General features: G+C 62.6%; 54 protein-coding genes (1 of these 54 running past the window's edge). 18 read left to right on the top strand and 36 right to left on the bottom strand.

What is annotated here, in order from left to right; all coding sequences use genetic code 11:
• Nucleotides 1-353: 353 nt before the first annotated feature.
• Entirely contained in the window at nt 354-1631 is a 1278-nt protein-coding gene (gene tyrS, locus QMA15_RS24090) for a tyrosine--tRNA ligase (RefSeq protein ID WP_020907871.1), read from the bottom strand.
• A 19-nt stretch (nt 1632-1650) separates the two neighbouring features.
• Nucleotides 1651-2259, bottom strand: coding sequence for a DNA-3-methyladenine glycosylase (locus QMA15_RS24095; RefSeq protein ID WP_259121200.1), 609 nt, complete (start codon nt 2257-2259; stop codon nt 1651-1653).
• 86 nt (nt 2260-2345) lie between these two features.
• Between QMA15_RS24095 and QMA15_RS24100 the strand changes: the two genes are divergently transcribed.
• The 3 genes from QMA15_RS24100 to QMA15_RS24110 are packed head-to-tail and all read left to right on the top strand — an operon-like array spanning nt 2346 to nt 4440.
• The gene (locus QMA15_RS24100; RefSeq protein WP_279164109.1) at nt 2346-3080 is read left to right on the top strand and encodes an ABC transporter ATP-binding protein; all 735 of its coding nucleotides are present in this window, start codon (nt 2346-2348) and stop codon (nt 3078-3080) included.
• Complete coding sequence (locus QMA15_RS24105) at nt 3077-3832, top strand: ABC transporter permease (protein ID WP_046378614.1); 756 nt, start codon at nt 3077-3079, stop codon at nt 3830-3832. Before QMA15_RS24100 ends, QMA15_RS24105 begins: the two co-directional genes overlap by 4 nt.
• On the top strand, nt 3829-4440 hold the full coding sequence (locus QMA15_RS24110) for a TetR family transcriptional regulator (RefSeq protein WP_046378615.1): 612 nt from the start codon (nt 3829-3831) through the stop codon (nt 4438-4440). Before QMA15_RS24105 ends, QMA15_RS24110 begins: the two co-directional genes overlap by 4 nt.
• Here the strand turns inward: QMA15_RS24110 and QMA15_RS24115 are convergent.
• The 14 genes from QMA15_RS24115 to QMA15_RS24180 all read right to left on the bottom strand — a co-directional run bounded on the left by QMA15_RS24115 (nt 4437) and on the right by QMA15_RS24180 (nt 20187).
• Nucleotides 4437-4643 (bottom strand): Trm112 family protein, encoded by a 207-nt coding sequence (locus tag QMA15_RS24115; RefSeq protein ID WP_003944045.1) that lies wholly within the window; start codon nt 4641-4643, stop codon nt 4437-4439. The two genes, QMA15_RS24110 and QMA15_RS24115, sit on opposite strands and share 4 nt — an antisense overlap.
• 39 nt (nt 4644-4682) lie before the next feature.
• Nucleotides 4683-7664, bottom strand: coding sequence for an acyl-CoA synthetase (locus tag QMA15_RS24120; RefSeq protein ID WP_279164110.1), 2982 nt, complete (start codon nt 7662-7664; stop codon nt 4683-4685).
• A 170-nt stretch (nt 7665-7834) separates the two neighbouring features.
• A complete protein-coding gene (argH, locus tag QMA15_RS24125) occupies nt 7835-9277 on the bottom strand; it encodes an argininosuccinate lyase (protein WP_029255450.1) in 1443 nt (480 codons plus the stop codon).
• A gap of 3 nt (nt 9278-9280) precedes the next feature.
• Nucleotides 9281-10480 (bottom strand): argininosuccinate synthase, encoded by a 1200-nt coding sequence (locus tag QMA15_RS24130; RefSeq protein ID WP_007736221.1) that lies wholly within the window; start codon nt 10478-10480, stop codon nt 9281-9283.
• A gap of 47 nt (nt 10481-10527) precedes the next feature.
• Nucleotides 10528-11007 (bottom strand): arginine repressor, encoded by a 480-nt coding sequence (locus QMA15_RS24135; protein WP_019748604.1) that lies wholly within the window; start codon nt 11005-11007, stop codon nt 10528-10530.
• The gene (gene argF / locus QMA15_RS24140) at nt 11004-11954 is read right to left on the bottom strand and encodes an ornithine carbamoyltransferase (protein WP_019748605.1); all 951 of its coding nucleotides are present in this window, start codon (nt 11952-11954) and stop codon (nt 11004-11006) included. Before argF ends, QMA15_RS24135 begins: the two co-directional genes overlap by 4 nt.
• Nucleotides 11951-13150: an acetylornithine transaminase gene (locus QMA15_RS24145; protein ID WP_279164111.1), complete on the bottom strand. Its 1200-nt coding sequence runs from the start codon at nt 13148-13150 to the stop codon at nt 11951-11953. The genes argF and QMA15_RS24145 overlap by 4 nt, the downstream gene beginning before the upstream one ends.
• On the bottom strand, nt 13147-14070 hold the full coding sequence (gene argB / locus QMA15_RS24150; protein WP_279164112.1) for an acetylglutamate kinase: 924 nt from the start codon (nt 14068-14070) through the stop codon (nt 13147-13149). The genes QMA15_RS24145 and argB overlap by 4 nt, the downstream gene beginning before the upstream one ends.
• Nucleotides 14067-15278 carry a bifunctional glutamate N-acetyltransferase/amino-acid acetyltransferase ArgJ gene (argJ, locus tag QMA15_RS24155; protein WP_205907984.1) on the bottom strand — a complete coding sequence of 404 codons (1212 nt, stop codon included), beginning with the start codon at nt 15276-15278 and terminating at the stop codon, nt 14067-14069. The genes argB and argJ overlap by 4 nt, the downstream gene beginning before the upstream one ends.
• Before the next feature lie 59 nt (nt 15279-15337).
• Nucleotides 15338-16408 (bottom strand): N-acetyl-gamma-glutamyl-phosphate reductase, encoded by a 1071-nt coding sequence (gene argC / locus QMA15_RS24160; RefSeq protein WP_019748609.1) that lies wholly within the window; start codon nt 16406-16408, stop codon nt 15338-15340.
• Between the two features lie 38 nt (nt 16409-16446).
• The gene (locus QMA15_RS24165; protein ID WP_021344370.1) at nt 16447-16908 is read right to left on the bottom strand and encodes a hypothetical protein; all 462 of its coding nucleotides are present in this window, start codon (nt 16906-16908) and stop codon (nt 16447-16449) included.
• 53 nt (nt 16909-16961) lie between these two features.
• Nucleotides 16962-17960, bottom strand: coding sequence for an SDR family oxidoreductase (locus tag QMA15_RS24170; protein ID WP_279164113.1), 999 nt, complete (start codon nt 17958-17960; stop codon nt 16962-16964).
• The gene (locus QMA15_RS24175) at nt 17957-18868 is read right to left on the bottom strand and encodes a bile acid:sodium symporter family protein (protein ID WP_279164114.1); all 912 of its coding nucleotides are present in this window, start codon (nt 18866-18868) and stop codon (nt 17957-17959) included. Before QMA15_RS24175 ends, QMA15_RS24170 begins: the two co-directional genes overlap by 4 nt.
• Entirely contained in the window at nt 18868-20187 is a 1320-nt protein-coding gene (locus QMA15_RS24180; RefSeq protein WP_279164115.1) for an NAD(P)/FAD-dependent oxidoreductase, read from the bottom strand. Before QMA15_RS24180 ends, QMA15_RS24175 begins: the two co-directional genes overlap by 1 nt.
• Nucleotides 20188-20243: 56 nt before the next feature.
• Between QMA15_RS24180 and QMA15_RS24185 the strand changes: the two genes are divergently transcribed.
• Nucleotides 20244-21308 carry an Lrp/AsnC family transcriptional regulator gene (locus tag QMA15_RS24185; protein WP_070387010.1) on the top strand — a complete coding sequence of 355 codons (1065 nt, stop codon included), beginning with the start codon at nt 20244-20246 and terminating at the stop codon, nt 21306-21308.
• Nucleotides 21309-21366: 58 nt separating this feature from the next.
• Here the strand turns inward: QMA15_RS24185 and pheT are convergent, their stop codons facing one another.
• From pheT to infC, 6 genes are all read right to left on the bottom strand, one after another.
• Nucleotides 21367-23853 (bottom strand): phenylalanine--tRNA ligase subunit beta, encoded by a 2487-nt coding sequence (gene pheT, locus QMA15_RS24190; protein WP_019748615.1) that lies wholly within the window; start codon nt 23851-23853, stop codon nt 21367-21369.
• A 60-nt stretch (nt 23854-23913) separates the two neighbouring features.
• Complete coding sequence (gene pheS, locus QMA15_RS24195; RefSeq protein ID WP_003944109.1) at nt 23914-24984, bottom strand: phenylalanine--tRNA ligase subunit alpha; 1071 nt, start codon at nt 24982-24984, stop codon at nt 23914-23916.
• A 170-nt stretch (nt 24985-25154) separates the two neighbouring features.
• Nucleotides 25155-25985, bottom strand: a complete 831-nt coding sequence (locus QMA15_RS24200; protein ID WP_007736261.1) for an RNA methyltransferase — start codon at nt 25983-25985, stop codon at nt 25155-25157.
• A 23-nt stretch (nt 25986-26008) separates the two neighbouring features.
• A complete protein-coding gene (gene rplT, locus QMA15_RS24205) occupies nt 26009-26398 on the bottom strand; it encodes a 50S ribosomal protein L20 (RefSeq protein ID WP_019748616.1) in 390 nt (129 codons plus the stop codon).
• A gap of 63 nt (nt 26399-26461) precedes the next feature.
• Nucleotides 26462-26656 (bottom strand): 50S ribosomal protein L35, encoded by a 195-nt coding sequence (rpmI, locus tag QMA15_RS24210; RefSeq protein ID WP_003944043.1) that lies wholly within the window; start codon nt 26654-26656, stop codon nt 26462-26464.
• Nucleotides 26657-26699: 43 nt separating this feature from the next.
• The gene (gene infC, locus QMA15_RS24215) at nt 26700-27392 is read right to left on the bottom strand and encodes a translation initiation factor IF-3 (RefSeq protein ID WP_003944008.1); all 693 of its coding nucleotides are present in this window, start codon (nt 27390-27392) and stop codon (nt 26700-26702) included.
• A 370-nt stretch (nt 27393-27762) separates the two neighbouring features.
• On the opposite strand from infC, the gene QMA15_RS24220 reads away from it, so the two are divergent.
• Entirely contained in the window at nt 27763-28131 is a 369-nt protein-coding gene (locus QMA15_RS24220) for a DUF1844 domain-containing protein (RefSeq protein WP_020907885.1), read from the top strand.
• A 1-nt stretch (nt 28132) separates the two neighbouring features.
• Entirely contained in the window at nt 28133-28549 is a 417-nt protein-coding gene (locus QMA15_RS24225) for a DUF1801 domain-containing protein (protein ID WP_279164116.1), read from the top strand.
• A 5-nt stretch (nt 28550-28554) separates the two neighbouring features.
• On the opposite strand, the gene QMA15_RS24230 is transcribed toward QMA15_RS24225, so the two are convergent.
• Nucleotides 28555-29265 carry a WYL domain-containing protein gene (locus tag QMA15_RS24230; protein WP_019748619.1) on the bottom strand — a complete coding sequence of 237 codons (711 nt, stop codon included), beginning with the start codon at nt 29263-29265 and terminating at the stop codon, nt 28555-28557.
• 80 nt (nt 29266-29345) lie between these two features.
• Here QMA15_RS24230 and QMA15_RS24235 point away from each other — a divergent pair, with 80 nt between their 5' ends.
• Nucleotides 29346-30056 (top strand): alpha/beta hydrolase, encoded by a 711-nt coding sequence (locus QMA15_RS24235; RefSeq protein ID WP_019748620.1) that lies wholly within the window; start codon nt 29346-29348, stop codon nt 30054-30056.
• Between the two features lie 72 nt (nt 30057-30128).
• Here QMA15_RS24235 and uvrA read toward each other — a convergent pair whose 3' ends face one another.
• The gene (gene uvrA, locus QMA15_RS24240; RefSeq protein ID WP_024487477.1) at nt 30129-33089 is read right to left on the bottom strand and encodes an excinuclease ABC subunit UvrA; all 2961 of its coding nucleotides are present in this window, start codon (nt 33087-33089) and stop codon (nt 30129-30131) included.
• 174 nt (nt 33090-33263) lie between these two features.
• Between uvrA and QMA15_RS24245 the strand changes: the two genes are divergently transcribed.
• Nucleotides 33264-33950 carry an MBL fold metallo-hydrolase gene (locus QMA15_RS24245; protein WP_020969731.1) on the top strand — a complete coding sequence of 229 codons (687 nt, stop codon included), beginning with the start codon at nt 33264-33266 and terminating at the stop codon, nt 33948-33950.
• Nucleotides 33951-33978: 28 nt separating this feature from the next.
• Here the strand turns inward: QMA15_RS24245 and QMA15_RS24250 are convergent, their stop codons facing one another.
• Nucleotides 33979-34443, bottom strand: a complete 465-nt coding sequence (locus QMA15_RS24250) for a DUF2716 domain-containing protein (RefSeq protein WP_279164117.1) — start codon at nt 34441-34443, stop codon at nt 33979-33981.
• Between the two features lie 217 nt (nt 34444-34660).
• Between QMA15_RS24250 and QMA15_RS24255 the strand changes: the two genes are divergently transcribed.
• The 3 genes from QMA15_RS24255 to QMA15_RS24265 all read left to right on the top strand — a co-directional run bounded on the left by QMA15_RS24255 (nt 34661) and on the right by QMA15_RS24265 (nt 38552).
• Nucleotides 34661-35593 carry a DoxX family membrane protein gene (locus QMA15_RS24255; protein ID WP_279164118.1) on the top strand — a complete coding sequence of 311 codons (933 nt, stop codon included), beginning with the start codon at nt 34661-34663 and terminating at the stop codon, nt 35591-35593.
• Nucleotides 35594-35724: 131 nt separating this feature from the next.
• Nucleotides 35725-38007, top strand: coding sequence for an ATP-binding domain-containing protein (locus tag QMA15_RS24260; RefSeq protein WP_290286984.1), 2283 nt, complete (start codon nt 35725-35727; stop codon nt 38005-38007).
• A gap of 83 nt (nt 38008-38090) precedes the next feature.
• Nucleotides 38091-38552: a DUF732 domain-containing protein gene (locus QMA15_RS24265; RefSeq protein WP_084325639.1), complete on the top strand. Its 462-nt coding sequence runs from the start codon at nt 38091-38093 to the stop codon at nt 38550-38552.
• A 1-nt stretch (nt 38553) separates the two neighbouring features.
• Here QMA15_RS24265 and QMA15_RS24270 read toward each other — a convergent pair whose 3' ends face one another.
• The 3 genes from QMA15_RS24270 to uvrB form a co-directional block, all read right to left on the bottom strand.
• Nucleotides 38554-39006, bottom strand: coding sequence for a universal stress protein (locus QMA15_RS24270; protein ID WP_019748627.1), 453 nt, complete (start codon nt 39004-39006; stop codon nt 38554-38556).
• 188 nt (nt 39007-39194) lie between these two features.
• Nucleotides 39195-40070, bottom strand: coding sequence for a hypothetical protein (locus QMA15_RS24275; RefSeq protein ID WP_029538185.1), 876 nt, complete (start codon nt 40068-40070; stop codon nt 39195-39197).
• A gap of 45 nt (nt 40071-40115) precedes the next feature.
• Nucleotides 40116-42278 carry an excinuclease ABC subunit UvrB gene (uvrB, locus tag QMA15_RS24280; protein ID WP_019748629.1) on the bottom strand — a complete coding sequence of 721 codons (2163 nt, stop codon included), beginning with the start codon at nt 42276-42278 and terminating at the stop codon, nt 40116-40118.
• An 86-nt stretch (nt 42279-42364) separates the two neighbouring features.
• Here uvrB and QMA15_RS24285 point away from each other — a divergent pair, with 86 nt between their 5' ends.
• Nucleotides 42365-42883 carry a DUF402 domain-containing protein gene (locus tag QMA15_RS24285; protein WP_019748630.1) on the top strand — a complete coding sequence of 173 codons (519 nt, stop codon included), beginning with the start codon at nt 42365-42367 and terminating at the stop codon, nt 42881-42883.
• Between the two features lie 4 nt (nt 42884-42887).
• Here QMA15_RS24285 and coaE read toward each other — a convergent pair whose 3' ends face one another.
• Entirely contained in the window at nt 42888-44102 is a 1215-nt protein-coding gene (coaE, locus tag QMA15_RS24290; protein WP_279164120.1) for a dephospho-CoA kinase, read from the bottom strand.
• 159 nt (nt 44103-44261) lie between these two features.
• Between coaE and QMA15_RS24295 the strand changes: the two genes are divergently transcribed.
• The gene (locus QMA15_RS24295; RefSeq protein ID WP_003944056.1) at nt 44262-44477 is read left to right on the top strand and encodes a hypothetical protein; all 216 of its coding nucleotides are present in this window, start codon (nt 44262-44264) and stop codon (nt 44475-44477) included.
• Between the two features lie 174 nt (nt 44478-44651).
• Here QMA15_RS24295 and rpsA read toward each other — a convergent pair whose 3' ends face one another.
• Complete coding sequence (gene rpsA, locus QMA15_RS24300) at nt 44652-46139, bottom strand: 30S ribosomal protein S1 (RefSeq protein ID WP_019748632.1); 1488 nt, start codon at nt 46137-46139, stop codon at nt 44652-44654.
• Between the two features lie 336 nt (nt 46140-46475).
• Here rpsA and QMA15_RS24305 point away from each other — a divergent pair, with 336 nt between their 5' ends.
• On the top strand, nt 46476-47321 hold the full coding sequence (locus QMA15_RS24305) for a class I SAM-dependent methyltransferase (protein WP_007728737.1): 846 nt from the start codon (nt 46476-46478) through the stop codon (nt 47319-47321).
• Nucleotides 47322-47324: 3 nt separating this feature from the next.
• Here QMA15_RS24305 and QMA15_RS24310 read toward each other — a convergent pair whose 3' ends face one another.
• The 4 genes from QMA15_RS24310 to QMA15_RS24325 all read right to left on the bottom strand — a co-directional run bounded on the left by QMA15_RS24310 (nt 47325) and on the right by QMA15_RS24325 (nt 51215).
• On the bottom strand, nt 47325-48086 hold the full coding sequence (locus QMA15_RS24310; protein ID WP_003944053.1) for an amino acid ABC transporter ATP-binding protein: 762 nt from the start codon (nt 48084-48086) through the stop codon (nt 47325-47327).
• Nucleotides 48083-49039, bottom strand: a complete 957-nt coding sequence (locus QMA15_RS24315; RefSeq protein WP_290286985.1) for an amino acid ABC transporter permease — start codon at nt 49037-49039, stop codon at nt 48083-48085. Before QMA15_RS24315 ends, QMA15_RS24310 begins: the two co-directional genes overlap by 4 nt.
• On the bottom strand, nt 49039-49911 hold the full coding sequence (locus QMA15_RS24320) for an ABC transporter substrate-binding protein (RefSeq protein WP_060939346.1): 873 nt from the start codon (nt 49909-49911) through the stop codon (nt 49039-49041). Before QMA15_RS24320 ends, QMA15_RS24315 begins: the two co-directional genes overlap by 1 nt.
• Nucleotides 49912-50117: 206 nt before the next feature.
• Nucleotides 50118-51215, bottom strand: a complete 1098-nt coding sequence (locus QMA15_RS24325) for an isocitrate/isopropylmalate dehydrogenase family protein (RefSeq protein ID WP_021334021.1) — start codon at nt 51213-51215, stop codon at nt 50118-50120.
• Between QMA15_RS24325 and QMA15_RS24330 the strand changes: the two genes are divergently transcribed.
• Complete coding sequence (locus QMA15_RS24330; RefSeq protein ID WP_223257901.1) at nt 51181-51756, top strand: 2'-5' RNA ligase family protein; 576 nt, start codon at nt 51181-51183, stop codon at nt 51754-51756. The two genes, QMA15_RS24325 and QMA15_RS24330, sit on opposite strands and share 35 nt — an antisense overlap.
• On the opposite strand, the gene QMA15_RS24335 is transcribed toward QMA15_RS24330, so the two are convergent.
• Complete coding sequence (locus tag QMA15_RS24335) at nt 51701-52630, bottom strand: DMT family transporter (protein ID WP_070387004.1); 930 nt, start codon at nt 52628-52630, stop codon at nt 51701-51703. The two genes, QMA15_RS24330 and QMA15_RS24335, sit on opposite strands and share 56 nt — an antisense overlap.
• A 213-nt stretch (nt 52631-52843) precedes the next feature.
• On the opposite strand from QMA15_RS24335, the gene QMA15_RS24340 reads away from it, so the two are divergent.
• On the top strand, nt 52844-53839 hold the full coding sequence (locus QMA15_RS24340; RefSeq protein WP_182262518.1) for a helix-turn-helix domain-containing protein: 996 nt from the start codon (nt 52844-52846) through the stop codon (nt 53837-53839).
• Between the two features lie 74 nt (nt 53840-53913).
• Nucleotides 53914-54285, top strand: a complete 372-nt coding sequence (trxA, locus tag QMA15_RS24345; protein ID WP_003944106.1) for a thioredoxin — start codon at nt 53914-53916, stop codon at nt 54283-54285.
• Nucleotides 54286-54360: 75 nt separating this feature from the next.
• Here the strand turns inward: trxA and polA are convergent, their stop codons facing one another.
• A complete protein-coding gene (polA, locus tag QMA15_RS24350) occupies nt 54361-57108 on the bottom strand; it encodes a DNA polymerase I (RefSeq protein ID WP_021344394.1) in 2748 nt (915 codons plus the stop codon).
• 303 nt (nt 57109-57411) lie between these two features.
• Here polA and QMA15_RS24355 point away from each other — a divergent pair, with 303 nt between their 5' ends.
• On the top strand, nt 57412-57671 hold the beginning of the coding sequence (locus tag QMA15_RS24355) for a branched-chain amino acid ABC transporter permease (protein ID WP_037137305.1). It continues 1051 nt past the right edge of the window; only the first 260 of its 1311 coding nucleotides appear in the window; its start codon is at nt 57412-57414; its stop codon lies beyond the right edge, outside the window.

Here is a 57671-nt window from a genome sequence, read left to right on the forward strand (position 1 = left end):
GCACTGACATTCATCGACACACTGTTGAGTTCTCAAAGAACACGCACACACCATCGCTTCAAACTGGTTGAAAGCTCCGGGGCAAGGGTTACAATCTTAGCTTGTTCGCTCCCAGGAAGCAAGTTCCCGTTGAGCCTGAATGTCTCCGACTTCGTCCAACCGCGTGTCCCCGGCCTCTCGGTCGGGGTTGGTGTCCGTGTCGCTCTGACTTGGACAAAGTTACGCGAATGAAAACTGAGCGTCAAACGTGCAGGTCGCAGGTGTTCGCCAGGTTAAATCCGCTGGTAGCCCGCCCGCAGGCGGGCCACCAACGGCCACAGGAGCCCCGCGAGACAACTGTGACCCCACACACGTCAGTTCGAAAGTATTTTCACGCCGGCGAAATTGCGCTTTCCGCGCCGGACGACCAACCAGCTGCCGTGAAGCAGATCGGATGCGGCGGGCTCCCAGTCGTCGGCCGACACCTTCTGGTTGTTCACCGAAGCGCCGCCTTCCTTCACTGCGCGTCGAGCAGCTCCTTTGCTCTCACACAAACCGCTCGTCACAAGCAGATCGATGATCGTGCGCGGCTCCCCCGGCGCCAATTCGCTGACAGATGCTTCCTTCAGCGCCGCGGCGAGCGTCGACTCGTCGAGTTCCGCCAATTCCGCCTTGCCGAACAACGCCTGGCTGGCGAGCTCGACGGCGCGAGTGTTGTGTTCTCCGTGAACCAAGGTCGTCATCTCGGCGGCCAATCGCTTCTGCGCTTCGCGCGCATGCGGACGCTCCGCTGTTGCAGTCTCCAACTCCGCGAGTTCGTCTGCGGTCAGGAACGTGAACCAGCGCAGGTACTTGATCACGTCGGCGTCGCCGGTGTTCACGAAGTACTGGTACCACGCGTACGGGCTGGTCATCTCGGGGTCGAGCCACAAGCTTCCGCCACCGGTCGACTTTCCGAACTTCTTCCCATCAGCCGAGGTCACCAGCGGAACGGTCATTGCGTGAACACTCTCGCCGTCGACACGACGGTTGAGTTCGACGCCCGCGATGATGTTGCCCCACTGATCGGACCCACCGACCTGCAGAGTGCAGCCGAGATCGCGTCGCAAGTGCAGGTAGTCGTTGGCTTGGAGCAGCATGTAGCTGAACTCGGTGTACGACATCCCGTCCGACTCGAGACGACGCTTCACGGTGTCACGCGCAAGCATGACGTTCACGGAGAAGTGTTTGCCGACATCACGCAGGAAGTCGATGGCCGACATCTTGCCGGTCCAGTTCATGTTGTTCTCGATGACCGCACTCGTCGGTGAATCGTCGAAATCCACGAATCGTTCGAGCTGACCACGGATGCGACCTGCCCAGTCCGCAACGGTATCGGCGGAGTTCATCGTCCGTTCCCCGACGTCACGGGGATCACCGATCAGGCCTGTTGCGCCGCCGGCAAGGACGATCGGACGGTTACCGGCACGCTGAAACCGCTTGAGCGCGAGGAGAGGAACCAGGTGACCTGCGTGCAGGCTCGGTCCGGTCGGGTCGAAGCCCGCATACAACGTGACCGGTCCGGCCTCGAGATCTTTACGCAAAGCGTCGAGATCAGTTGATTGGGCGATCAGCCCACGCCAGGTCAGTTCGTCGAGAATATTCTCAGTCACGGACTCGATCATCCCATCTTCACGAAATGACCGGCGCTCGCGGGCTTCGGCGGTACGCGGACACCGCTCGCGAGTCCGGAATCCAGAGGCGCCACGGGACCTCGGCCGCAGTACTGACCCCCACCCGCGGTCCACTGACCCACTCCTTCGACTCCCCCAATTCGAGCCGAATCCGCGAAGCAGGGTTGAACACGTCTGTTCCGTTGTCCGCCAACGTGATTGCAACGGAAGCGCCGAGATTACCTGGCCCTCTGGCCCATTGGTGAGATGGTCGATCCGGCGATCTCCGAGCAGACACCACATCGTGACCGGCCTCGATTTCGGCCGCTCGGAGCAGAACACCACCTGCGACACCATCCGGGCCGTACGAGATGTTCATACAAAAGTGCATTCCGTAGCTGCGGTAGACGTAGAGACGGCCCGCCCGCCCGAACATCACGCTGTTCCGCGGCGTTTGCCCCCGATACGAATGTGCTGCCGGATCTGGCCAGGGCCCGTCCTTCTCCCCTCCGTACGCCTCGACCTCGACAATCCTCAGCGAGATGTCGTCGACGATCAGGGTCGAGCCGAGAATTGTCAGGCCCGCTTCCAACGGGTTCTTCACATTTTCCAAGGTCTCGATACTCACCCTTCGATTGTGCCCACGCCGTTGACTCATCGGTCGGCCGAGTCGCATAATTCAACAAGTGATGAATTATTGAAATGAGGCGAACCGTGACCACCACGCCGGCAATAGACATCCGCGGACTACGAGTCATTCGCGGCAAGCACGAAGTTCTTCACTCACTCGACCTGCAGGTTTCGGCAGGATCGATCACCGGACTGCTCGGCCCGTCCGGCTGCGGCAAGACAACCCTGATGCGCGCGATAGTCGGAACCCAGATCGTCGAAAGTGGTGAGGTCAGACTCCTGGGCGACCTCGCGGGGTCCGTTGCCCTTCGCCGCCGGGTCGGATACGTCACCCAATCCCCCAGCGTGTACGGCGACCTGACGGTCACTCGAAACGTCCAGTACTTCGGCGCTCTGTACGGCAAGTCCGGCGCAGACGTCGCAGCAGCGGTCGACGCCGTCGGATTGAGCCGATACGCCGACCGGACCGCCGCCGATCTGTCCGGAGGTCAACGCGGTCGAGTCTCGCTGGCATGCGCGTTGGTGGCATCACCTGATGTGTTGATCCTCGACGAACCGACCGTTGGTCTCGATCCGGTGCTTCGTGTCGAATTGTGGGAACGATTTGCCGACCTTGCTCGCAGCGGAACCACCCTGTTGGTCTCCAGCCACGTCATGGATGAGGCCGACCACTGCGCTGAACTGATCCTGATGCGAGACGGGCATCTCCTCGCTCAACTCACACCCGATGAATTGCGCGCCAAAACCAGATGTGAACGCCTCGAGGACGCCTTCCTCGAGCTGATTCGGACTTCACCCGTCGGAGGCGAAATATCATGAGCATCAGGATCTTCGGTGCTACGACCGTACGCATTCTGCTTCAGCTCCGCCAGGACCGTCGCACGGTGGCCATGATCTTGTTGGTCCCGTCGTTGTTGATGATTTTGCTGTATTTCCTCTACCAAGACGTACCCACGCCGCCCGGCCAGGTTTCACTGTTCCAACGGGTGGCGATCACCATGCTGGGAATCTTGCCGTTTGTGGTCATGTTCCTGGTCACGTCCATCGCCATGCAGCGCGAACGCAGTTCAGGAACACTCGAACGCCTGCTCACCACACCGATGGGCAAACTCGATCTTCTGGCGGGATACGGCGCGGCATTTTCGCTCTCGGCCGCCGCTCAGGCGGCTCTCGCGTGCGCGGTTGCTTTCGGATTTCTCGGACTCACCATCGCCGGCAGTCTTGCCTGGGTCATCGTCATTGCAGTTCTCGGCGCAATACTCGGCGTTGCGCTCGGCCTGTTGGCCAGCGCATTCGCGAAGACCGAGTTCCAAGCGGTGCAGTTCATGCCGGTAGTTGTGGTCCCCCAACTGTTCCTCTGCGGACTCCTCGTGCCCCGCGACCAATTGCCGACCTGGCTCGAATGGATCAGCAACGTCCTCCCCTTGAGCTACGCCGTCGACGCACTTCAACAGGTATCGATGCATGCCGACGCGACGGGTCAGATGTGGCGTGATCTCGCCGTCATGGCGGGCTTCGCCGCCGCAGCACTCTCGCTGGCCGCGGCAACACTCGATCGCCGCACTCCATGACCGACAACGACACGGCGCCCGCACGTTCGGGGCGACGACCGGGCAAGTCGGAGACTCGCGCGCAGATCCTCGATTCGGCGCGACGGGCGTTCTCCCAGAACGGTTTTCGACGAACAACCGTTCGATCGATAGCTGCGGCCGCTGACGTCGATCCGGCCATGATTCATCATCATTTCGGAAGCAAGGAGCAGTTGTTCACCGCTGCGATCGCGCTACCGATCGATCCAGTCCAGGTATTGGGACCGGTTCACGCCTCTCCGACCGAAAATCTCGGCGAAAATCTACTCAGAGCAGTGATCGGGCTGTGGGAATCGGAACACCAGCCGGCGATTCTGGCGGCTTTTCGATCGGCGGTTTCCGGCGACGGATCGCAGCTGATCCAGAGCTTTCTGCTCGATGTCGTATTGCGCGACATCATTCCGCGGGTGGACACACCACCTGGTACCGGCTTGATCAGAGCGGAATTGGTGGCATCTCAGATGGCCGGCCTGCTGGTCACGCGATATGTGCTCGGACTCGAACCACTCGCATCATTGAGCGTTGACGCGTTGGTACCGCTGGTGGCTCCGAACCTCCAGCGGTACCTGACCGGTGAATTACCGATCTAGCCTTCAGCCCGCGCGAGCAACTTCTCGTGCTCGTCGTCCGCCACATCGCGTGCTTCGTCGATCAACAGAACGGGAATGCCGTTCTCGATCGGGTATGCACGCCGCAGGCGCGGGTTGTAGAGCAACTCGTCCCCGACCAGCAACAGCGGGCCTTTGTCCTGGGGGCAGGCCAAAATGCTGAGCAACGTCGAATCAATAGCCACGTGAGTCCTCTCGAACCGATCAAACAGAATGTCCTCAGGCTACCGTGCTCCGGTGCCCACCCTCGTCGGCATCAACTGCGCGGCAATTGCCTTGGTCAGCCGCTTGTACGACTGCGTCTCGGAATCGAGGAACCAGGTCCGTGGTCCTGGCGCCGGCAATCCGGCCGCAGCTAATGCAGTGGAACTCGGACGGTACGACGAACCCACCGGGATCTCGTCAACCACGTGCACGATATCCGGGCGCGCATCAAAAGCGATGCGCGAGAGAGCCTCCGCAAGCTCGGCGGAACGGAACTGCCGCCCCGGACGCCATGTCACGGCAGCGACCGCCAGCTGATGTGGCGCGTCACCGACGCCGTATGCGACGGCAAGATCCACCCGCGCCACACTCGACAACGCGTCGACGATCGGCTGGGTGAACACGGGACCGCGGAGCGTCGAAATGACCGTGTTCTTGTGATCGATCAGCCAGTAGTCGCCCTCGGCGTCCCGGCGGAAGAGATTCTCCGTGGGAATCCACGAATCACCCGCTTGGAAGAGTCCCCGCATGGCTCCGCCCGAGAGATCGGCAGTGAATCCCGCGCGCCCGAGTAGCAACCCGACTTCGTCTTCGGCGCACTCACGGACAAATCCGTTTCCATTTTCGAGGAGCCGACCACTCAGCGGGTCGTATGCCGCCAACCGCACCTGCGCGCTACCCGGCAACGGGCGGCCCTTGGAACCAACTTTGGAGCCCGCGACATTGGCAAGAATCACGTCACCTTCGGTCGACGCATAGAACTCGAGCACCTGCGCGGGGTCGAACGCCTCCGTGGTCCGCTTCCACAGCCCGTGGGGCATTCCCGAACCGATGAACAGTCGGACCGGATGGCTACCGTCGATGAGAAGAAGATCCTCGTCGAGGATCTCGCGCATCATCGACCACGTGTAACTCACGACGGTCACACCGTAGCGGTGGATTTCCTCGACGAATCGAGCCGGATTCAGTCCGCGTGAGAGCGCAATCCGTGAGCCACCGGCCATGGCGCCACCGATGGTCGCGAGCAGACTCGACGAATGATGGAGTGGTGCAAGGCAGTACACGGTGTCACCGCGATCGAGATCTGCCGCCGTGGCCGTTCCGAAGGCCGACAGTGCCCACCGGTAGTTGGTGATCTGCTTGGCTTCGAGCACACCGCCCGATTCCGCAAAGATGATGAATGCGAGTTCACGGGCGACGCCGGGATCCGGCCGGTACCAACCGGGCAGATTGACCTTCGTCGGATCGATTTGTTCGAGATCGATCACGTCGTGTGACGGATCCACCTCGAGTCCGCGGGCATCGCCGCCGCCGAGTACCAAGACCGGCCTACCGGTGACCACCGCAGCGTCGACGTTCTCCGGATCGGTGATGATCCGATCAACCGATCCCAGCTTGACCGCCGCCGAGATGTCGGACCCCGGCGGAAGCATGACGGCAACGGCACCGAGGCGCGACAGGGCCGCGATGGCCGCGAGCGCGCTGGGGCGGGTCTCCATCAGGACACCGACGTGCGCTGCCGGACGCACTCCCACGGAAATCAATCCACGCACGACATTGTCGATGCGGGCGTTGACCGCTTCATAGGTGTGCACACGATTGTCGAAGAGGAAGCACTCGCCGTTCGGCGCTTTTCGACGCTGCTCCGCGAGCAATTGACTCAGCGAGATCTTGGTGTGCGGCTGAATTTGGTTGAGTCGCGCCAGACGTGGCAACGCGCGTGCCGCTTCACCGGACAATTCGAAAGTCCCGCGCAACGCACCAGCTGCAAGGTCACTGATTCCCTTGGTGACTCCTGCACCTACTTCAGCGACCGAGGCGACGGTGTGGATGATCCGATTGCTGATCGACACACCGGTCTGGTCTTCGAGGTCGGCGCCGTAGACCATGTTCGCGATACGGTCCGGGAGGGGTCCACCCGTCTCGGTCCACTGCACGAATTCACCGGTGGTCGGCCAGGTGTGATTGGCCGCGGTGGAACCGACAACCAAACCGAAATGACCTGCGCGCAAGGCAGATTCGTAGACCTTGGCCCGCGGCGCCGCCTGGCTGATCCCACGGACCGCCTGAGGTTGACCGATGTCGTCGACCTCGCCGACGAATGCCAGGATGGGGCAGGTGATCTCGGCGAGCGAGACCAATTGATCCTTGATGACAAATCCACCGGTCATCATTCGGTTGTGCACGATGAACTGCTTGAGCAGTTCGGCAACCGCGGGCCCGGACCACGCGACCCAACCCTCGGTCGCGAGGAAGCGTCGCTGCTGCTCCCTCGGCAGCAAAGCCTCACGGTCGTGCAGTTGAAGCAGGAAGTCGACGCGCATCTTCAACGTCTTCACGGGATCGAGCAACTGGAACCCGGTGCGAGCCATCCACCCGGTGACCGCCAGGCGATTGAAGACGTGATCGGCGAGGAAATCCGCACCCTTGGTGGCCAGTCCGGCCGGGATACCGAAGGGCAACGCGGCGAGTGTGTCGACCGGACTGCCGAAGGTGATGACGCTGGCGATGTTTCGACTACGCCGATACGCGGCAGCTTGATAGGCGAACATGCCGCCCTGCGAATAGCCGGAGATGTGAACATCTTTACCGGTGTGACGGTGGATGTGGTCGATGATGTCGCTGAGAGCGATGATGTGATCGGCGAGATTGCGATCCCAACCGCCCTCTTCGGAGTCGGGCGAACCAAAATCGACTACCCAGGGGTCCAGGCCCATCTCGTGCAGAATTCCCACAGCACCCTGGTCGCGAGTCACGTCGTACACGTTCGCCGACATCATCATCGGCGGGATCAGCACGATCGGTGCACCGACGGTTTCCGGATCGCTGTCCGGGAAGTAGCGGCGAAGCCGGTACATCGCAGCGCGCTCGACGATCTCGAACGGCGACGTGGTCGCATCCGTTTCCAGCCCACCCAACCGGACGACCTCGAGGCCGTTTTGTGCTGTCGCAACCACCCGACGAATCGGGCCCAGCACAGACTTGGAATTCAATCCCACCATTTCACTCCCAAGTTACTCACCATGTGACGTCAGTCTCATTTTTCCCGCGCGCAACAAGCCTACTGACGACGAATACGCGTACGCGGTCAGGGAGCAAATTCTGCTCCCTGACCGCGTACGACCGAAGGACTACTGCCGAAAAGAGAGGGGAAACACTCGTGACCGCAAGGTCAGAGGGTCCATTCCCGCAGCGACTGCGCCACTGCTCGGACTCCGTCCAACTGTTCTGCTACCCGCACCCCCGCGGTGCCGCCTCGCGCATTACGCGAAGCGATGGAACCCTCGACTGTCAGCACCTCACGAACAGCGGGTGTCAGCGCGCTGTCGACGCCGGCCAGTTCCTCGTCCGTGAGATCTTCGAGTCCGACGCCTCGCGCTTCGGCGACACGCACACACGCTCCAGCAGCCTCGTGTGCAACCCGGAACGGCACGCCCTGCCGCACCATCCACTCCGCGATGTCGGTGGCCAACGTGAACCCTGCCGGAGCAAGTTCCGCCATACGCGCGGTGTGGAACTCGAGAGTCTGCACCAGGCCGGTGATGGCCGGGAGCAACATCTCCAGCTGCGCAACCGAGTCGAAGACCGGTTCCTTGTCCTCTTGCAGATCGCGGTTGTACGCCAGCGGCTGAGCCTTGAGCGTCGCCAGCAGGCCGGTGAGGTTACCGATCAAACGACCAGACTTACCGCGCGTAAGTTCCGAGACATCCGGATTCTTCTTCTGCGGCATGATCGACGAACCTGTCGACCACGCGTCGGCAAGCGTGATGTAGCCGAATTCCGGTGTGCTCCAGATGATGATCTCTTCCGCCATGCGGGAGAGATCGACACCGATCATCGCAAGCACGAACGCTGCCTCGGCCGCAAAATCACGCGAAGCGGTTGCGTCGATCGAGTTCTCGGCCGAGCTGTCGAACTTCAATTCCGCTGCAATGGCTTCGGGGTCGAGACCGAGCGAGGAACCGGCGAGTGCACCGGAACCGTACGGGGACACCGCAGCTCGTACGTCGAAGTCGCGAAGACGTTGCACGTCGCGCAACAGCGGATGCGCATGGGCGAGCAGGTGATGTGCCAACAAGACCGGTTGAGCAGCCTGCAGGTGCGTCTTGCCCGGCATCACGGCATCCGGGTGAGCCCCGGCCTGAGTCGCCAATGCGTCGACCACGTCGAGAACGCCGGTGGAGATGCGGCGAACCGCATCCCGAAGCCACATTCGGAACAGCGTGGCCACCTGGTCGTTTCGCGAACGACCAGCACGCAGGCGTCCGCCGACCTCAGGCCCGACACGCTCGATCAGACCGCGTTCGAGTGCGCCGTGTACGTCCTCGTCCGAATCACTCGGTCCGAAGGCGCCACTGGCGACATCTGCCGCCAGACGGTCGAGACCGTCGAGCATTGTTGCGAGGTCGGCCTCGCTGAGCAGGCCTGCCTTGTTCAGTACGCGAGCATGCGCCTGCGACGCCCGCACGTCGTACGGAGCGAGGACCCAGTCGAAGTGAGTCGACTTGCTCAGCGCCGCCATGGCAGCGGCCGGTCCGGACTCGAACCGTCCGCCCCACAGCGCGCCTTCGTTGGTGCCGTGTTTCTGAGCGTCTCCGTCACCGTGAGCCGTCATGGCTCAGAGTCCCAGATCGCGCTTCGCGGCGACCTTCGACGACAGACCGTGGATCTCGACGAAGCCCTTCGATGCGGACTGGTCGAAGCTGTCGCCCTCGTCGTACGTCGCGAGGTTGAAGTCGTAGAGCGACTCCGGGCTACGACGACCGTTGACGGTGATGGCTCCACCGTGCAGGAAGAGACGAATGTCGCCGGTGACGCGCTCCTGCGTCTTGTTGACGAACGTGTCCAGTGCGTCCTTGAGGGGCGAGAACCAGAGGCCGTCGTAGACCAGCTCGGACCAACGCTGCTCCATCTGACGCTTGTAGCGACCGAGTTCGCGTTCGAGGGTGACGTGCTCGAGTTCCTGGTGCGCGGTGATGAGAACCATGGCTCCGGGAGCTTCGTAGATCTCACGGCTCTTGATGCCCACGAGACGGTCCTCGACGACGTCGAGGCGACCGACGCCCTGAGCGCCTGCGCGCTTGTTCAGTTCCTGGATGGCTTCGAGAACCGACACCGGGCGGCCGTCGATGGCAACCGGGCGACCCTTGTCGAAGCTGATGATGAGCTCGTCGGGCGCGTTCCAGTTGACCGTCGGGTCCTGGGTGTAGTCGTAGACGTCCTTCGTCGGTGCGTTCCACAGATCCTCGAGGAATCCGGTTTCGACGGCGCGGCCCCAGACGTTCTGGTCGATCGAGAACGGCGACTTCTTGGAGACGTTGATCGGGATGTTGTTCTCTTCGGCGAAGGCGATGGCCTTCTCGCGGGTCCAGGCGTAGTCGCGGACCGGTGCGATGACCTGAAGGTCGGGTGCAAGGGCGCCGAATCCGACCTCGAAGCGAACCTGGTCGTTGCCCTTACCGGTGCAACCGTGCGAGACGATGGTGCCGCCGTGCGAGCGTGCAGCTTCGACGATGTGCTTGACGATCAGCGGACGGCTGATGGCCGAGACCAGCGGGTAGCGGTCCATATAGAGGGCGTTGGCCGCAATGGTCGGCAGGCAGTACTCGTCCGCGAACTCGTCGCGAGCGTCGACGACAACGGATTCGACTGCGCCGCAGTCGATCGCGCGCTGACGCACGACCTCCATGTCCTCGCCACCCTGCCCCAGATCGATGGCGACGGCGACAACTTCAGCGCCCGTCTCCTTACCGATCCAACTGATGGCAACAGAAGTGTCCAGCCCGCCCGAGTAGGCGAGTACGACGCGATCGGCCATGGTTTTTGTGCTCCTTCGGTTGAAAATCTCTATCAAAGAATAAGGGGTCAGGCGAGCGATTCGATCATGGCCGCGAGTTCCGCTCCGGAAAGCGGTTCTCGGGCCACCACGAAGATGGTGTCATCTCCGGCGATCGTTCCCACGATGTCGGGCATCGAGGACCGATCCAGTGCGCTCGCGAGGTAGTGCGCGGCTCCCGGCGGTGTCCGGAGAACCGCCATGTTGCCGCTGAAATCGGTGGAGACCAACAGCTCACCCAACAGCCGTGAGAGGCGGTCGGTACCGCCGGACACACCGCGTACCGGGTTCCCGTCCTCCGGCACCACGTAAACACCGGCGCCGCCGTCAGCGGCACGCAGTTTCACCGCTCCCAGCTCTTCGAGGTCACGCGAGAGGGTTGCCTGCGTCGCTTCGATGCCCTCGGCACCGAGCAACGCCGCCAACTCCGTCTGACTTCGGACGGGATGCGCCGCCAGCAGCGCGATGATGCGCGACTGGCGACCGGCCCGAGTGGGAGCGACGCTCACGCCTGGTCCAGTTGGGTTCGCTGTTCCAGCAGCCACACGAGCAACGCCTTCTGGGCGTGCAGACGGTTCTCCGCCTCGTCCCAGACGACGCTCTGGGGTCCGTCGAGAACCTCGTCGGTGACCTCTTCGCCGCGATGGGCCGGCAGGCAGTGCAGGACGACAGCCTTCGGATCTGCTTTGGCGAGCAGTTCCTTGTTGATCTGGAACGGGCGGAAAGGTCCGACCCGATCGAGCCCGTCGTTCTCCTGACCCATCGAGGTCCAGGTATCGGTGACCAACGCGTCGGCACCGACGACGCCGGCCTGCGGGTCCTGCGTCAGCGTGATGGTTGCACCGGTTTCCGCGGCGCGTGTGCGCGCTGCTGCTACTACCCAGTCCGCCGGTTCGAAGCCAGCGGGACTTGCGATGGTGACGTCGATGCCTGCGGTGACTCCGCCGAGCATCAGCGAGTGAGCCATGTTGTTGGCGCCGTCGCCCAGGTAGGTCAGCTTCAGTCCCTTGAGCTCACCCTTCTGCTCGATCAGCGTTTGCAGATCGGCCAGAACCTGACAGGGATGAAATTCGTCGGACAACGCATTGACGATGGGAATCGTTGCACCCGTTGCCATTTGCTCCAAGCGCTTCTGGCCGAACGTGCGCCACACGACGGCGTCGACATAGCGGGAGAGTACGCGTCCGGTGTCCGCCAACGTCTCTTCACGACCGAGTTGGGTACTGCGCCCGTCGACGACGACGGCGTGGCCGCCCATCTGCGCGATGCCCATCTCGAACGAGAAACGTGTACGCGTCGAGTTCTTCTCGAAGATGACGCCGACTCCGCGAGGACCCTCGAGTGGACGCCGAGCGAACGGGTCCTTCTTGAGAATCGCAGCGAGTTCCAGAACTTCGGCCTGCTGCGCCGGAGTCAGATCGTCGTCCCTGAGAAAGTGTTTCACCACGGTAGTCACTTCTCCCCCGGCTGGTCAGCCGATAGTGCACTGTCGAAGATGGCAGGTAGTGCTGCCACGAAGGTCTCGGCCTGCTCATCCGTGAGGATGAGCGGCGGCGCCAACCGGATCACTCCGGGTTGCGCTGCATTCACAAGGTACCCGGCTTCGCGCGCGGCATTTTCCACCGCCGGCGCGACGTCCTCGGTCAGCACGACACCCAGCAACAGTCCCGATCCCCGTACGTAGTCGACCAACGGATGGCCCAGATCTTCGATGCCCGCCGAGATCGATTTGCCCAAGCAGTCGGCGCGTGAGATCAGGTCTTCCGCTGCAATGGTTTTCAGCACGGCAAGCGCCGCCGCAGCGCACACCGGATTGCCACCGAACGTCGTACCGTGCTTGCCCGGTCCGAAGAACTCTGCCGTTGCTCCGGTCGCGATGCAGGCGCCGATCGGCATTCCGCCGCCGAGTCCCTTCGCAAGAGTGATGACGTCCGGCACGATGCCGACTGCCTGATGTGCGTAGAACCAGCCGGTCCGGCCGATGCCGGTCTGAACTTCGTCGAGTACGAGCAGCGCCCCGCGTTCGGCGGTGATCCGCCGAGCCTCGACGAGGTATCCCTCGGGTGGCACCACGACGCCGCCCTCACCCATGATCGGTTCGAGGAACACAGCAGCGGTGTCGGAATCGACTGCCCGCTCCAGAGCCTCGACATCGCCGTACGGCACGAACTCGACACCGGCGGGCATCGGTTCGAACGGCGCCCGCTTGGCCGGCTGACCCGTCAGAGCGAGTGCCCCCATCGTGCGACCGTGGAAAGAGCCCTCGGCCGCGATGATCTTCTTCCGGCCAGTAGCGCGTGCGAGCTTGAAGGCAGCCTCGTTCGCCTCGGTACCGGAGTTGCAGAAGAACGCGCGCCCGGTGACGTTGCCGAGATGAGCGAGCAACTGCTCCGCCAACTCGACGACCGGCTCGCTGGCGTACAGGTTGGAAACATGGCCGAGTGTCGACAACTGAGTAGTGACGGCTTCGACGACGGCCGGATGTCCGTGTCCGAGGATGTTGACGGCGATTCCGGCAAGGAAGTCGACGTACTGCTTGCCGTCGGCGTCGGTGAGTACGGCGCCGTCACCGCGGACGAGAGCAACCCGGGGTACGCCGTAATTGTTCATCAGCGAAGCGGACCACCGCTGCTGCAGATCGATCGTGCTCATGAAGTAGCTCCCTGCTGGGGACCGGCGACCGAGGAGCCGGGCACGACCATCGTGCCGATTCCTTCACCGGTGAAAAGTTCGAGTAGGACTGAATGTTCGAGCCGGCCGTCGATCACGTGCGCCGACGGCACACCTCCGCGCACCGCGCGAAGGCAGGCCTCCATCTTGGGCACCATGCCGGCATCGAGACTCGGCAACAACTGGGCCAGGGCGTCGGTGTCGATTTCGGTGGCCAGCGAGGATCGGTCCGGCCAATCGGTGTACAGGCCTTCGACGTCGGTGAGGACAACGAGCTTCTCGGCACCGATCGCCTCGGCCAGTGCGGCAGCAGCGGTATCGGCGTTGATGTTGTGGACGACGCCGTCGGCATCGGGCGCGATGGTCGAGACCACCGGAATGCGTCCTGCCGCAATGAGATCGAGTACCGCGTCTGGGTTCACGGTGGTGACGTCTCCGACCAGGCCGATGTCGGTCGGCTCCCCCTCGACCGCAACAGTGCGTCGAGTAGCGGTGAACAGGTGCGCATCTTCACCGGAGATACCGACCGCGTACGGACCGTGCGCGTTGATCAGGCCGACGAGTTCACGGCCCACTTGACCGAAGAGCACCATCCGGACGACGTCCATCACCTCGGGCGTCGTGACCCGGAAACCACCGCGAAACTCACCCTTCATGCCAAGGCGTGCCAGCATCGCGTTGATCTGCGGGCCGCCGCCGTGCACGACGACGGGGTGGATGCCGACAGTCCTCAGGAACGCCATGTCCGCGGCGAAGGCGGTCTTGAGTGTCTCGTCGATCATGGCGTTTCCGCCGTACTTGACCACGACCACCTTGTCTCGGAATCGCTGCAGCCACGGCAGCGCGTCGGCGAGGACATGCGCCTTCTGATGCTCGCTGATCACGGGATATGTCTCGGTCATGACGAGTACGCCGAGTTCTCTTCGACGTACGCGTGCGAGAGGTCCGTGGTGCGAATGCTCACGGACTCGTTGCCGATTCCCAGGTCGATGTCGAGTTCGATATCGATCCCGCTCAGGTCCACCTCACGTGCTCCCGGAGCGCCGACGCCGTCGATGCAGACGGGACTCCCGTTGAAGGACACACTGATTCGATCGGGATCGAGCTCGATGGGAGCGATACCCACTGCTGCGAGGACGCGGCCCCAGTTGGGATCGGATCCGAACAGTGCCGTCTTGACCAGGCTGTCTCGGGCGATGGTGCGGGCGCCGATCAGCGCGTCGGATTCGGTTGCTGCACCGCGCACCGTCACCTTGACCCGCTTGGTGACGCCCTCGGCGTCTGCCATCAACTGATCCGCGAGATCGTCGCACACTGCGAAGACCGCGGCGTTGAGTTCGTCCTGGGTCGGTGTGACACCGCTGGCGCCGGAGGCCAACAGGAGCACCGTGTCGTTGGTGGACGTGGCGCCGTCGACGTCGAGGCGATCGAAGCTCAGGTGGGTGGCGGCGCGCAGAGCGGTATCGAGCTGCTCGGCCGTTGCGACAGCATCGGTCGTGACGACGCACAGCATCGTCGCCAGTGCGGGCGCGAGCATGCCTGCACCCTTGGCCATTCCGCCGACGTTCCACTTGTTCGCGTGGTGCAGCGACGCCTGCTTGGGCACGGTATCGGTGGTCATGATCGCGTACGCCGCGTCGGTACCGCCGGAGATTCCGCCGGCGAGTTCGTGCACTACCTCGGTGACACCGGGGATCAGCTTGTCCATGGGCAAGCGGTCACCGATCAGGCCGGTCGAACAGACGGCGACCTCGATCGCGCCCGTCTCGGTTCCCCAGTTGCTCAGTGCCGAGGCAACTTCCTCGGCAGTCTTGTGCGCATCCTGGAATCCACCCGCGCCGGTACACGCGTTTGCGCCGCCCGAGTTGAGCACGACCGCGCGCAGCTTGCCCGTCGTCAAAACCTGCTGAGACCACAGCACCGGAGCAGCCTTGACCTTGTTCAGGGTGAAGACGCCGGCAGCGGCCAGATCGGGTCCCTCGTTGAGCACCAATGCGAGGTCCGACTTGCCGCTCTTCTTGATACCGGCAGCAATTCCGGCACCGCGGAATCCGGCAGGTGCGGTAACGCCCTGTGTGCGGAGCAGACGTCCCCCGGCGACGTGAACCACGTCTGTAACTGTCGCGTCAGGCTCGGTTGCGTTGTCGATCTGCTGCGGATTGTCGGTGCTCACGGAGCTACTCCCACGGTAGAGAGACCTGCGGTCTCGGGTAGGCCAAGGGCGAGATTCATCGATTGCACCGCGCCACCGGCGGTGCCCTTGGTGAGATTGTCGATTGCCGAGATGACAACGAGCTGACCGGCGTCGGCGTCAACGGTGACCCCGATCTGCACGGCATTGGATCCGATCACGGCACCGGTCTGCGGGAAGACTCCGGCAGGCAGCACGTGGATGAACGGCTCGTCGTTGTATGCCTTTTCGTAGATTTCGCGCGCTTGCTCTTCGGTGGCCGTGGTGGCTGCCGTGCAGGTCGCGAGGATGCCGCGCGGCATGGGCGCGAGGACTGGAGTGAAAGAAACACTGATGTCCTTGCCGCCCGCGGCCGAGAGATTCTGAATGATCTCAGGGGTGTGGCGATGGACACCTCCGACACCGTATGCGCGGACGGAGCCCATGACCTCGGAACCCAGCAGATCGGCCTTCGGCGCCCGGCCGGCGCCCGAAGTGCCACTGACCGCAACCACGTTCACGTGTGAGTCCACGATCCCCGCGGCAACGGCGGGGGCCAGCGCGAGGCTCGCTGCCGTCGGGTAGCAGCCCGGAACGGCAATGCGGGTTGCGCCTACCAATTTCTCACGGGCACCGGGCAATTCAGGAAGACCGTATGGCCAGGTACCGGCATGAGTGCTCTTGTAGTACTTCTCCCAAGCTGCGGGATCCTGCAGCCGGAAGTCCGCGCCGCAGTCGATGATGACCGTCGACTCGGGCAGCAACTTGGCGTACTGAGCCGAATTTCCGTGTGGGAGACCGAGGAAGACGACGTCGTGACCCGAGAGGATTTCGACAGTGGTCTCTTCGAGTACCCGCGAAGAGAGTGGGAGCAAGTGCGGATGATGCTCACCGAGCGTCGAACCGGCGTTGCCACCGGCGGTCAGCGAACCGATCACCAGACTGCCGTCGGCGTAGGACGGGTGCCCGAGGAGCAGACGCAGAACCTCACCACCGGCGTACCCACTGGCGCCGGCAACGGCGACTCTGATCGGCTTGCGTGCGTTCTCGGTCGTACCACCTTCAGTCATGTCACACAGTATGCATCATTGTGCATCGGAATGCATAATTACTTACCCATGGATCGCCGGATCTCCTCGAGCTTGGCTTTTGCGGCCTTCTGGCGCTCGTCCCACTGCTCGTCGACGGATTTTCCGGCAGGACTCTCGTGTGCCAATTCGGCCGAACCTATGGAAGTACCGAAGCGCCCCTCTATCTTCTCCCGAACACGGTCGAAAGTGGGGACTCCCCCTTCGGTGTAGTCGGGTTCGGGAATTCTCGGGTCGGTCGCAAGTACCACCGGGACGTCGATGATCTCGTCGACCTCCACAACGGTGTCGGGCAGTTCGACTTCTTCGGCGTCGGTGATCGTGTTGTCGTCCTCTACACGGTGCGGCTCGAGGCTCGCGGCAGCGGTGTCCACCACGGAAAGAAGGACCGACAAGCTCGGACGACGCTCGACCACTGCGCGAACGACCGCGAGGAAGTCCTTGTCGTCGAGTGCACTGGCGGCCTCGACTACCTGGTGCACGGAACCATCGTGCTCGGACCCATCATGTTCGGGCCCATCATTTCGTGACACTGTCAGTCCCTTCTCGAAATGCCGACGGACAACTCCGATCCTTCCACGACTGTCTGCCGAAGGGGTCGGCGTGAGGCGAGGTAAGCGGCAAACGCGTCCTCGCTCGAATATGCGGGGACGTACCCGAACTGTTCCTTGAGCCGCCGATTGTCGAGAACGGGTCGGTACTGGAGAAATCCGACGCGCTCCGGACCGTGTTCCGTTACGCCCAATCGCCGTCCGACGCGTAGAACGCCTCGCAACAGCCATGCAGGAAGCGTCACCGTGCGCTTGCCCATCCGGGAAGCCAACTGGTCGACGGTCAACGCGCCGTCGCCCGCGACATTGAAGATGCCCACTTGGTTTCCGGTCACGGCCTCCGCAAAAGCGCCCGCGACATCGGTGTGCCAGACAAACACGAAGGGGCTGTCGCTCCCGGCAACCTTGAGCAGCTTGCGGCGATCGAACAACGCGGTGATCTGATTGTCGACGCTCTCACCCAAGATCGTGCCGATCCGGAAGACAACTTGTTCCAACTCCGGGTGTTCGACGCGATATTCGGCGAGCATCTCTTCGACCAGGCGTTTGTGGCGACTGTAAGTGAATTCGTCGTTGCCTCGGACAGGTACGTCCTCGGTGATCCACGGTGGGTTGTCGGAGTGGTAGCCGTACGCCGCTCCGGACGAAGACACGACGAGCCGTCCAACCCCGTGTTCGACGCAGGCCGCGAGCACGTTTCGTGTCCCGTCGACGTCGACGCGGTACTCCTGCTCTGCTGTCGTGTTCTTGCCGGGATTCACGATGGACGCAAGGTGGATCACGACGTTCGGTCGGTACTGACCGAACACCCGCCCCAATTCTGTGGGGTCGCAGACGTCCGCCCTAACGCGGCGGATGCGATCGTCCGGCGTGTCCTTGACCGTGAGGTCGGCACAGACAACGGTGATGCCCTGCGCGATCAGTGCGTCGATGACAGCGGTACCCAGGAACCCGTTCCCGCCCGTGACGAGTGCGACGGTCATGCCGGTATCGCCTTTCGGGCGCGTCGCTTGGACCAGATCGTCGCCAGAGCCAACCCGGCGATGATGTCCCAGATTCCCCACCAGCCGGCCACGACGGCCATGCCACCGAGCCCGTCGAAGAACGTGAACACCAGGCCAAGCCCCAGTCCGGCATTGCGGATGCCGACCTCGAAAGAGACGGCGCGACGGCTGTATTCGTTCAACCCGGTGACGGCGCCGCAGAAGTATCCCAGTGCGAGGGCAACCGTGTCGTGCAGGAAGACCGCGAGCAGTACCACCCCGATGTAGTCGACGAAGTACGACGCATTCCCTGACACACCCGCGACGATAAAGATCAACAACGCCACCAACGAACCGTTTTTCACCCAAGGCTGCGCTTTCGCGGCGATCTCCGGGAACTTTTGTGCCGCCCAGATGCCGAGAACGAACGGCACGCCGATGATCAGGGCGATTTGCGCGACCATCTCGAGCGCATTCAGGTTCACGGACTGCAACAGAGCGTCGGTCTCGGGGCGTCGGCTCCCCCAGAACGCGAGATTGAGCGGCATGAGGAAGATCGCGAAGACGTTCGACACCGCCGTCATGGACACCGAGAGTGCGACGTCGCCGCCCGCCCGGTGAGTCAGGACATTCGAGATATTGCCCGGCGGGCAGCACGCCACCAGGATCATGCCGAGCGCTACCGAGGGAGCGGGCGAGAGAATCAGCGTCAGCAGAAAAGTCACTGCCGGCAGCAGCAGGAACTGGGCAGCGATACCCACCGCCATCGCCTTGGGTTTGGTGAGCGCACGACGGAAGTCGTCGACCGAGGTGTCGAGGGCGATCCCCAGCATGATCGCGGCCAGCACCACGTTGAGGATCATCAACGATCCCGGGTTGAAGTTGAGCACCACGTCATCGATCGGCATCACTGACTTCCCTTCGTCAGAGCGGCATCGAGCAGTCCGATGTGCCGTCTGATCGCCGATCGGTAGGCGTCCTTGTTCACGTAGTAGGCCATTCGTCCCAGCTTCAGGTACTTGTATCCCCCGGACAGATCGGGAGGAGGGCCGGCCGCCGCTGCCGAGAATTCGCGCGCCGCGGCGGGGGCTTCGGTGCGTGCGGTGATCAATTTGGCCACCAACTCGGCCTGCTCGTAACGGCCCTGCCACCCGAGACCGGATGCTTCGACCATGCCGAGAACAAAGAGATTGTCGTGGCGGCGACTCGCGACGTTGAGGAACAGGTCCGGGGCAGCACCCGACCAATCCAGGTCCTCGCGCGCGATGAAGGGATAGTCGAGGTGATACCCCGTGGCGCAGAGAACGAGGTCGTAGTCGGCAGACGATCCGTCGACAAACCGCACCGTCTTCCCCTCGAACCGGTCGACGTCAGCGCGCATGTGCACGTCACCGTGCCCGATGTGGTGCAGGATCAACGAGTTCACGACCGGATGCGATTCGTAGATCTTGTAGTCCGGTGCCGGAAATCCGAACCGCACCGGATCTCCCGTGAACTGCTTGAGTACCAAGGTGTCGACGCGTTGTTTGATCCACGGCGGCAACGGCTTTCCCTGATTCAAGGTGTCCGAGGGTCGCCCGAACAGATACTTGGGGACGAAGTAGTAGCCTCGCCGAACGCTCAAATCGACGCACTCGGCCTGGTGGACGGCATCGACGGCGATGTCGCATCCACTGTTGCCCGCTCCGATGACCAGCACTCTCTTTCCGCGGAAGATCTCGGCACTGCGGTACTCGCTCGTGTGCATCAACGTGCCGGTGAAGTCGCCCCGGAACGTCGGTATGTTCGGCTTCGACAGCGTTCCGTTCGCGATGATCACGCCTCGATACCGCGCGACTGAAGTCTCACCGCTGCGACTACGCGTGGTGACCTGCCACAGCGAATCGACCGGCGAAACGTCGATGACGGTAGTGCCGAAGGCAAAGTGCCTGCGAAGATCGTGGGTATCGGCGTAGTCGCGGAAATACTCGGCAAGTTCGACGTGGCTCGGGTAGTCGGCAACCGAATCCGCCATCGGGAACTCCGCGAATGCGGTGGTGCCCTTCGACGAAATGAGGTGCGCCGACTCGTAGACGGTGCTGTGCGGGTTGTCGATGTCCCAGAGCCCACCGACGTCGTCGTGGCTCTCGAAGCCGTCGAACGCTATGCCGGCTCGATCGAGGTTTCGCGCGCCGGCCAATCCAGACGGACCCGCTCCGATCAGCGCGTACTTGCCCTCTGTGCTCATGGGTCGAGCGTCGCAGATAGTTCGAATCTTGCGGCAATGTGCAGGATAATGACGTTATGAGCGCACTCGATGCCGACAACGATCGCGGGATAGATGAAATCGATCTGAGGATAATCAATGCGCTGCAGCTCGCACCGCGATCGAAGTGGCTTTCGTTGGCCGGCCCACTCGAACTCGACGCCGCGACTCTCGCCCGGCGTTGGAATCGACTGTCCGAATCGTCGTTGGCCTGGGTCACGGTTACTCCGGGGCCACAGGTGCTGGGCACCATCGTCACAGCGATCATCGAAATCGATTGCTCACCAGAACTTCTCGACACCGTCGCGGCACGTCTCACCGTCTTGGCCCACGCCGTGACCATCGAAGTATCAACAGGTAGAGCCGATCTGCTCGTCACAGCCGGTACTGCGGACTTGGCGTCGATGTCGCGCTTCATCTCGGAAGAGATCGCAACGATCGACGGCGTACTCGCGACACGAACCTCGATCATCACACGCTGGTTCACCGAAGGTGGGCGATGGAGACTCAATGCGCTGGCACCGTCCGAGAAGGGTGTGCTGACCACCAGCGAAAGCCGTACTGCCGTGCGCGCTCGGTCGACCGGCATTTCCGAACAGGATCGCAAGGTTCTCACGATCCTCGCCTACGACGGGCGCACTCCCATGAAGGAGTTGGCCGACGCGATCGGTGTCAGTCCGGCTGCATGCAAACGCCAGATCGACCGGCTCACGTCTTCGGGGTTGGTGGCGCTGCGGTGTGAATTTGCCCGGCCGCTGGCCGGGCTTCCCGTGCTCGCCACACTGTGGTGCCGCGTCGAACCCGAACTTCTCGATACTGCGGGCCGATTACTGAGCCGAGCGCCGGAAGTCCGAAACTGTTTCGCGGTGGTGGGCGCCGACAACCTGGTGGTTCAGTTGTGGCTGCATTCTCCTGCAGAACTCGATGCATTCGAAATTCGTCTGCGCAAGGAGATTTCGGGGCTTTACGTCACCGAACGATCCATCGTGCTGCACCTGCGCAAACTGCTCGGTCACGTACTCGATCAGAACGGGCGCAGAACCTCGACTATCGCCCCGGATGTGTGGTTGCCGAGCCGCACCGATTCACCGGAAAACCGATAACACGACAGAGCCCACGACCACCGGGAGTGGACGTGGGCTCTGTGATCAGTTGAGTAGATCAGCCGCGCATCTGCGCACCGACAGCCTTGGAGGCAGCCTCGACCGCGGCATCGCGAGCCGCGCTTGCCTCGTCCTCGGTCAGTGTCCGGTCGACACCACGGAATCGCAACGCGAACGCGAGCGACTTGCGGCCTTCACCGACCTGCTCGCCCTCGAAGACGTCGAAGAGGCGAATGTCTTCGAGAAGTTCGCCGCCGCCGGAACGCAGAGCTTCCTGGACCTTCGCCGCAGGAATATCGCGATCGACAACAACCGCCACGTCCTGGAGCACTGCGGGGAAGGGCGAAATGCGCGGCGCCGGCAGGTTCTCGACCAACGGCAAAGCGTCGAGGTCGATCTCCAGTGCACAAGTGCGCGCAGGCAATCCCGCACGCTCGAGGACAGCCGGATGCAGTTCGCCCGCATGACCGACTACGTTGCCGTCAACGACAACCTCGGCGCAACGGCCGGGATGCCACGGCAGGTACTGCGCCGCACGCAGTTCCACCTCGACGCCTGCTGCAGCTGCAATGACCCGCACTGCTGCAAAAGTGTCCGAAGCCTCGGCCTGACGGCCAGGACCCCAGGGGCCGCTCGGCTCACGCAAACCACTCAACACTGCAGCGATGTGCACGGGCTGAGCCGGCAACGACGCGATCAGGTTCGCGATCTGCTCGTCCGTCGGGCGACGATCCACCGGCAATGCATCCACCGGCTTGGTATCGGGGCCCGGCAGGACAACCTGCGCGATGCCGTACAGCGAAAGATCACGCTGACCGCGAGAAGCGTTGCGAGCCAGGATCTCCAGCAGACCCGGGAGCAGCGTGGTCGCCAACTCCGGACGATCGGCTTCGAGCGGGTTGAGGACCTTGCTGGTGTTGCGGCGCGGATCATCCGCGTCGAGGCCCCAGACGTCGAAGACGTTGGTGGGCAGGAAGACCGGAGGAAGTACCTCGACGTAACCGGCGTGAGCCACGGCCTTCGACACCGTGCGCTTACGCCGCTGCGACGGAGTCAATCCGCGTCCGGCCGGAGCGGCGGGAAGCACCGACGGGATCTGCTCGAGACCTTCGAGGCGAAGAACTTCCTCGACGAGGTCCGCAGGCTGCACCAGGTCCGGACGCCACGACGGCGGCGTCGCGACCAACTGGCCGTGTCCCTCTTCGCTGACGCCGACCTCGACGTTGCAGCCAACCTGGGTGAGGCGGCGAGCAGCGGTGCCGTTGGGGTACGTGACTCCGGCGACACGGTCGGGCAGGTCGATATCCATGCGAATGGCAGCGCGAGGGGCGACATCGCCCACGTCGGTCAGGACCGGCTCGATCCGTCCGCCGGCAATCTCGACCAGCAGAGCGGCTGCGCGGTCGACGGCCGCGAGCGGAATCGCCGGATCGACGACGCGCTCGAAACGCTTGCTCGCCTCACTCGGCAGCTTGTGCCGGCGCGCCGTCTTGAAGACTGCGAGCGGATCCCAGGTAGCTCCTTCGAGGAGGATGTCCGTCGTTGCCGTTCCCACCTCGGTGGTTGCGCCGCCCATGACGGCAGCCAGCGAGATGACTCCGGAATCGTCGGCGATGACAACGTCTTCAGGATCGAGCGTACGTTCGACGTCGTCGAGCGTCGTCAGCTTCTCCCCCGCCTTGGCGCGACGGACCACCAGGTCGCCCTGCACCGAGGTCGCATCGAACGCGTGCAGAGGCTGGCCGAGTTCGAGCATCACGTAGTTGGTGACGTCGACGGCCGGCGAGATCGGGCGAACACCCGAGAGCAGAAGTCGACGCTGCAGCCACCACGGGCTCACTGCCTGCGGATCAATACCCGTGATCTTCCGCATCACGAAACGCGAAGCCTTGGACTCCGGTTCGAGGCGCACCGGCCAGGCTTCACCCTCAGCCGGGTGCGCGGGAACCGAAGCGGGATCGGCGTATTCGAGATCGAAGCCGCACGCGAGCTCTCGCGTGAGACCACGGACCGAGAAGCAGTAGCCACGGTCCGGGGTGATGTTCAGTTCGATGATCGTGTCACCGAGACCGAGCAACTCGTTGCCGTCGGCGCCGGGTTCAGCGGTACCAGGCTCGAGCACCAAGATGCCCGAATGGTCTTTGCCGATACCGAGTTCCGAGACGGAGCAAATCATGCCGTCGGACACCTGGCCGTACGTCTTGCGAGTGGCGATTTCGAATCCGCCGGGCAGCACCGCGCCGGGCAGCGCAACGACGACGAGGTCACCCTCGTTGAAATTGCGTGCGCCACAGACGATGCCGCGAGGCTCGGGTTCGCCGACCTCGACCTGGCAGAAGCGGATCGGCTTCTTGAACTCGGTCAGTTCGGTGATGGAGACGACCTTGCCGACGACCAACGGGCCGTCGATCGCCTCGAGTGTGTCGAGTTCCTCGACTTCGAGTCCCACCCGGACGAACCCGGCGTCCAGCTCTTCCGGGGTCACCTCCCAGTCCGGAGTTGCCCGCTGCAGGATCTCGGTCAGCCAGGATTGCGCTACTCGCACGTCTGCTCAGCTCTCTCGTTTGTCGATAAGTCTTAGTGAAGGTTCCGCGGACCGGATCGGTCAGCCTGCGACACCGAAGGGCAGCGTGAAACGCACGTCACCTTCGACGATGTCGCGCATGTCCGGGATACCGTTGCGGAACTGCAGGGTCCGCTCGAGGCCCATGCCGAATGCGAAACCCGAGTACTCGTCGGGATCGATACCGCTGGCGCGCAGAACGTTCGGGTTGACCATGCCGCAGCCGCCCCACTCGACCCAGCCGGCGCCGCCCTTCTTGTTCGCGAACCAGACGTCGACCTCGGCCGACGGTTCCGTGAACGGGAAGTAGTTGGGGCGCATACGGGTACGCGTCTCGGGGCCGAAAAGGGCACGAGCGAACGCGTCGAGAGTCCCGCGCAGGTTGGCCATGGTCAGGCCCTTGTCGACGGCCAGGCCTTCGACCTGCGAGAAGACAGGCGTGTGGGTCGCATCGAGTTCATCGGTGCGGAACGTGCGGCCCGGGCACACCACGTAGATCGGCACCTCACGCGAGAGCATGGTGCGGACCTGCACCGGCGAGGTGTGGGTACGCAGCACCTGGCGAGAGTTCTCGGGTGCCAGGTGGAAGGTGTCCTGCATCGTGCGCGCAGGGTGATCCGGCAAGAAGTTGAGTGCGTCGAAGTTGAAGTGCTCGGTCTCCACCTCCGGACCCTCGGCAACTTCCCAACCCATCGCGACGAATACGTCGGCGACCTGCTCGGAAATCAGGCTGATCGGGTGACGAGCCCCGACGGGGTGGCGATCGGAAGGCAGAGTGACGTCGATTGCCTCGGCAACCAACACCGCAGCGTCACGCTCGGCGAGGAGAACCTCACGACGAGCGTCGTACGCGTTGTTGATCCGAGTGCGGAAGATGTTGACGCGCTTACCGGCGTCCGCCTTTTCCTTGCCCGGAAGGCTGCCGAGTCCCCGGCGCGCGAGGGCGATCGGGGACTTGTCCCCCAGGTGCTCCACCTTGACGTGCGCCAGCGCGTCCAGGTCAGCGGCGTCCGCCAGCGCCTTCTCGGCGTTCTCAGCCGCAGCGGTCAACGCCTCTTCGGTGAGTACACTCGCGTCGACCTCCGGCGGTGTCGCGCCCTCATTTTTGGCCACGGCTGTGACGCTCCTGTCGCTTCTCGGTTTACTTCTCGTACTGCGTGCTTCTTGTACTGCTTACTTCTTGTACTGCGAGCGAGCATTCGAACTCGCTCGAGCATTGTCTCTGCTCTTGTATTGTCTCAGGCTTCCGCAAATGGGATTCCGTGAGGTCTTCGCGTGCGTTTTCAGCCGTGATCGGTGGCGCGATTTTGCACCCGCGCGCTTGCGTACAGGCAAATTGCCGCCGCTGTCGCGAGGTTCAAGCTTTCGGCGCGGCCATGGATCGGAATCCTGACCCGATGATCAGCCTGCGCGGCGATCGCCGGATCGAGACCGTGAGCTTCGTTCCCGAACAGCCAAGCCGTCGGCTTGCTCAGCAACTCGTCGGCCTCGTCGAGATCGACCTCGCCGTCAGCTGCAGTCGCGAGAATCTGAATGCCGGCTGCGCGAATCTGCTCGATCACCGACACCGTGTCTCGATCGCGGACGACTGGCAGGTGAAAGAGGCTGCCCGCCGACGAACGAACGACCTTGCCGTTGTGCGGATCGACGCTGTCACCGGCGAGGATTGCCGCATCGGCACCCACTGCGTCGGCGATGCGAATGACGGTGCCCGCGTTACCTGGTTCGTTGACCTCGACCGGCACTGCGAGCAGGCGGGTCTCCTGATGGACGGCTGCGCTCAGCGGTACATCCAGTAGATCGCTGACGGCAACGAGACCGGGCGGCGTGACGGTGTCGCTCAGAGCTTTGATTGCTCGATCGGTCACAAGAGCAACACGAACTCCAGCGGTCAGCGCCCGATCGATGACGTGCTGATAGCGCTCGGCTGCGTCCTCGGTGTAGAAGAGGTCGTGTACCGGGCGGGCCTCGCCGTTCGAGAGTGCACCGTTCAACAGTTCGGTGACCGAGTTCTCGCCCTCGACGAGGAAACGTCCTGCTTTGCGTCGTTCTGCTGTGCGCAGGAGCTTGACAGCAGAAACGACCCGCGGAGTCCGCTCGGTGAGCGGGTCCACGGGCCGTTGCTGTGATGCGTGAATCAGGCTGCTTCTCCGGCAGGAGCGTTCACGTCAGCCGGCAGAGCGGCCTTCGCGAGTGCGACCAGGCCGGCAAAGGCCTCGGCATCGGAGACAGCGAGCTCGGCCAGGATCTTGCGGTCGACCTCGACCTCTGCCAGACGCAGGCCCTGGATGAGGCGGTTGTACGTGATGTCGTTTGCGCGAGCTGCAGCGTTGATACGCGTGATCCACAGCTTGCGGAACTCGCCCTTGCGCGCACGACGGTCGCGGTACGCGTAGGTGAGCGAGTGGAGCTGCTGCTCCTTGGCCTTGGTGTACAGACGCGAACGCTGTCCACGGTAGCCGCTGGATGCAGCAAGAATTGAACGACGCTTCTTCTGGGCGTTGACCGCCCTCTTTACGCGTGCCACTTGAAAAATCCTGTCAATCTAGGGGCTGAAAGTACGGCCCCGGGTGGTCAGTAAGGGGGCGACTCAGATGCCGAGCATGCGCTTGATGCGCGGAGCGTCGTCAGGGCTGACAACAGCGACACCGTCGAGACGACGGGTAACCCTGCTGGACTTGTGCTCGAGAAGGTGGCGACGGCCGGCCTTCTGGCGCATGAGCTTTCCGCTGCCGGACACCTTGAATCGCTTCGAGGCGCCGCTGTGGCTCTTCATCTTGGGCATGGAGTCCTCAGTTCTTGTTACGTGGTGGATCTTGGGAAATCGACTAGCTGGCCGGAGCCTCGGGAGCGGCATCGCCGGTCGCCGGTGCTTCCGGAGCTGCTTCACTGGAAGCCGGTGCGGCCGGAGCCGGACGCGGAGCAGCCTGAGCCACTGGCGCCTGAGCGCTCTCCTGCGCCTTGACGCGAGTCTTGGCGCCCTTGTGCGGTGCCAGGACCATCGTCATGTTTCGGCCGTCCTGCTTTGCCGAGGTTTCGACGAATCCGAGATCTGCGACGTCTGCTCCCAGACGCTGCAGAAGGCGGTAGCCGAGTTCGGGGCGTGACTGCTCACGTCCGCGGAACATGATCGTGACCTTGACCTTGGAACCGGCTTCGAGGAAGCGAACGACGTTGCGCTTCTTGGTCTCGTAGTCGTGGTCGTCGATCTTGGGTCGGAGCTTCTGCTCCTTGATGACCGTCAGCTGCTGGTTCTTACGTGACTCACGTGCCTTCTGTGCAGCCTCGTACTTGAACTTGCCGTAGTCCATGATCTTGCAGACCGGTGGACGGGCATCAGGAGCTACCTCGACCAGGTCGAGGTCGGCCTCAAGGGCCAAGCGGAGTGCATCTTCAACACGCACGATGCCTACCTGTTCCCCGCCAGGTCCGACCAAACGAACCTCGGGAACGCGGATACGATCGTTGATGCGGGTCTCAGTGCTGATGGGGCCTCCTAGGTTGAACGGTGCGGTCTTCATGACCGCACGCAGCCCGTACCGCCCGCACCCCAACAAAAAAGCCCCGCTGTGATGATTGCTCATCCGCGGGGCCCGATGTCGACCGATCACATAAGATCCAGCTCACGCCGAAACCTATCTCCTCGACTGAGCGAGGAACCTGACGAAGAATTGATCTCCGATAACAGGTGACCGGAACCACTGAACTGCAGTTTCGCCTGCCGTGCAGAGGTGGGAGTCGGACTCCACTTGCTGCCCCCGAACAAGTCGGAGGCGGTCGTTGCAACAAGAGTAACAGGTCGCCACAGATGAAAGAAATCGGTGCCGCTCCCAGTGCTGCCGGGAGAGGCCCGATTCAACACCACCACGGCCTGATGGAATCCTTACAACCATGAGTGAGAACTTCGAGGCAGATCAGAACACCGACGGCGCGAACCCCGACGTCCGCGAACTCTCCGAAGTTCCCGCGGTCGAGGTCATCAGCCGCGCCGCAGTGATGCTGATGAGTTCGGCTGCCGAAAAACTCGGCCTCTCCGACGCCGATCCGTCTTCCAGTCCCTATCTGGACCTCGACGAAGCTCGTCGAGTCATCACGGCGCTTGCCGGACTGGTGACTGCGTCGGTCGAATACCTCGGCCCCCACGCCGGACCCATCCGTGAAGGCCTTCAAGCCCTGCAGCGCGCATTCCGTGAGGCCTCCTCGCACCCGGACGAGCCAGGAAAGGGACCGGGCGAGAAGTTCACCGGTCCGGTCTACTGAGTTGGCAACCGCCAACAAGACCCAACCGACGCCCGAGGACGTCGACGCATTCATTTCACGCGTCGACGACCGCAAGCGTGCCGACAGCCTGGAGCTGATCTCCTTGCTGTCGGCCGCGACCGGCGAGCCTGCCGTCATGTGGGGCTCGAGCATCATCGGTTTCGGGGCACGGCACTACCGGTATGCGAGTGGCCACGAAGGTGACACCCCACTGATCGGGTTCTCCCCCAGGGCCACCGCGCTCACGTTGTACTTGTCGCTGAACTTCGACGACTACACCGACACACTGGCGCGCCTCGGCAAGCACAAGATCGGCAAGGGCTGCCTGTACGTCAAACGGCTGAGCGACGTCGACATGGCAGTCCTGACCGAACTGATCACGGATTCCGTTGCCGCAGCCCGCAACATGATCGACTGAACAGGTCACCTTCGTGGGGCTACAGGCCGAGCGTCTTCGGGCGGTTGGCCGAACAGGGTCGAATCCCGTGGTGTGAAGTGATCGTTCGTGAGCGTGGCCCGACGCATTCGATCGAGTCGAAACCACCGCACCGCGTCGCGCTGGCGACACCAGCCGATGAGAAACCACTGCCCACGGTCCTGCGCCAGAATGTGTGGCTCAACTGCCCGCACCGTCTCCGCACCGTCCCCATCCACGTAGTGCAACGACACGACGCGACTCTGTTCGAGCCCCTGCTCGACGGCCCGCCGGTTCGTGCGCGAATCCGCTACTACCCCGCCGTCGCCGCGAATCCACACACGGCCACCGAGTTCGGCGACCTTACGACGACTCTCCTCGTCCATCACGTCGAGCAGTTTCGCCAGAGCTGCTCGTCCGTCCGGCGCAAACGGGGCGTCACCGGCCGCCGTCAAGGCCAACGCGATTGAAACTGCTTGCGGAACAGTGAAATTGACCGGCGGTAGCGTGGCGCGACCTACGAGTCGGTATCCACCCCCGGGGCCCGAGCGCGCCTCGATCGCCGCGCCCGACATCATCAGAGTCTCGATATCCCGCTTGATCGTCCGGGTGGTGACACCGAATTCCTCGGACAATCGGGAACACGTAGCCCCTCGATCGCCCTGTCGCCGAAGCTCTTCGACGAGAGCGTGCAATCTCGCAGCTCGATTCACGTTCACCAGTGTCGCAGATTTCGATACCAAACAGTGACATAATTGGTGACACTCTGTTGTCACCAACCTGATTGCACAGTGAGTCCATGAAAACTCACATCGTTCTTGTTCCCGGATTCTGGCTCGGCTCATGGGCTTGGGACGCAGTCCTCCCCCACCTCGAGCGCTCCGACACCACCCGCGTGACCAGCCTGACGCTGCCCGGACTCGACGCCGTCGATGCAGATAGATCAGCGGTCACCTTCGACGCCCACGTCCGCGCAGTCATCGACGCTGTATCGGATTCAGACGAACGTACGGTCCTGGTCGTACACAGCGGCGCCGGCCCGGTGGGATACGCGGTAACCGATCGCATCCCGGATCGAGTCGCGCGGATCGTCTACGTCGATTCAGGCCCCATGCCCGACGGCGCGGCGCTGCGACCGGATCTGGCCGCTGACGTCGTCGAGATACCGCTGCCGACGTGGGCAGAACTTGAAGCAGACGGCAGCAGCCTCGAAGGACTCGACGAGAAGGCTCTCGAGGCGTTTCGCGCCAACGCCGTCCCCGAACCGGCCGGGCCGGCGCGTGAGCCGATTGTCCTGACGAACGAAAAGCGCTACCAGGTGCCGTCAACCGTCGTTTGCAGCACGTTCCCGTCCGCGGTGATTGCCCAGATGGCCGACGGAGGTCATCCGATGGCCGCCGAACTGGCGAAACTCCCCGTGACGTACGTCGACCTCCCGACCGGCCATTGGCCGATGTGGTCGCGCCCCGAAGACGTCGCCCAGGTGATCCTCGAGGCCGCCGCTTCCTGATCGACAAAGCAGTGATGCCGGATCGGATTCCGACCCGGCATCACTGACCGACTGCTACTTGCTCACCTTCTACTAGCTCACGGAAGCAGCTTTCTTCCGTGGCGCCGCCTTCTTTGCGGCAACTGCCTTCGTTGCACGCTTCTTGGTGATCGGCTTGGCCTTGACGGGCGCGTGCTGTGCGGTGAGAACCTCACTGAGGAACTTGCCCGTGTAGCTCTCGGGGACCGCGGCAACGTCCTCCGGGGTACCTTGCGCCACAACGGTTCCGCCGCCGGATCCACCTTCGGGCCCCATGTCGACGACCCAGTCCGACGTCTTGATCACGTCGAGGTTGTGCTCGATCACGATCACGCTGTTGCCTTTGTCCACCAGACCGTTGATCACGATCAGGAGCTTTCGGATGTCCTCGAAATGCAGACCCGTGGTGGGCTCGTCGAGGATGTACACCGTGCGACCGGTGGACCGCTTCTGCAACTCGGCGGCCAGCTTGACGCGCTGCGCCTCACCACCGGACAGGGTCGGAGCCGGCTGACCCAGTCGGACATAGCCCAGTCCGACGTCGACCAGCGTCTTGAGGTACCGGTGAATAGACGTCACCGGCTGGAAGAACTCGGCTGCTTCCTCGATGGGCATGTCGAGTACCTCGGCGATCGACTTGCCCTTGTAGTGGACCTCGAGCGTTTCGCGGTTGTACCGAGCGCCGTGGCATACCTCGCAGGGCACGTACACGTCCGGCAGGAAGTTCATCTCGATCTTCAAGGTTCCGTCGCCGGAGCACGCCTCGCAGCGTCCACCCTTGACATTGAACGAGAATCGGCCGGGCTGGTAACCGCGGACTTTCGCCTCCGTGGTGGCCGCGAACAGGGTTCGGATCTTGTCGAACACACCGGTGTACGTCGCCGCATTCGATCGCGGAGTCCGGCCGATCGGAGACTGATCGACCTGCACGAGCTTGTCCAGCTGATCGAGACCGTTGATTCGTGTGTGACGGCCAGGCACCTGGCGTGCACCGTTGAGCTTGTTCGCCATGACGGTCGCGAGAATGTCGTTGACCAACGTCGACTTGCCCGAACCGGAGACACCGGTGACAGCGGTGAGAACACCCAGCGGGAAACTCACGTCGATGCCGTCGAGATTGTGCTCGCGAGCTCCGACGACCGTGACCTGGCGTTTGCGATCCACCGGCCGACGAATGGCCGGAACCTCGATGAAGCTGCGACCAGACAGGTAGGCCCCGGTCAAAGACTCTTCACACGTCAGCAGTTCTTCATACGGTCCGCTGTGGACGACCTTGCCGCCGTGCTCGCCGGCGTACGGTCCGATGTCGACCACCCAGTCGGATGTACGGATCGTGTCTTCGTCGTGTTCGACGACGATCAGCGTGTTGCCGAGGTCGCGCAGGCGCGTCAGGGTTTCGATCAGTCGCCGGTTGTCGCGCTGGTGCAGCCCGATGGACGGCTCGTCGAGCACGTACAACACACCGACGAGTCCGGATCCGATCTGCGTTGCCAAGCGAATTCGCTGGGCTTCGCCACCGGACAACGTGCCCGCGGCTCGCGAGAGGGAAAGGTATTCCAGGCCGACGTCGAGCAGGAAGCCGAGGCGCGCCTGAACTTCCTTGAGGACCTGACCCGCGATTGCCTCTTCACGCGAGCCGAGAGTGAGGCTGTTCAGGAAATCCGCGCAATCGGAGATCGACAGTTCACAGACCTCGGCGATGGACTTACTGCCGAAGTCTCCCGCCGCGATAGTTACAGACAGGATTTCGGGGCGCAGGCGAGCACCACCACACGCCGGGCACGGGGTGTCGCGCATGTACCCGTCGTAGCGTTCCTTCATCTGATCGGATTCGGTCTGTTCGAGCCGGCGGTGCAAGAACGGCATCACACCTTCGAACTCCGCGTAGTAAGAACGGGTACGGCCGTACCGATTCTTGTACCGGACGTGCACCTGCTCTTCGCTGCCTTCGAGGATTGCTTTGCGGGCCTTCGCCGGCAACTTGTTCCACGGCGTCTTCATGTCGAATCCGAGAATGTCGCCGAGGCCGGACAGCAGGCGTCCGAAGTACTCGGAACTCTGGCCCATCGACCACGGCGCGATTGCACCGTCTTCGAGACTCAGGTCAGGATCGGGAACCACCAGATCCGGGTCGACCTCCTTGCGGATACCGAGGCCGGTGCATTCCGGGCAGGCGCCGTAGGGCGAGTTGAAGGAGAACGAGCGCGGTTCGAGATCGTCGATCGCGAGTGCGTGGCCATTCGGGCAGGCCAGCTTCTCGGAGAAACGACGCTCACGATCAGGTGCATTTTCTTCACGGTCGACGAAGTCGAGGACCACGATGCCTTCGGCCAATCGAAGTGCGGTCTCGACCGAGTCGGTCAGGCGCTGCTTCGAGCTCGCCTTGACCTGCAATCGGTCGACCACTACTTCGATGTCGTGCTTTTCCTGTTTCTTGAGCTTCGGCGGATCTGCGAGTGAATGGACGACTCCGTCGACGCGCACGCGCGAGTAGCCCTGGGTATTGAGCTGATCGAAAAGGTCGACGAACTCGCCTTTACGGGTACGGACTACCGGTGCGAGGACCTGGAACTTGATGCCCTCTTCCATCTCGAGCACCTGGTCGACGATCTGCTGCGGGGTCTGACGTGCGATCTTCTCACCACAGACCGGGCAGTGCGCCGAACCTGCGCGGGCATAAAGGAGCCGGAGGTAGTCGTAGACCTCGGTGATCGTGCCCACCGTCGAACGGGGGTTGCGGTTGGTCGACTTCTGGTCGATGGACACCGCCGGCGACAATCCCTCGATGAAATCGACATCGGGCTTGTCCATCTGACCGAGGAACTGACGCGCGTATGCCGAGAGTGACTCGACGTAACGGCGCTGACCTTCGGCAAAGATCGTGTCGAACGCGAGGCTGGACTTGCCGGAGCCGGACAACCCGGTGAAGACGATCAGGCTGTCTCGCGGGAGGTCGAGATCGACTCCTCGCAGATTGTGCTCACGCGCACCCCGCACGATCAGGCGATCCGCCACACCAATTCCCTTCATTGTCAATCGTCCGGGGCCGTCCCCCCGGAGAAGTCTCGAGTGGCCTCGCAAACGCGAGTCCTCGAGCGATCGTCATCGTAGGCCGAGCCACCGACACGTTTTTCTCACCAGGCGAGCCCATCGCTCTACCTGCCCCTATTCGAAGGTAGCCTGCGTTTCATGACGAATCAGCCCATCGTGATCGACGACTCCTACACCGGTCAGGTCTCCCCCGATTCTGCCCCTCAGCGGCGCACAGTCGACGGTGCCGTCATCACGAAGATGTCGGTCGGCCCCATGGACAACAACACTTACCTCGTCGTCTGTTCCGCGACCGGGAAATCTCTCCTGATCGATGCGGCCAACGAGGCCGAGAAGATCATTGCGCTCATCGAACAGGAAGCACCTGTTTTCGATTCCATCGTCACCACCCACCAACACGGTGATCACTGGTTGGCTCTGCAGGACGTCCACGCTGCCACCAAGGTGCCGACCGCGGCTCACCCTCTCGACGCGGAGGTCCTTCCCGTCACCCCGGACGTACTCCTCGAAGACGGCGACAAGGTGACAGTTGGCAATCTGAGCCTCGACGTCATTCACCTGTCCGGCCACACGCCCGGTTCCATTGCGTTGGCTCTGACCGAACCGAATGGACAGGTTCACCTCTTCACCGGCGACTCACTCTTCCCCGGCGGCGTCGGAAAGACCGCCGACCCCGAGAAGTTCACTTCCCTGCTCGACGACGTGGAAAACAAGCTGTTCGGAAGGTACGACGACGCGACCGTCGTCTACCCCGGGCACGGCAAGGACACGACGCTGGGTACCGAGCGCCCGCACCTGGCGGAATGGCGCGAGCGCGGTTGGTGACGTTTCACCTGTTCCGTACTAGACCCCGCTAACCGACTTCCTGACTATCGACCTGTTCACCGTCGACGCGAAGTCGCGGAAGCCAGGTCGACAGAGTCCGGCCGAGTCCTTCGACCATCCGTTCCCCGAACACACACAGCGTGCGTTCCCACGGATGGCCGAAGGTCCCTTCCGTGAAGTCGTCACGACTGAATATGTAGTAGTCGCCGTTCGGATAGATCGGGACACGCCACTCCGCCAACTCTTTCGCGGCAGCATGCGCCTCCGCGTCGAAGGTGTAGCCCGGATGCTGCCAATCCAGAACGACAAAGTTGGGATCGTCGTTCCAAATGGTGACAAAACAGCGCAACGCTTCGGCGTTTATCGCATCCACGCGAGCAGCCCACGCCCCTGGAGTCGCAGCTGGCGCCGCACCCAAATCGAAGACCACGGCCGGCGTCGGCTCAGCGATACCTTCGTGGTCACAACACCATCGTGCTCGAACGGTGCGCATTGTGTGACACCTTCGAACACGCCGTATGCGGATACGCGGTAACGGATACTTCAGAACGGTGTGTCCGGATCGGTGGAGAAGTCATCGACGCAGTACAGCGCGCTTCGGCGACCAGGAATCCGTCAACCGGGTCAGGCGTCGCGGGATCGCCGAACCGGACCAATTCCTTGTGAGATCGCTAGGGTGGAAAACGAACCTACATCGGGAGGCTTGAAACATGCTGGTACGTCGAATTGCTCGTCCACTGCTTTCCACGATCTTCATCGCCGGGGGAATCGATGCTTTGCGCAACCCCGCTCAGCGAGCAGCCAAAGCGTCACCGCTGATCGACAAATCCGTCGAGACGCTGCCAGGAGCAGTGACGCAGAAGGTGCCTGCTGATCCGGAAACACTCGTCAAGATCAACGCCGCCGTCCAGATCGGCGGCGGTGCCCTGCTGGCCACCGGCAAGGCGCCGCGTGTCGCGTCGTTGGTCCTCGCGGGGAGCCTGGTACCGACCACGCTTGCCGGTCACGACTTCTGGAACGAAACCGATCCGTCACTGCGAGCGATGCAGCGGACCAACTTCATCAAGAACGTCAGCTTGCTCGGCGGACTGATGATCGCGTCCGTCGACACCGAGGGCAAGCCGTCGCTCGGCTGGCGTGGCCGCCGCGCCGCGAAGAAGGCCCAGGCGTCTATAGCCGCGGCACTTCCGTTGGTCGCATCGCAGACCGATCACACGAGCGATCGCGTCGAACACGCTCTGTCGGTGGCGTCCGAACGCGGTTCCGAACTTGCCGAAACCGCGAAGGCGCACGGCACGGATTGGCTCGAACTTGCCAAGGAGCGCAGCTCCGGGTTCGCGGAGATCGCGAGCAAGCGTGCCGCTGAATTCGGAGAGGTCGCCAAAGAACGCGGCCCGGACATCCTCGAAGTCGCGCAGAAGCGCGGCTCCGAACTGGCCGAGACCGCACGCGAGCGCAGCGCCGAACTGGCAGAGCTGGCGAGCAAGCGCAGCTCCGAGTTCGCCGAACTCGCGCTCGAAAAGAGCAACGAGTGGGCCGAAACGGCGTCGGAGCAGACCGAGGTGCTGGGTAAACGTGCCCGAAAGCGCGCCGAGAAGGCGCTCGAAAAGGCTCGCGCCAAGAAGGACGAATTGACGCACTGAGTGCACCGAAAACACGGTCAGGCCACCTTCGGGTGGCCTGACCTGTATCTATGCGGCAGTTCATCTGGGGGAACTAGACTGTCTTGGCGCTTTTGCAGCGCGTGAATTTCTCATCAAGCCTAGGAGATCCTTTGCCCGACGCGGACCCGTCACTGAACGAGCAAGAGCTCGAGCAGCAGTACGTGACGATGTTGTACTCCCGTCTCGACGATCTTCGAAAGTATGCCCAAACTCGCTTGAGCACGGTCCTCCTCGAGACCGGCGGAACCCCGCAAGCACGCAGTGAACGCGAATCCTTCAATGCCATGTACACCGAGGATCTCGCCAAGTACGACGCAGCCGAGAACGGAATGTGTTTCGGACGCATCGACTTCGACGACGAGCGACGCTACGTCGGCCGACTCGGAATTCTGGACACCGACAACGACTACGAAACGCTACTGCTCGACTGGCGAGCTCCGATGGCACGCCCGTTCTATCTGGCGACGCCCGCGGCACCTGAGGGCGTCAAGCGACGACGCCATATCCGCAGTCGGAGCCGAACAGTCACCGGAATCAACGACGAATACCTGGACCTCGACGCTGCCCGAGCCGCCGGCGTGGTGACCGAAGCCGGCGGCGTCGCCGGTGAGAGCGCACTCCTGGACGCTCTGAACGCAGCGCGTACGGGTCAGATGAACGACATCGTCGAGACCATTCAGAGTGAGCAGGATGCCATCATCCGCTCCGAGCACAAAAGCGTTCTGGTGGTCCAGGGCGGTCCGGGTACCGGCAAAACCGCGGTCGCCCTTCACCGTGCCGCGTTCCTGCTCTACACCTACCGCCAGCAACTGGCCAAGGCCGGTGTTCTCATCATCGGGCCGAACGCGACGTTCCTCGACTACATCAGCCAGGTCCTTCCTTCACTCGGTGAGACCGGAGTTCTGCTCTCGACGATCGGGGACCTGTACCCCGGAGTGCGTGCGACTCGTACGGATTCCCTCGCCGCCGGTGAGATCAAGGGTTCCCTCGCGATCCTCGACGTACTCAAGAACGCCGTCCGGGATCGGCAGGAAGTCCCGTCGAAGCCGATCACCCTTCGATTCGACACGTACGACTTGAAGCTGGATCGCAAGACTGTCACGAAGGCTCGCGGACGTGCTCGGTCGTCGCGTCGCCCACACAACCTGGCGCGCCCGATCTTCGTGGCAGCAGTCATCGAGGCGTTGGCACTGCAGATGGCCGAACTCATCGGCGGCAACCTCGTGGACGGCGGCTCACTCCTCAGTCGGGACGACATCGCCGACATTCGCGACGAGATGCGTGAGGACGCGGACATCATGTCCGCCATCGGAAAGCTGTGGCCTGAATTGTCGCCGCAGCAAATCCTCGCGGAACTGTGGACCTCTCCGGCGAGGTTGGCCAAGGCAGCGCCGCAACTCGACGACGCCCAACGCGACGAGCTTCTGCAGAGCGTCGGACCGGGTTTCAGTGCGGCAGACGCTCCCCTACTCGATGAACTGGCCGAGATCCTCGGAGTCGACGATGCCGCCGAACGCGAACGCGCACAACGTGAATGGCGCGCGCAGATCGCCGACGCCCAGGGCGCCCTCGACATCCTCACCGGCTCTGCACCACAGGATCTCGAAGACGAGCTGGACCCCGAGATCTTGATGGCGTACGACTTGATCGACGCCAGCCAACTCGCCCAGCGCCACGATCAGGGCCAGCGCCAGACCACGGCAGAACGCGCTGCCGGCGACCGAACCTGGACCTACGGTCACGTGATCGTCGACGAAGCCCAAGAGCTCTCCGAAATGGCGTGGCGAATGCTGATGCGGCGCATACCGAATCGCTGGATGACGTTGGTCGGCGATACAGCTCAGACCGGTGATCCCGCGGGAACCTCGTCCTGGCAGAAGATTCTCGAGCCTTACGTCGCCAAGCGCTGGAAGCTCACCGAACTGACCGTCAACTACCGAACTCCCTCGGAGATCATAGATGTCGCGCACCGTGTGCTCGAAGAGATCGACCCGGAGCAATCCGTGCCCCGGTCGGTACGCGACAGCGGATTCGCGCCGTGGGCACTCAAGACCACGGCCGAAGAATTGGAATCGACCGTGCGCCGTTGCATCGAGTCCGAGTCGCATCCCGGTATCACCGCAGTGATCGCCGGTTCCGAGGTCGTTGCCGTTCTGGCGGGCATTGCGAGTGAGACCGTAAGTGTCCTGTCGGTCAAGGACGTCAAGGGACTCGAGTTCGACACCGTGTTGATCGTCGAACCTGCCGACATTCTCGACGAGTCACCACGCGGAATGAACGACCTCTACGTCGCGTTGACCCGCGCTACCCAGAGGCTCGGGATCATTCACGTCGAGTCGCTCCCCGCGGTTCTCGACGGCGTCGCGGCAGCAGAGTTGGCCTTCGATTCGTGAGCCTCACGGAGTAGGTTCGTGCGTGACACCACGAATCGTGGTGTCACCCCAATTTGTGTCGACGACTGAAGGAATGACCCCTCGTGCTTGGCCTGCCCGCAAGTTCCGCCGCACCCATCCGCAAGATCGCTCGCGTGGTGATCGGTGTCGGGATGCTTGCAGCGGTGACAGCCGGTTGTTCAGAGGATGATTCGAGTTCAACGGCTGCTGCAGGAAGCGACGACATCGCTGCCGTTGCTGCCGCACCGACCGAAAAACCGGTAGACGATGCCGAACGGTTGCGGGCGGCGCTCGCGTCTACGGGGGTCAAGCCCGCCTTTTCCGACGACATGTTGCAGGCGCTCGGTGACGGCGTCTGCCAGCAACTCGCGGCCGGCACGGATCGAGAGATGATCATCGCGAATCTGCGGACGGTATCGCTGAACGGCGCGAGCGAACCGATGGTCACCACCGGAAACGACTCGGCCGCATCGACAACGCCCCCCAGCGCCGATCAGCTGGCTGAAGTGTTCGTCGATGCGGCCGAGGCCGACTACTGCCGATAGGTCAGCGAACGGTGTGCACGATCAGGACATCGGATGTCGCCTTGCGCGCCGCATCGGAAGGCACCGATCCGAGCAGACGCCCGGTCAGTGTGTTCAATCCGCGATTTCCGACGACCAGCAAGTCACCCTTGACCTCGTCGAGCAAAGCGAGAAGCGATTCGACGGGAGCGCCGACGATAGCGCGCTCGACAACATCCTTTGCACCCTGGGCATGTGCGCGCTCACGAGCGGTGCGAAGGATCTCGTAGGTCGGAGCGGAACCGGTGACCTGGTAGGCCTCGTTACCCAACGCATCAGCGGCAGCGCTCACGTCCTTGGGATCAGCCGGGTAGTACGCACATGCGATGACGAGCTGAGCGTCCGAGCCACTGGCAATGGCGGCAGCTCTGTCGACTGCCTTCAGTGACGACTCGGAGCCATCGGTTCCTACGACAACGGTCCGGTAGGCACTCATTCATTCCTCCATGGTTACGGGACGGACGGTACGGCCGGCACCGAGCGCAACGCTGTTGCGCCCGCTCGACAACCGCTGCGCTGACATTAGCGGGATTGTGCCGCGGATAGTGTTATTTGCAGTACACGCCACAAGCCCACAATGAATGTGATTCTTCGTCACAGACACATTTGTGCGGCGGTGACCACTCAGCGAAGTTTGCCGAAGCGGGGCCCGAACAGCGCCGCCGGAAAAACTTCCTGCTCGACCAGGGCGGTACGCCACGGCGTCGCCAATTCCAGCAACCGCTTGGCACCCTCCTCACCCAGCGCATCCCACGGAGCCAAAGCGAGGTCGTCCGTCAGGTCTTCGACGACGTCACGCAGTTCCTGCCCGTCCTCGGTCAGTGCACCGGACGAACGATCCAGCAGTTCGCGGTCCTTCAAACTCTCGACGGCCTCGTCCCACTGTTCCTGCGACCATCCGCGGCGAGTCTGCGCGAACTTGCGCTGAAACCCGATTCCCGTCGCGGTGTGCGTGATCAACGCGTCCAGGCCGTTCAATCCCGCGGTCTGAAGAGCCGCAATGTGGCCGTCGCCGCGATACTCACGCAGCAGTGTCAGCGCGTGCCAGAAACGCAGGTGCGGTTCGGTCGGCCAGTCGAGCGACGCCCAACCCGCATACAGGGGGCGGCCGTCCACTCCGGGGATGTTCTGAGCCGCGATCGACACGAGTTCGGCGGCCTCGGCCATGTCTGCCGATCCTGTCACGTCCGCACCGAACAGGCGGACGTACGCCGCGTCGATTGCCCGATACCGCGCGGCGACAACCTCTGTGGGCCTTGCCAATTCCCAGGCACGTGGGATGACGCTGGCGATCAGTTCGGGATTGAAGTTGAAGAAGGTGGCCGTGACGACAGTCGCGGGTGGAGCGCCGAGCGGTGCTGATCGCCCTGCGAAGTACACCATTCGGCCGGGCTCCAACCCGACGCCGACAAGCTCCTTCTCCGTCTCCGGGACGAAGTACGCCAACGAGTGGAGAAGTTCGAGAGTCCGCGCGGTCTTGCCTGCAGTCTGTGCATCCATACCTGAAACCGTAGCGGTCGAGAGCACGAACCCACGCGAGGCGACCTACTTGAGACCCGCGGCGTCCATCCCTCGGAGCTCCTTCTTCAAATCCGAGATTTCGTCTCGCAATCGCCCAGCCAACTCGAACTGAAGGTCGCGTGCAGCGTTCATCATCTGATCGGTGAGTTCCTTGACCAGATCTGCCAATTCGGCCCGAGGCATCGATTTGGTGTCGCGCCCCTCGTACACACCCGCACTGACCGCACGACCGGCCTCGCCCTGCGCACGCCGACCACGCGTCGCATTGCGACCCGAACCACCGACGTCCACGGACGCCGCTGTGTCCTCTGCCTCCTCGTACACCTGATCGAGAATGTCCGCGATCTTCTTGCGTAGCGGTTGTGGGTCGACGCCCATCTTCTCGTTGTAGGCGACCTGCTTCTCGCGTCGCCGCTCGGTTTCCTCGATGGCCTGCGCCATGGATGCGGTGATCTTGTCCGCATACATGTGCACTTGACCGGACACATTTCGAGCCGCTCGACCGATCGTCTGAATGAGGCTGGTGGAGCTACGGAGGAAGCCTTCCTTGTCGGCATCGAGGATCGCGACCAGCGACACCTCGGGGAGGTCGAGTCCCTCACGCAGGAGGTTGATGCCGACCAACACGTCGTACTCGCCCAGGCGGAGCTGCCGGAGCAGCTCGACTCGCCGGAGCGTATCGATATCCGAGTGCAGATACCGGACGCGAATTCCGAGTTCGAGAAGGTAGTCGGTCAGGTCTTCCGACATCTTCTTGGTCAACGTCGTGACCAGCACACGCTCGTCGCGTTCGGCACGCTCACGGATCTCGTGAACGAGATCGTCGATCTGCCCCTTGGTGGGTTTGACGATGACCTCGGGATCGATCAATCCGGTCGGGCGAATCACCTGCTCGACGAACTCACCGCCGGACTGACCCAACTCGTACTTACCGGGCGTCGCCGACAGGTAGACGGTCTGACCGATCCGCTTACTGAATTCTTCCCAAGTCAGAGGGCGGTTATCGGTTGCCGACGGTAGCCGGAATCCGAATTCGACCAGGTTGCGCTTGCGCGACATATCGCCCTCGTACATGGCGCCGATCTGCGGAACGGTCACATGTGACTCGTCGATGACCAGCAGGAAATCTTCGGGGAAATAGTCGATCAAAGTTGCGGGGGCAGTTCCGGGGCCACGGCCGTCGATGTGGCGCGAGTAGTTCTCGATGCCGGAGCAGAATCCGACCTGCTTGATCATCTCTAGGTCGTACTGCGTTCGCATGCGCAGACGCTGAGCTTCGAGAAGCTTGCCCTTGCCCTCGAGTTCCGCGAGCCGCTCTTCCAGTTCCGCCTCGATGTCCTTGGCTGCACGCTCCATGCGTTCAGGACCGGCGACGTAGTGCGTCGCCGGGAAGATGCGAACCGTGTCGACCTGGCGAACGATGTCCCCGGTCAGTGGATGTAGGTAGTACAGCGCCTCGATCTCGTCACCGAAGAATTCGATGCGGACCGCCAGCTCTTCGTAGGAAGGAATGATCTCGACCGTGTCGCCGCGCACGCGGAACGAACCTCGCGTGAACGCCATGTCGTTGCGGTTGTACTGAACGTCGACGAGCAGACGGAGGAACGCGTCGCGCGGTACCTCGACACCGACGTCGAGCTGAATCGAGCGATCGAGATACGACTGCGGTGTACCGAGGCCGTAGATGCACGACACCGAGGCCACCACGACCACATCCCGTCGTGACAGAAGGCTGGACGTTGCCGAGTGGCGAAGCCGCTCGACGTCGTCATTGACCGACGAATCCTTCTCGATGTAAGTGTCCGTCTGGGCGATGTACGCCTCGGGTTGGTAGTAGTCGTAGTACGAGACGAAGTACTCGACCGCGTTGTTGGGAAGCATTTCCCGAAGCTCGTTCGCGAGCTGAGCCGCCAAGGTCTTGTTCGGAGCCATCACCAAAGCCGGGCGCTGCAGCTTTTCGATCAACCACGCTGTTGTCGCGGACTTACCGGTACCGGTCGCACCGAGGAGGACAACGTCCTTCTCTCCCTCATTGATCCGTTTTTCAAGCTCGGCGATAGCTGCCGGCTGATCGCCTGCCGGTTCGTACGGGCTGACGACCTCGAAGCGCGCGTCTGAGCGCTCGATGTCACCAACCGGCCGAAACTCGGAATGCGCGACCACGGGATGTTCGGAAGCAAACGCCATGAAACCAGGGTAGGCGCACCCACCGACACAATGCCTGCTCGTCCGCGTTCAGCCGAAAATGCAGTTCGGCGGTAGGTTCTTCGACCATGAGCGAGGAACGTCCCCACATTCACCGGCCGAAGGTCGAAACCTTCGACATCGCAGCTCGCACCAACGTCGATCCCAAGGGTTTCGTTCGCCCGGTCGAGCACTACCGCGAAGAACCGTGGGGGCTGTACATGGCGCGCCACGCCGACCATCCCCGGTTTCACTACCTGGAGTCCTGGATCATTCCCGAACTCGGAATTCGAGCATCGATTTTCCACTTCACACCAGAGCATGTCCGCGACTGGGATTTCTATGTCGACATCGGCGACTTCATCCGCGGCGAGCATGTCTGGACCTCCGAGGACCACTACCTCGACCTGATCGTGCAGACCGGACGCAGCATCGAATTGCTCGACGTCGACGAATTGCTCGAGGCGAACACCGCCGGCATTCTCGACCCGAAGACGTCAGAGCGCGCGATGCTGAACGCCGCCCGCGCTATCGACGGCATCGCCGCCCACGGTCACGATCTCGACGCCTGGCTCACCTCGGTGGGCATGCCGGTCACGTGGCGCTGAGCGGTTAGAGGGACCAGCCTGATTTCTCGGCCCACTCCCACGCCCGGTGGAAAGCGGCGTCGAACCACGGCGTCTTGACGCCCAGGTAGGCGTCGATCGCAGCGGCGTAGTCGTCGATGCCTGCGACACTCTCGGCTGCCTTGACCTTGAGTTCGGCATACTCGGCACGCGCCGACGCATCGGCGCGAAGCCAGTCGCGGAAGAGGATCGCGAACTGCTGACCGGGCCAACCGTCCACCCGAATGTGAATGTTCGCGCGGCGCCCTGGATCGGCACTGCCGTGAATCCGCTTCGCCCACACCGCCGGATCGGTTTCACCACCGAGGTACGACGGTTTCGGGTCGTCGGCGACGATGTGCTCGATCCGGGGGAACCCGGCAGCGGCCAGATCTTCCGCGAGGTCGTCGGCAACGCCGAGGTGCTCGACAGTGATCTGAATGTCGATCACGTCCTTGGCATCGAGACCAGGCACCGCGGTCGATCCGATGTGATCGATACGGCGCGCGCGGTCGCGGGACGCCAGCGACAACCGGCCGATGATCCGTTCGGCCTGTGCCGGCCACGACGGGTCAGCTGGAGCCAGCTCCGGCAGTGCACGTACTACCGTGCGCTCGCGGAGGTTCTTCTCGAAAGGTACAAGTCGATTCGCCCACAGGTCGCGGACCACGTCGTCGAGTGAACCCGGCTCTCCGCTGTTGTCGAGCCACACGTCGGCAACCGCACGACGCTGATCGTCATGTGCCTGCGCTGCGATGCGCGCACGAGCGTCGGATTCCGGCATGCCGCGTGAGCCCACCAAGCGTCGAACTCGTTCCTGCTCGTCGACGTAGACGATGACGACGAGGTTGAACGCCGGCGCCATCGAACCCTCGACCAACAGCGGAATGTCTTGAACGAGCACTGCATCCGACGGCGCAGACGAGATCTGCTCCATCGTCCGCGCACCGATCAGCGGGTGGAGGATGCCATTGAGAGTTCCGCGTGACGTGTCGTCGGCAAACGCCAACGAGGCCAGCGCGGGGCGGTTGAGGCTGCCGTCCTCCGACAGAATCCCGTCGCCGAATGCGTCGACCAGAGCGGCAAGGCCAGGAGTACCGGGCTCGACCACTTCTCGGGCGATCAGGTCGGCATCGACGATGACGGCTCCCAGTTCGCTGAGGATTTTCGACACTGTCGACTTACCGGCTCCGATGCCTCCAGTGAGGCCTACTCTCAACACACTCGACAGTCTCTCATCTCCGCGCCCGAGAGATTGAGACACGCCTACCGATCGAACACGCCGGGGCGTTCGAGGCTCAAATACCACAATTTCGGCGACCGTGCGGTTATGTTCTAGCGAACGCACCTGTACCTGCACCTTCTCGAGAAAGTGGACGCCATGCGAGCAGATCGCGACCATCACGGTCAGCACCGCCTCGGAATGCCGAACGGCGTGCACTGCATAGAGTTTCCCGAAGTTGCTTTCGCCCTGGCAGAGCACCGTCGTACGTGGTTCACGATGCTCGTGAGCCAAGGCCGACACAGCTTCGCATCGATGCGTAAGCGCACAGCCGAAGCAACCGCCACCTACTGGGTGCCTGCTCCCGCAAACTGAGTTTTTTCACGAAGTACAAAATGGCCGGCAACCCTACGGTGCCGGTCATTTCTGTATTCACTCACTGAGTTCTTCGCGTGCCAGTGGTACCTGACCGAGAAAAGAACCCCGCCCCTGCAAGTGCAGGGGCGGGGTTCTTCACAGATCTCGCTTGATCAGATCAAGCGGTAATCCTTATGCGTTGCCCGACAGCTTCTCGCGAAGTGCGGCGAGCTGTGCATCGCTGGCAAGCGATCCGCCAGCGGACTCTGCCGGAGCGGAGCCGGCAGCAGCCGGAGCCTCGGCGTCGTCTGCAGCAGCCGTCTCCGAGGAGTAGCCAGCAGCAGCGGTGGCAGCCTCAGCGGCCTCGTCTGCAGCGGTCTTCTCCATCTGAGTGGTGTGCATCTTGTGGCGACGCTCAGCCTCGGCGTAGCGGTTCTCCCACTCTTCGCGCTGCTTGTCGAAGCCCTCGAGCCATTCGTTGGTCTCGGGATCGAAGCCCTCGGGGAAGATGTAGTTGCCCTGCTCGTCGTACGAGTCGGCCATGCCGTACTTGGACGGATCGAACTCGGCGTTGTAATCCTCGTTGGCCTGCTTCAGCGACAGCGAGATACGACGACGCTCGAGGTCGATGTCGATGACCTTGACGAGTGCATCGTCGCCGACGCCGACAACCTGGTCCGGAACCTCGACGTGGCGCTCAGCGAGCTCCGAGATGTGAACGAGGCCTTCGATTCCCTCTTCGACGCGCACGAATGCACCGAACGGAACCAGCTTCGTGACCTTGCCGGGCACGATCTGGCCGATGGCGTGCGTGCGGGCGAACTGACGCCACGGATCTTCCTGCGTTGCCTTGAGCGACAGGGAGACGCGCTCGCGGTCCAGGTCGACGTCGAGAACCTCGACGGTGACCTCGGTGCCGACCTCGACAACCTCGGACGGGTGATCGATGTGCTTCCAAGACAGCTCGGAAACGTGAACCAGACCGTCTACGCCGCCCAGGTCCACGAATGCACCGAAGTTGACGATGGAGGACACGACGCCCTTGCGGACCTGGCCCTTCTGGAGCTGGTGCAGGAATTCGCTGCGAACCTCGGACTGAGTCTGCTCGAGCCATGCGCGGCGCGACAGGACCACGTTGTTGCGGTTCTTGTCGAGCTCGATGATCTTGGCCTCGATCTCCTTGCCGACGTACGGCTGGAGGTCGCGGACGCGACGCATTTCGACGAGCGAAGCGGGGAGGAAGCCACGAAGACCGATGTCAAGGATGAGGCCGCCCTTGACGACCTCGATGACGGTGCCCTTGACGGCCTCGTCCTTCTCCTTGAGCTCCTCGATGGTGCCCCAGGCACGCTCGTACTGAGCGCGCTTCTTCGACAGGATCAGTCGACCTTCTTTGTCCTCCTTGGTGAGGACGAGAGCCTCGACCGCATCTCCCACGGAGACGACCTCGTTGGGGTCGACGTCGTGCTTGATGGAGAGCTCACGAGAAGGGATGACACCTTCGGTCTTGTAACCGATGTCGAGCAGAACCTCGTCGCGGTCGACCTTGACGATGGTTCCTTCGACGATGTCACCATCGTTGAAGTACTTGATCGTGGCATCGATGGCGGCGAGGAAGTCCTCGGCGGAGCCAATGTCGTTAATGGCAACCTGCGGCGAGGTGACGGTTGTGGAGGGCATATGTTGAATTGCTCCGGACGAGTTGTGGTCGGTTGATGGATTTTGTCGGACGAGATGCGCAACTGTGGCGTACAAATGTTGGAAGTACTTTTGAAGTACTAGATCGAAGTACCCAGCTGCATCAATAACGAACAACCGAATACCGGATCACATTCCACACCACGGAAGCGCACCGCGAGCTCCCTCGGTCCAACTGATTCCGAGACCTTGGTAAAGATCCCGTATAGACAATCGGTCGGATGACAGACACTCGCGTGAGTAAGACTACGCGTCGGCTATCTTGCCGGGCAAACCCGGGTACCCTGCGCCCGCATCGCCCGTTCTACTGTGTTGTTCATGTCTGACGAGCGCCATGCCGCCGCCAATTCCATTCTCGGCACCAGCGGTGTCGGCCGGGTCCGTGTCGATTCCAGTGCCAGCGACCGTGCCAGCCGTGCGTGGTGGGACGCCGACGCCGACGATTACCACCGAACCCACGGCGAGTTTCTGGGCGTGAACAGCGCGGAAGGTGAATTCGTCTGGTGCCCCGAAGGGCTGCACGAGGGCGATCACCACTTACTCGGCGACATAGTCGACAAAGACATATTGGAAGTGGGTTGCGGCTCGGCGCCGTGTGCCCGATGGCTCGCCGGACACGGTGCTCGGGCCGTCGGTCTCGACATCTCGATGGGGATGCTCGCCCGCGGGCAGGACGCGATGAATGCCGGCGGACCGGCAGTCCCGTTGATTCAGGCAAGTGCGGAACTCCTGCCGTTTGCCGACGAGAGTTTCGACATCGTCTGTTCTGCGTTCGGCGCCGTCCCGTTCGTTGCCGATTCGCAGCGAGTGATGAACGAAGTCGCCCGGGTTCTGCGTCCCGGCGGATCGTGGGTCTTTGCCGTCAACCATCCGATCCGATGGATCTTCCCCGACGATCCCGGGCCGAAGGGCTTGACCGCGACCCTCCCCTACTTCGACCGCACCCCGTATGTCGAGGTCGATGACAACGGAGTCCCCACCTACGTCGAGCATCACCGCACCATCGGCGACCGGGTTCGTGAGATCGTCGCGGCCGGACTTCAGGTGCGCGACATCATCGAGCCCGAATGGCCGGAGTGGTTGGACCGCGAATGGGGACAGTGGAGTCCCCTGCGCGGCCAACTCTTTCCGGGCACTGCAATTTTCAGCGCCGTCAAACCCTGACGGCTACAGCAGCTTCGACAGGAACGCCTTGGTCCGATCGTGCTGCGGATTGGCCAGGAGTTCCCGGGGCTCGCCTGCCTCGACCACAACTCCCCCGTCCATGAACACCAACTGATCTGCGACCTCGCGGGCGAAACCCATCTCGTGGGTGACGACCACCATCGTCATGCCTTCTTTGGCCAATTGCTTCATCACAGTGAGAACTTCACCGACGAGTTCGGGGTCGAGCGCGGACGTCGGCTCGTCGAACAGCATGAGCTTCGGGTCCATCGCGAGAGCGCGGGCGATGGCAACTCTTTGCTGCTGACCACCCGACAACTGGGCCGGGTAGGCGTTGGCTTTGGCGCTCAACCCGACCTGATCGAGGAGGTCCTTCGCTCGTTCGACAGCCTTCTTCTTACTGACGCGCTTCACCTGCGTCGGCGCTTCGATGATGTTCTCGAGAGCGGTGCGGTGCGGGAACAGGTTGAAGTGCTGAAACACCATCCCGATGTCGCGGCGTTGTTTGGCCGCTGCTCGCGGGTGGAGTTCGTACAGTTTGCCGTTCTTCTCCGAGTAGCCCACCAGGTCGCCGTCGACGTACAGTCGGCCGGCGTTGACCTGCTCGAGGTGATTGATGCAGCGCAAGAACGTCGACTTGCCCGACCCGGACGGCCCGACGAGGCACAGAACTTGGCCGGGATCGATTTCGAGTGAGACCCCTTTGAGAACCTCGAGCGCGCCGAAGTTCTTACAGACCCGGTCTGCCTTGACCATCGGTGTCATCTGCGTTCTCCTCCTGGAATATCCGGGAGTGTCTCCACTACCGTTTCTTTGCCCTGTGCGTCGGCGAGTGCCTGAAGCTGGCGAGTGGTAAGCGTCCTCGTCGACCCTTTCGAATAGTGGCGTTCGACGTAGTACTGGCCGACCATGAGAACACTGGTCATTGCGAGGTACCACGTAACCGCGACCATCAAGAGTGGGATCGGCTCGAAATTTGCACCGGATATGTCTCTCGCTCGTCCGTAGAGTTCGGTACTCAACGGCACTGCGGTCACCAGCGAAGTCGTCTTGAGCAAGCTGATCAATTCGTTGCCGGTCGGTGGGATGATCACCCGCATCGCCTGGGGAAGGACCGTTCGCCGCATCGTCTGGCCCCACGTCATTCCCAAAGCCACTGACGCTTCGGTCTGACCTTCGTTGACCGAGGCGATACCTGCACGGACGATTTCGGCCATGTACGCCGCCTCGTTCAATGCGAGTCCGATGACTGCGAAGAGAAACGCCGCCTGGAGATCTTGCATGTCGAAATGCACGAACTGATGGACGAACGGAACGCCGAGATCGATGCTCTTGTATATGGAGGGGAAGAGACCCCAGAAGACGAGCTGGACGTAAACGGGCGTGCCGCGGAAGACCCACAAATACACCCAGGCAGCGGACTTCAGCACCGGGTTCGGCGACAGCCGCATTACCGCGAGGACGATGCCCAGAACGATCGCGGCTGCCATCGACAGAACTGTCAGTTGAATGGTGACCCAGGCGGCCTTCGAAATTCGAGCGTCGAAGAGGTACTGGCGGTAAGTCGCCCAGCCGAACTGTTCATTGGTCGCCGAACCGTAGATAAAGAGCCCCACCAGGACCACCACCACGACTGCTGCGACCCATCGGCCCGGTCTGCGCAGTGGGATCGCCTTGATCGGCGCCGGATCGCCAGTCTCAGTTGTTGTCATGTTCATCAGCTTTCCGCGCCGTTGATCTTGGATACTTCGATGACGCCGGCCTCGACACTCCAGGTCTGCGCGATCTGTTGATAGACACCGTTGTCGATCAGGTACTGCATTGCCTGCTGCAGGGCGGGACCAAGGGCGGAACCCTTCACGATCGGCCAGCCGTACGGCGCGGAATCAAAGGGCTCACCGGCAGCTTCCATCCGCCCCTTACTCCGTTTGATCGCGTAGCCGGTCACTGGCGAATCAGCGGACAACGCGTCGACTCGACCCAGGATGAGAGCATTGGCCGCATCGTCCTGACTGTCGTACTTGATCTTCTCGATGGGCGGCTTGCCCGCAGCGACGCATGCCTCGCTCTTGGCGGGTACTTCGTCGATGTCCTCGGTAGTTGTGGTCTGTACCGCCACTCGCAACCCACACGCATTGTTCGGGTCCACGGGATTGTCCGGCCGCTGAGCCCACTGGATACCTGCGCTGTAGTACGTGACGAAGTCGACCGACTTCTCCCGCTCCTTGGAGTCGGTGAACGAAGACATGCCGAGGTCGTAGCTTCCCGACTGGATAGCGGGGATGATCTTGTCGAAGTCGGCCTGGTTATAGACAGCTTCGACCCCGAGCACAGTCGCCACTGCGTTCATGATGTCGACGTCGAAGCCGACGATTTTGCCATTCTCATCTTTGAATTCGTTTGGTGCGTAAGGAATGTTGACCCCGACCTGCAGCTTGCCCGACTCCCTGACGTTCGGGGGCAACAGGGCGGCGATCTCGGGCACCTTCTGGATGTCAAGTGGCGGCCCCTCCGGAACGAGGCCCTCGTTGTTGGTGACACATCCGCCGCACAGTGCGACGATCAAGCCCACCAACAGGACTCGCACCACGTTGGTGCGGATACGCCCGCCACTGCTCGAGCCATAACCCACGCCACGTGGCCTTGGTGCCCGTGCGTTTTCATCGACCACGACTCTGCTCTCCACTCGTCGATCGCCGCACTTGCAACGTCCATCCGAAATTCAGTCGAACGGTAGGTTACGGCAGGAGTTCCACCGTCGCCGACTTCGCAAGATTCCGGCCTGTCGTACAAGAATCAGCGACGCAGAGTGTGTGCGTACACGACTTCGGAAAATTCGCTGGTCGATGCCAAACCGCCGAGGTCCGCGGTCGCGATACCCGACGCGATGGTCGTACGAACCGCGTCTGAAATGCGGCGTGCCGCCGCAGACAACAACCGATCTCCGCGCGCATCACCGAGCCAGTCGAGCATCATCGCACTCGAGAGGAACAGTGCCGTCGGGTTCGCCCGGTTCTTCCCGGCGATGTCGGGTGCTGCACCGTGCGCAGCCTGAGCCATGACCTGCGTCTCGGAAGCGTTGATCGACGGCGCGGTTCCGAGTGAACCGGACAGCTCGCCCGCCAGATCCGACAAAATGTCGCCAAACATGTTTTCGGTCACCACGACGTCGAAGTCTCCGCCGCGTCGAACGAGGTGCGCCGCCATCGCGTCGACGTGCTCGTCGTCGACGACTACGTGGGGGTACTCCGCGGCGACGGTTCGGCAGGCGTCGCGGAAGAGGCCGGTGGTCAGTGTCAGGACGTTGGCCTTGTGGACGATCGTGACGTGATTGCGCCGACGCGACGCCAACGCGAAGGCAGTGCGTGCGATCCGTTCGCATGCAGCGCGGGTGAACACACCGACGGCCAGGGCGATGTCTGGCGTCGGCATGAATTCGCCGCTGCCCACTGCCATGTTCCGATCCGCGTACAACCCCTCGGTGTTCTCGCGGACGATCACCAGATCCATGTCGGGGACCATCGCCTTGACGCCGGGGAACGCTGCTGCCGGTCGGATATTCGCGAACAACTCGAACTTTTTCCGGATGACGCCGCCGGGGGTGAGTTGTCCGCGAAACCTCTCGGGATACGACGCGCTGTCATGGGGTCCGAGGATCCATCCTTGCAGCTGCCCCAACGCATCGATGGTTTCGTCGGGAATTGGCGTGCCGTGAGTGTCGATGGCCGTACTCCCGAGCGGAAGCTCGACCCACTCGACGGGCGGAGCATGAACCGATGACAGCGCCGCATCCACGATCTGCCGTGTCGCCGGGACGATTTCGTGGCCGATTCCGTCGCCGTGCATGAGTCCCAGCCGCATGGCCGGAGTACCGATTGCGCTCGCACCTGTCATCAGGCAATCATTGCTCACCATGGTCCAGTCGGTGGAATTGCTCCTCGATCCGGTGAGTGAGTCGGCAGTGCGAGCACAATGGCAGCTTCTCGCCGACGCCGGATTACCGAGTCAGGCCTCTCATCACAGCCCGTCCAACCGTCCGCACATCACGCTGTTCGTCGCCCGTGAGATCCCCGCGGAGATCGACGAACTGTTGGTGCGGCGCTTCTCGGCCCCGGACTTCGAGGTCCGGCTGGGTGGCTACGTCGTGTTCGGCGGCAAGCAGATGGTCTTGGCGCGCTCGGTTGTTCCTTCGCGTGCACTCCTTCACCTGCACCGAGAAATAGCCGAGTCAACAGTTGGCTCGACGGCACTTCCCGCCCACGTCGAGCCCGGCGCGTGGACGCCTCATGTGACGCTCGCCCGACGCGTCGAACCTGCACGTCTGGGTGAAGCCATCGCCCTGCTGGGCACCGACGTGATTCAAGGGCGCAGCGGCGGGATCAGGCGCTGGGACGGCGAACAGAAGACGGAATGGTTACTGACACCGCCGGTGTGACAGAGCGGGTTGCACGTCGGGTCACCAGGATTCCCGCGATCACCGCCAGCGCACCAACCGGCTGATTCCAGCCAACGCTTTCGTCCAAGACTATTGCGCCGAGAGCGACGCCCACCACTGGACTGAGATAAGTGACGGTGGACGCCGCAGTCGGCCCCCACCCCTGAACGACGTTGGTGTTCCAGATGAATGCGAGCCCGGTCCCCAGTGCGCCCAGAGCGATCATCGACAGGACAACTGCCGGCGTGAGGTGCATCGGCGTGTTTGCGACGACCGGAGAGGCCAGAACCATCACGAAAGCACCGATACTGATCTGCACAAGCGCGACCGTACGAGTGTCGACGCCGAGAGGAAGCACGAAACGCCTGAGGTAGACAAACGAAATCCCGTACGACGCAGTCGCTCCCAGGCAAGCGACCTGAGCACTCACACTTCCGCCAACGCCGAGATTCCACGGCGCCAACACGATCAGCACCCCACCGAATCCGAGAAGCAACCCCAGCGACTTGTATCGCGTCAGCGTCTCCCCCGGCAGAAAGGCAAGGGAGACAGCCATAGTCATCAGTGGCGTGGTGGCGTTGTAGATGCTCGCGAGTCCCGAGGACATGTTTTGCTCCGCCCAACTGAACAGCAGCCACGGAACGATGCATTGCGTCGCTGCGAGAAAAGCCAGGTGCTTCCAGACACGAAATTCCCTCGGTAGGCCGATCCGGCTGACCGCTGACACGAGAACCAGCGCGAGCGCACCGAAGACCAAGCGCCACAGAACTACCTGCGTGAAGGACAGACCTTCGAGCCCGATCTTCATGAAGAGGAAACTGGCTCCCCACACCACCGCAGCTGCGGTGTATTGAAAGGCCAGACTTGCCCTCAAAGGGTGAAGTCTCCGTGCGGACTGACGTCGTGACGAGTGTCGGGCGTTCGGCCGGCAAGAGCTAGTACGTTCAGGACCAGTAGGACCAAGAGGCTGACGACGATGATTGCCATGTGTCCAGCCTGACGGAATGTCCCACGTTGCAGTAGTGGCAGAAAAGCCAGACTTGGACGATTTTCTGCCACTTTCCCGTTTTTCTGTCACACTCGAAAGATGCTCGCGAAAGTGGTGGTCCCACTGATGCCGATGACCGAGGCGTTCGAACTCGGCGTGGCATGTGAAGTCTTCGGCTTCGACCGATCCGACGACGGCCTCCCCACGTACGACTTCTCGCTGATCGCCGCAGTTCCGGGCCCGATCCGAACGCGGTTCGGTTACAACATCGATGTTCCGTACAACCTCGATTCTCTCGACGACGCCGACCTCATCGTCGTTTCCGCCGGCGGAACCTACGACGCCGGCGACGCGTACATGTGCTCACCGAGTCCCGACTCGAGTGTCGATCCCCTGCTGGTCAAACTCAACGAGGCCGTAGCCCGGGGCGCCAAGGTGGCGAGCCTGTGCACCGGAGCGTTTGTCCTCGGCGCGGCTGGACTACTGGACGGAAGGCGATGCACGACGCATTGGCGGCACGCAGAGAGGCTTGCCCAGACGTATCCGGAAGCCAAGGTCGATCCGGACGTGTTGTACGTGGACGAAGATCCGGTGTTCACCAGCGCAGGCACCGCGGCAGGAATCGATCTGTGCCTGCACATCGTGCGAAAGGAACAGGGTTCTCGTGTCGCCAACGGCATCGCGAGAAGGATGGTGGTGCCACCCCACCGTGACGGTGGGCAGGCCCAGTACGTCGCCACTCCCCTCACCTCGACGCCGAGTGCAACCCTTGCCCCACTCCTCGACTGGATGACGGAGCATCTCGCCCTCGACCTCACTGTCGGAATGGTCGCGGCCCGAGCGAACATGTCCGCTCGCACATTTGCCCGCCGTTTCCAAGCGGAAACGGGAACAACTCCCGCCCGCTGGCTCAGCGATCAGCGAGTACTGGCCGCCCAGCAACTCCTGGAGAATTCGGACCTCTCCGTCGATGTCATCGCGGAACGCGTCGGTTTCGGCGGCGGCGCCGTGCTTCGCCAGCACTTCATCCGGCTTCGCTGCACCACGCCCCAGGCCTACCGCCGGACGTTTCGGGCGACCGAGAACGCAAGCTGAAATCGGCTCAGGGAAGAATCAGCGGTTCCGGGGCGTTGCACACACCAACAGCCCGCACAATGGAAAGGACCCCTGTGGCCACCCAGACACTCACCCAGCAGAACTTCGACGAAACGATCAACGGCAGCGACGTCGTCCTCGTGGACTTCTGGGCCTCCTGGTGCGGCCCGTGCCGCCAGTTCGCACCGACGTTCGAAGCCTCTTCGGAGAAGCACGCCGACGTCGTTCACGCCAAGGTCGACACCGAGGCCGAGCAGGGAATCGCAGCGGCCGCGAACATCCGCTCCATCCCCACGATCATGGCCTTCCGCGAAGGCGTACTCGTGTTCAACCAGGCCGGCGCTCTTCCCGCCGCTCAGCTCGAAGAGCTCGTCACTCAGGTCAAGGCACTCGACATGGACGAGGTCCGCAAGCAGATCGCAGAGCAGACCGCTTCAGCTGAATAGCGAAAGAGAGCGCGCTCCGAATCGAATTCGATTCGGAGCGCGCTCTTTTCGTAGCCAGGCTGCCTTGGCGCCGACTCAGTGAGCCGCGCTGTCCCAGCTTCGACCGGTTCCCACCGAAACGTCCAGGGGTACCGACAACTCGATGGCTGTGGCCATCTTGTCCTTGACCAGTGCGGTGACTTCCTCCAACTCGGAGGCGACCACTTCGAGCACCAATTCGTCGTGCACCTGCAGCAGCATGCGCGACTTCAATCCGGCGTCGGCGAGAGCCTTCTGAACATTGATCATCGCGACCTTGATGATGTCGGCTGCGGTGCCCTGGATCGGCGCATTCAGGGCAGCACGTTCGGCCACCTCACGACGCTGACGGTTGTCGCTGTTGAGGTCCGGCAGGTAGCGACGACGGCCGTAGAGCGTCGAGGTGTAGCCGTCCTTACGTGCCTGCTCGACCACCGCGTGGAGGTAATCCCGCACGCCGCCGAAACGAGCGAAGTACGCATCCATCTGCTGCTTCGCTTCTTCGGTCGAAATCTTCAGCTGCGACGCCAATCCGTAGGCACTGAGCCCGTAGGCCAGACCGTAGGACATCGCCTTGACCCGGCGACGCAGTTCAGGAGTGACCTCTTCGATCGGAACTCCGAATGCGCGCGAGCCGACAAAGCTGTGCAGGTCCTCACCGGTGTTGAATGCCTCGATCAGTCCCTCGTCGCCTGACACGTGCGCCATGATGCGCATTTCGATCTGGCTGTAGTCGGCAGTGAGCAGAACGTCGAAACCTTGCCCGACTACGAATCCGTCGCGAATCTCGCGCCCCGCGTCGTTTCGCACCGGGATGTTCTGCAAGTTCGGATCGGTCGACGACAGACGCCCGGTCGCGGCAACCGTCTGGTTGAACGTCGTGTGGATGCGACCGTCTTCGGCCACGGCCTTGAGAAGACCGTCGACGGTCACCTTCATACGCGTCGCATCACGGTGCGCGAGAAGGTGTTCGAGGAACGGGTGTCCTGTCTTGTCGAACAGACCCTGCAACGCCTCGGCGTCGGTGGTGTAGCCCGTCTTCGTCTTCTTCGTCTTGGGCATGTCGAGTTCTTCGAACAAGACCACCTGCAGCTGCTTCGGCGAACCCAGGTTGATCTGCTTGTCGATCACCTCGTACGCGGAGTTTGCGGCGTCGGCGACCTGGGAGGCGAAACGGCTCTGAAGATCGTGCAGATGCGCGCTGTCGACGGCGATGCCGGTGGCCTCGATCTGAGCGAGCTCGATCGTCAACGGCAGTTCCATGTCGGAGAGGAGCGACTTGGACTCGATCGACTCCAACTCGGTGTCCAGTGCAGCTGCCAAGTCGAGAACGGCCTGAGCGCTGAGCATCGCGGTCTCGGCTGCTTCGGCATCGAGCTGTTCGGTGTCGTCGAGCAGTGAAAGCTGTTCCTGGCCGGATGTTTCGGCGCGCAGTTCACGCTTGAGGTAGCGGAGCGAGAGGTCGTCGAGATTGAAGCTGCGCTGGCCCGGCCGGACGAGATATGCGGCCAGAGCAGTGTCGCTGGTCAGTCCACCGAGCGTCCAACCACGCCCACGCAGAGCATGGATCGCCCACTTGGCTTCGTGCAGCGCCTTCGGCTGCGATGCATCGGCGAGCCAATCACCGAGAGCTGCTTCGTCTTCCGGTGTTGCCGTCGACGCCGCGATGTATGCACATTCACCGTCGGAGGCCGCGATCGCGAGTGCAGTGACGTCGCCGGCAAACGGAGTTCTGGTTCCGAGCACCGTGACGCCGTGACGCTCACCGGTTCGCGCGTGGGCGTCGAGCCACGCGGCAACCGCACCCGGGGCAAGTGCGTCGCCGCTGACCTCGAACCCTTCCTCTGCTTCGGGCTCGGACGACGACAGGGTCGCGAACAGTCGATCGCGGAGAACCTTGAACTCGAGATCGTCGAACAACGCATGAATCTTCTCGCGGTCCCACGGGGCCAACACCAACTGCTCGGGCGTGTACGGCAACGGAACGTCGCGAACCATCTCGGTGAGCTGACGATTGAGCAGGACGTTTGCAAGGTTCTCGCGTAGCGAGTCGCCTACCTTGCCGCGGACCTTGTCCACGTTGTCTACCAGTCCCTGCAGGTCGCCGTACTCACGGATCCACTTGGTAGCGGTTTTCTCGCCGACGCCGGGGATACCGGGGAGGTTGTCACTCGGGTCGCCGCGCAGGGCAGCAAAATCCGGATACTGCGACGGAGTGAGGCTGTACTTCTCCTCGACGGCCGTCGGCGTGAATCGGGTGAGCTCCGAGACACCCTTCTTCGGGTAGAGCACAGTGACGTTGTCGGTCACCAGCTGCAGCGAGTCGCGGTCGCCGGTCACGACGAGAACCCGGTATCCGAGTGCCTCCGCCTGCGTGGTCAACGTGGCGATCACGTCGTCGGCCTCGAAACCTTCCTCGGCCATGACCGGGATGCCCAGCGCGCCGAGAACGTCCTTGGTGATGTCGATCTGGCCCTTGAATTCGTCCGGAGCCTTCGCGCGCTGCGCCTTGTATTCGGGGAACAGGTCGGCGCGAAACGTCTGACGCGACACGTCGAAAGCCGCGGCCAAGTGGGTGGGCTGCTCGTCACGAAGAAGGTTGATCAACATCGACGTGAAGCCGTACACCGCGTTGGTGGCCTGCCCACTGTGTGTCTTGAAGTTCTCTGCAGGCAGCGCATAGAAGGCGCGAAATGCCAACGAATGCCCGTCGAGAAGCATCAGAAGAGGGCGATCGTCCGCCTTGCCGGTGGTGCCGGCTGAAGCGGTGGACGTGCTGGACCGAGTTGTGGTTGCGGGGCTCACGGTTCATCAGTCTAGGGATCGCGACCGACATCGACGCCTTCGCCGTTGTTTACGCAGGAACAGACACAAGAATCGGACAATTGATGCAGCCTTCGGCCTTCGATACGGAACCGAAACATCCCGGAAATCTCAGAACCCCATCTGAAGCGAACGGAGCCGTTAGAGTCCGGAAATCGCAGCAACGAAACAATCCCTGTGCTGCGCGGCACCTTTGTCCAGACGCGCTATTCCCGACCCGCTCGGAGGACGTACGTGGCCCCACCCGTAGTGAAACGGCAGACCCTCGCGACACTCAGCCGACTACTGGCCTTTGCATTACTGACGTTCTTCGCATTACTCAGCCTGGCCGGAACTGCTTCGGCTCAGGAACCGACCACTTCCCCTACACCGCCGACCCCGACAGCATCCGCAACACCGACAGCACCGGTTCCCGACAACGCTGTCCCCGTCAGCGGCAATCTCAACAACGGCGGCACACGCCTCGAGGGCGTCACCGTCCGTGCGCTCGATTCTTCCGGTACGGAAGTCGCCACCGGAGGATCGGCATCGAACGGCCGTTGGGA

It is taken from the genome of Rhodococcus sp. APC 3903, from assembly GCF_030407755.1.
GTDB classification, from domain to species: domain Bacteria; phylum Actinomycetota; class Actinomycetes; order Mycobacteriales; family Mycobacteriaceae; genus Rhodococcus_F; species Rhodococcus_F erythropolis.

Bases quoted from the DNA above. Each gene is read 5' to 3' on its own strand.
- argB (WP_279164112.1), bottom strand. From the start codon at position 14,070: ATGACCGAGACATATCCCGTGATCAGCGAGCATCAGAAGGCGCATGTC.
- argH (WP_029255450.1), bottom strand. From the start codon at position 9,277: ATGACGGCTCACGGTGACGGAGACGCTCAGAAACACGGCACCAACGAA.
- QMA15_RS24170 (WP_279164113.1), bottom strand. From the start codon at position 17,960: ATGACCGTCGCACTCGTCACGGGCGGGAACGGGTTCCTGGGTACCGCT.
- QMA15_RS24285 (WP_019748630.1), top strand. From the start codon at position 42,365: ATGAGCGAGGAACGTCCCCACATTCACCGGCCGAAGGTCGAAACCTTC.
- QMA15_RS24180 (WP_279164115.1), bottom strand. From the start codon at position 20,187: ATGAGCACAGAGGGCAAGTACGCGCTGATCGGAGCGGGTCCGTCTGGA.
- QMA15_RS24175 (WP_279164114.1), bottom strand. From the start codon at position 18,868: ATGCCGATCGATGACGTGGTGCTCAACTTCAACCCGGGATCGTTGATG.
- QMA15_RS24220 (WP_020907885.1), top strand. From the start codon at position 27,763: ATGAGTGAGAACTTCGAGGCAGATCAGAACACCGACGGCGCGAACCCC.
- QMA15_RS24130 (WP_007736221.1), bottom strand. From the start codon at position 10,480: ATGGCCGATCGCGTCGTACTCGCCTACTCGGGCGGGCTGGACACTTCT.
- QMA15_RS24295 (WP_003944056.1), top strand. From the start codon at position 44,262: ATGCGAGCAGATCGCGACCATCACGGTCAGCACCGCCTCGGAATGCCG.
- QMA15_RS24235 (WP_019748620.1), top strand. From the start codon at position 29,346: ATGAAAACTCACATCGTTCTTGTTCCCGGATTCTGGCTCGGCTCATGG.
- uvrB (WP_019748629.1), bottom strand. From the start codon at position 42,278: ATGGCGTTTGCTTCCGAACATCCCGTGGTCGCGCATTCCGAGTTTCGG.
- QMA15_RS24120 (WP_279164110.1), bottom strand. From the start codon at position 7,664: ATGGTGGGATTGAATTCCAAGTCTGTGCTGGGCCCGATTCGTCGGGTG.
- QMA15_RS24340 (WP_182262518.1), top strand. From the start codon at position 52,844: ATGCTCGCGAAAGTGGTGGTCCCACTGATGCCGATGACCGAGGCGTTC.
- QMA15_RS24145 (WP_279164111.1), bottom strand. From the start codon at position 13,150: ATGAGCACGATCGATCTGCAGCAGCGGTGGTCCGCTTCGCTGATGAAC.
- infC (WP_003944008.1), bottom strand. From the start codon at position 27,392: ATGAAGACCGCACCGTTCAACCTAGGAGGCCCCATCAGCACTGAGACC.
- QMA15_RS24255 (WP_279164118.1), top strand. From the start codon at position 34,661: ATGCTGGTACGTCGAATTGCTCGTCCACTGCTTTCCACGATCTTCATC.
- QMA15_RS24105 (WP_046378614.1), top strand. From the start codon at position 3,077: ATGAGCATCAGGATCTTCGGTGCTACGACCGTACGCATTCTGCTTCAG.
- QMA15_RS24245 (WP_020969731.1), top strand. From the start codon at position 33,264: ATGACGAATCAGCCCATCGTGATCGACGACTCCTACACCGGTCAGGTC.
- QMA15_RS24275 (WP_029538185.1), bottom strand. From the start codon at position 40,070: ATGGATGCACAGACTGCAGGCAAGACCGCGCGGACTCTCGAACTTCTC.
- QMA15_RS24305 (WP_007728737.1), top strand. From the start codon at position 46,476: ATGTCTGACGAGCGCCATGCCGCCGCCAATTCCATTCTCGGCACCAGC.
- QMA15_RS24310 (WP_003944053.1), bottom strand. From the start codon at position 48,086: ATGACACCGATGGTCAAGGCAGACCGGGTCTGTAAGAACTTCGGCGCG.
- QMA15_RS24185 (WP_070387010.1), top strand. From the start codon at position 20,244: ATGAGCGCACTCGATGCCGACAACGATCGCGGGATAGATGAAATCGAT.
- QMA15_RS24330 (WP_223257901.1), top strand. From the start codon at position 51,181: ATGGCCGGAGTACCGATTGCGCTCGCACCTGTCATCAGGCAATCATTG.
- argC (WP_019748609.1), bottom strand. From the start codon at position 16,408: ATGACTGAAGGTGGTACGACCGAGAACGCACGCAAGCCGATCAGAGTC.
- rpsA (WP_019748632.1), bottom strand. From the start codon at position 46,139: ATGCCCTCCACAACCGTCACCTCGCCGCAGGTTGCCATTAACGACATT.
- QMA15_RS24110 (WP_046378615.1), top strand. From the start codon at position 3,829: ATGACCGACAACGACACGGCGCCCGCACGTTCGGGGCGACGACCGGGC.
- QMA15_RS24315 (WP_290286985.1), bottom strand. From the start codon at position 49,039: ATGAACATGACAACAACTGAGACTGGCGATCCGGCGCCGATCAAGGCG.
- rpmI (WP_003944043.1), bottom strand. From the start codon at position 26,656: ATGCCCAAGATGAAGAGCCACAGCGGCGCCTCGAAGCGATTCAAGGTG.
- QMA15_RS24250 (WP_279164117.1), bottom strand. From the start codon at position 34,443: ATGCGCACCGTTCGAGCACGATGGTGTTGTGACCACGAAGGTATCGCT.
- QMA15_RS24270 (WP_019748627.1), bottom strand. From the start codon at position 39,006: ATGAGTGCCTACCGGACCGTTGTCGTAGGAACCGATGGCTCCGAGTCG.
- QMA15_RS24325 (WP_021334021.1), bottom strand. From the start codon at position 51,215: ATGACAGGTGCGAGCGCAATCGGTACTCCGGCCATGCGGCTGGGACTC.